At 40.5% G+C, this 57,671-nt stretch carries 22 protein-coding genes (2 of these 22 running past the window's edge); 18 read left to right on the plus strand and 4 right to left on the minus strand.

The features are described from left to right. The 12 genes from OZX63_RS03760 to OZX63_RS03815 all read left to right on the plus strand — a co-directional run. Positions 1 to 870: the 3' portion of an SLAP domain-containing protein gene (locus tag OZX63_RS03760; RefSeq protein ID WP_277144732.1), read on the plus strand. Its footprint begins 5,961 nt before the window's first position; only the last 870 of its 6,831 coding nucleotides appear in the window; its start codon lies off the left edge, out of view; the stop codon is at positions 868 to 870. A gap of 806 nt (positions 871 to 1,676) precedes the next feature. Beyond that, entirely contained in the window at positions 1,677 to 17,864 is a 16,188-nt protein-coding gene (locus tag OZX63_RS03765; RefSeq protein WP_277163680.1) for an SLAP domain-containing protein, read from the plus strand. Between the two features lie 338 nt (positions 17,865 to 18,202). Further along, positions 18,203 to 21,826 (plus strand): pectate lyase-like adhesive domain-containing protein, encoded by a 3,624-nt coding sequence (locus OZX63_RS03770; protein WP_277144738.1) that lies wholly within the window; start codon positions 18,203 to 18,205, stop codon positions 21,824 to 21,826. Between the two features lie 626 nt (positions 21,827 to 22,452). Further along, entirely contained in the window at positions 22,453 to 32,382 is a 9,930-nt protein-coding gene (locus tag OZX63_RS03775) for an SLAP domain-containing protein (RefSeq protein ID WP_277144740.1), read from the plus strand. A 174-nt stretch (positions 32,383 to 32,556) separates the two neighbouring features. After that, positions 32,557 to 33,966, plus strand: coding sequence for a DHA2 family efflux MFS transporter permease subunit (locus OZX63_RS03780; protein ID WP_277144742.1), 1,410 nt, complete (start codon positions 32,557 to 32,559; stop codon positions 33,964 to 33,966). A 3-nt stretch (positions 33,967 to 33,969) separates the two neighbouring features. Beyond that, positions 33,970 to 34,389 carry a MarR family winged helix-turn-helix transcriptional regulator gene (locus OZX63_RS03785; protein WP_277144744.1) on the plus strand — a complete coding sequence of 140 codons (420 nt, stop codon included), beginning with the start codon at positions 33,970 to 33,972 and terminating at the stop codon, positions 34,387 to 34,389. Positions 34,390 to 34,505: 116 nt separating this feature from the next. Beyond that, the gene (locus OZX63_RS03790) at positions 34,506 to 35,168 is read left to right on the plus strand and encodes a hypothetical protein (protein WP_277144747.1); all 663 of its coding nucleotides are present in this window, start codon (positions 34,506 to 34,508) and stop codon (positions 35,166 to 35,168) included. Between the two features lie 83 nt (positions 35,169 to 35,251). Continuing rightward, positions 35,252 to 36,478, plus strand: a complete 1,227-nt coding sequence (locus OZX63_RS03795; RefSeq protein ID WP_277144749.1) for an ArgE/DapE family deacylase — start codon at positions 35,252 to 35,254, stop codon at positions 36,476 to 36,478. Positions 36,479 to 36,610: 132 nt separating this feature from the next. Beyond that, positions 36,611 to 37,354 (plus strand): threonine/serine exporter family protein, encoded by a 744-nt coding sequence (locus OZX63_RS03800; RefSeq protein ID WP_277144751.1) that lies wholly within the window; start codon positions 36,611 to 36,613, stop codon positions 37,352 to 37,354. Between the two features lie 18 nt (positions 37,355 to 37,372). Further along, positions 37,373 to 37,810, plus strand: a complete 438-nt coding sequence (locus OZX63_RS03805; protein WP_277144753.1) for a threonine/serine exporter family protein — start codon at positions 37,373 to 37,375, stop codon at positions 37,808 to 37,810. A gap of 393 nt (positions 37,811 to 38,203) precedes the next feature. Further along, positions 38,204 to 47,008, plus strand: coding sequence for a Rib/alpha-like domain-containing protein (locus OZX63_RS03810; protein ID WP_277144755.1), 8,805 nt, complete (start codon positions 38,204 to 38,206; stop codon positions 47,006 to 47,008). Positions 47,009 to 47,155: 147 nt separating this feature from the next. Then, positions 47,156 to 47,716, plus strand: a complete 561-nt coding sequence (locus tag OZX63_RS03815; protein WP_277144757.1) for a VanZ family protein — start codon at positions 47,156 to 47,158, stop codon at positions 47,714 to 47,716. Positions 47,717 to 47,813: 97 nt separating this feature from the next. Here OZX63_RS03815 and OZX63_RS03820 read toward each other — a convergent pair whose 3' ends face one another. The 3 genes from OZX63_RS03820 to OZX63_RS03830 are packed head-to-tail and all read right to left on the minus strand — an operon-like array spanning position 47,814 to position 49,392. Beyond that, on the minus strand, positions 47,814 to 48,467 hold the full coding sequence (locus OZX63_RS03820) for an NAD(P)H-binding protein (protein WP_277144759.1): 654 nt from the start codon (positions 48,465 to 48,467) through the stop codon (positions 47,814 to 47,816). Then, positions 48,464 to 48,940 (minus strand): HIT family protein, encoded by a 477-nt coding sequence (locus OZX63_RS03825; RefSeq protein WP_277144760.1) that lies wholly within the window; start codon positions 48,938 to 48,940, stop codon positions 48,464 to 48,466. Before OZX63_RS03825 ends, OZX63_RS03820 begins: the two co-directional genes overlap by 4 nt. A 26-nt stretch (positions 48,941 to 48,966) precedes the next feature. After that, positions 48,967 to 49,392 carry a YjdF family protein gene (locus OZX63_RS03830; protein ID WP_277144762.1) on the minus strand — a complete coding sequence of 142 codons (426 nt, stop codon included), beginning with the start codon at positions 49,390 to 49,392 and terminating at the stop codon, positions 48,967 to 48,969. 220 nt (positions 49,393 to 49,612) lie between these two features. Between OZX63_RS03830 and OZX63_RS03835 the strand changes: the two genes are divergently transcribed. The 3 genes from OZX63_RS03835 (at position 49,613) to OZX63_RS03845 (ending at position 52,274) form a co-directional block, all read left to right on the plus strand. Continuing rightward, positions 49,613 to 49,849 carry a hypothetical protein gene (locus OZX63_RS03835; protein WP_277144764.1) on the plus strand — a complete coding sequence of 79 codons (237 nt, stop codon included), beginning with the start codon at positions 49,613 to 49,615 and terminating at the stop codon, positions 49,847 to 49,849. 138 nt (positions 49,850 to 49,987) lie between these two features. Continuing rightward, entirely contained in the window at positions 49,988 to 50,359 is a 372-nt protein-coding gene (locus OZX63_RS03840) for a cupredoxin domain-containing protein (RefSeq protein ID WP_277144766.1), read from the plus strand. A gap of 10 nt (positions 50,360 to 50,369) precedes the next feature. Next, entirely contained in the window at positions 50,370 to 52,274 is a 1,905-nt protein-coding gene (locus OZX63_RS03845) for a copper-translocating P-type ATPase (protein ID WP_277144768.1), read from the plus strand. Between the two features lie 60 nt (positions 52,275 to 52,334). Here the strand turns inward: OZX63_RS03845 and OZX63_RS03850 are convergent, their stop codons facing one another. After that, the gene (locus OZX63_RS03850; protein WP_277144770.1) at positions 52,335 to 54,284 is read right to left on the minus strand and encodes a M13 family metallopeptidase; all 1,950 of its coding nucleotides are present in this window, start codon (positions 54,282 to 54,284) and stop codon (positions 52,335 to 52,337) included. A 322-nt stretch (positions 54,285 to 54,606) separates the two neighbouring features. Between OZX63_RS03850 and OZX63_RS03855 the strand changes: the two genes are divergently transcribed. From OZX63_RS03855 to OZX63_RS03865, 3 genes are all read left to right on the plus strand, one after another. Continuing rightward, entirely contained in the window at positions 54,607 to 55,815 is a 1,209-nt protein-coding gene (locus tag OZX63_RS03855) for an MFS transporter (RefSeq protein ID WP_277144772.1), read from the plus strand. Between the two features lie 350 nt (positions 55,816 to 56,165). Further along, positions 56,166 to 57,134, plus strand: coding sequence for an ABC transporter substrate-binding protein (locus tag OZX63_RS03860; RefSeq protein WP_277144774.1), 969 nt, complete (start codon positions 56,166 to 56,168; stop codon positions 57,132 to 57,134). Between the two features lie 27 nt (positions 57,135 to 57,161). Further along, positions 57,162 to 57,671, plus strand: partial view of an ABC transporter permease gene (locus OZX63_RS03865; RefSeq protein WP_277144775.1) — the 5' portion only. Its footprint extends 408 nt past the window's final position; 510 of the gene's 918 nt are visible here — the first part of the coding sequence; the start codon lies at positions 57,162 to 57,164; its stop codon lies beyond the right edge, outside the window.

Raw genomic sequence — 57,671 nt, forward strand, 5'->3', positions numbered from 1 at the left:
ACATCGATCAGTGATAGTAATAGTTCAGCTAGTGCAAGTACCTCAACAAGTGAGAGTGAAAGCACATCAGTTGTCTTAAGTACCAGCGAAAGCGAAAGTACTTCGGTCAGCGACAGCAATAGCTCAGCTAGTGCAAGCAAGAGTGCGAGTGAGTCAACTTCAACTGTAGTCAGTGCCAGCGAGAGTACATCAATTAGCAAGAGCAAATCTTCTGCTGATGAATGGAACGGCAACTGGGACAACGGTGGCGGTAACTACGTACCATCTAACACACTATCTGCTTCGAACTCAGCATCTACTTCAACCTCAACGTCGAATGCCACAGAAAATGCGGTAAGTATGGAATTGCATCATAATGCTTACGTTTATGATGAGAATGGTAACCGGGTTGGTGATCTGGTGATGACAGCTCACACAAGCGTTGATACATATGGCGATCAGCAATTGATTAATGGTACGTACTACTACTACATTGGTGATAATCATTATGTAGTTGCTCGTAACTTCATTGGCTTTGAAGGCAAGTTGCGCCATAATGCTTATGTTTACAACTCTAAAGGTAAGCGAATTGGCAAGACGATATTGAAGCGCGGCAAGAAGATGAAGGCCTTTGAGACAATTCATGCTAAGGGTCGGAAATTCTACAGTATTTTGCATGGTAAATATATTGCAGCTGGTAACTTTAAGGGTAGCGAATTGCGTTTAAAGCACAATGCTTATGTTTACGACAAGAAGGGTCATCGACTTGATGTCAAGATGTTAGGCAAGGGTCAGAAGATTAAGACCTATGGTACTAAGACAATCAAGGGTAAGAAGTACTACCATCTACGTCATGGTCGTTATGTCTTAGCTAAGAATTTCAAAAAGTAATTAGATAAATAAAAATAATCAAAAAATCCGTTAGAACAGAAAAAGTTCTAGCGGATTTTCTTTGGCTATTAAAAATACAGTACTAATCAAGTTAAGAACGATATCGTGAGAATAAAATTGGTAAAAAAGTCATTCATTTCAAGCTTTTTTACCAATTTTAGATATTGAAGAAATAATGGACTTATAAAAAGTAAGAAAAGAGAAAATGATATTAATATTTCATTGGATAATTGTTATTTGTTATAAATATAAATTTCTGAGAATTTTGGTAACAATCATATCTACCTTATAAATAGGTTTGACTACATAAGCTATTAATATAAATATATTATATTATTGTATAGTATTAATTAAAAATATTAAGATTCCGTAAAATTTTTTGAAATATTAATATTTATTTAGCAAACAAGATAAATACGTACTTATTAGTAATAGGTAACTCTGTTATTTAATGGTTTACCGTAATTTGTAGATTATATCTAGATTGTAAGTGGCAATTTAACGATATATTTTGGTAGCTGTACATAGGTTTGTTATAAATTAATGTCTTAATTGCATGTCGATTGACGTTGAATTCACAATGATAATCATTATAATAATTGTTATAGTTATGTTGTCAACTATGTGACTTGTATATTAATGTAATTGTTATTGATAGAGATAACAGATAGTTCGGTTTTATTATTGCATATTGTAATGATGCGAGCAGCTTTCTCTAGTTTAATTGGTGTTAATTGAATTTGATATCAAGTAATGGACAACCATCATGAAAACAAAGTTAACTATTATTAAGTTAGGTGTATATAATGGTAAATTCAGATCAAAATAAAAATTTAAAGAAAGAGTTAAGTGAAAAAGAAAAATTAGATAAAATTCGTTCAATTAAGCGTAATTTATTAGCAGCTGGTACTGCTGGACTTGGCGGTATTCTAGGAGGTTTGTTAAATTCCCCACAAGTAGCGCACGCGGCGACTAATGTTCCTAAGGTTAAGACAACTAATTATGAACACTTATTGGTTAATGCTAATTCAGCAGTGATTCCCGCTTCACAGACTACGCAAAAGCAGACTGTGCAAGGTAATTCGACTAATACGTCTGAGGCACTTAGTCAAAAGCAGACTGAGACTACAGATGAAACAGTTCGTACTAACTCACAGTCCGCTGTCGATCAAAATGAAGCACAAAGTACAGTGACTAAGTCACAGTCAACGGCTAGTTCTGCGTCAACTACAGCCTCAGCTTCGACAAGTGCCACCAGCAAGGCAGATCAAGTTAAAGAACAATCACAGGCTGAAAAAGGGACGCCAGCAGCTCAAAGCTCAAATTCAAAAACTAGTTATGAAATTATTTCAGAAGCTAGTTCAGTAGCCAATGATTTTAATAATACTAGTGCCAATCACTCTTCGTTAACTTCTTATGTATATAATTCAAAGTCCAAGAGTTTAGCTAGTAATAGTGCTGATACATCAGGGTCAAAGAGTTTTGCATCGCAAACTGTAAGATCCAAGTCATTGTCAGAGTCAATTTCTGCCAGTATAGCTGACAGTCAGATGCTTGCAGGAATGAATGATGATGATAATAATCTTAACAGTATGATTGTCGATCAGGATTCAAATAGTACTTCGCTGGCGATCGACAATGATTCCAAACTAAATTCAACTGTTATTAAAGATAGTACTGATTTTCAAGAAGAGGTGGAGAGCAGTAAAGCAGCTTCAGCTAGTCTGGAGAGTGATCAAGCAGGAAGCTACAATGATAGTAAGAGTGCCAGTCTGCTGTCTTCATATAGTGTTAGTGTGCAAGGGAGTAAGAGTCAAAGCTTTTCAGATTATAAGAACAGCAGCTTTTCCGATTCAGGTTCACAAAGTACTGCAATTAGTAATGAAGAAAGTAATGAAGCTTCGATATCAAATGCAGCCAGTACAGCTGCTTCAATGAGTCAAGCTGCTAGTACGGAAAAAAGTTCAAGTTTTGAGTCAACAAGTAAATGGATAATTGAAGGAAGTAAGCAAGCAGCTTCAGCGAGTCAGAAAGACAGCACGGCACTTTCGAATGTTATTTCCGAAATGAATTCATATTCAGAATCTTTGTCGAGTGCCAAATCAGTGGATATGAGCTACTCAATTTCAGCTGCAAGTTCGGCAATTGACAGTATGAAATCTGAAGCCTTCGATCTGAGTCATTCAATCAGTCATAGTAATTCACTGAAGGACTCAGATATGGCAAGTTTGAGTGCAGCTTCGTATGGTGATTCTAAGAGTTTGTCAACGAGTATTGTTAATAGTGAAAGTGACTCAAAAGTAACAAGTGCTAACTATGCTTCAACAGTTTCACGCTATTCTGCTTTGAGTAGTAGCAACTCGTCAATGCATGCGGCAGTATCAAATGAGAATTCTAGATCTGCGGCAAGTGCAGGAGCACATAATTCATCATCAATTAAGGCAAGTTTGTCAAATTCGCAAAGCAAACTGACAGCAATTTCTACCTCTGCTTCAACAAGTTTGTCGGCAAGTAAAAATGCTTCTTCAGTAGCAGATTCAGCATTGAATTCGAAAGAAGCTGAATATAATTCAGTTTCACAATCAGCATCAGCTTACATGTCTTCAGAAAGTAGATCAGCTAGTTATCACAGTACTAGTATGAATGAAAGTGCAACTGATGAAACTAGTCGTTTGCATTCATCATTGTTGTCACAAAGACAGGAGTTATCAGCAAGTAAGCAGCGGTCATTATCAGATGCGGCAAGTCAAGCGGATAAAGCAGTACACTCAGCAATTGAAAGTCTGTTAGTTGATAACTCGCAAATGAGTCAAAGCAGCAGTCAATCGATAGCTGATAGTAAGAGTGAAAGCTTTAGTAATTCGATCAGTACTAGCGACTATAAAGCAAGTACCAGCCGTTCAACAAGTGAAAGTAATAGTAAGTCATTAGCAGACAGCAATTCCAAGAGTTTAGAAGATTCGTTTGCCTCGGCAATAGCAGATTCAGGCAATTCGAATGCATCAACTAGTTTGAGTACATCGAAGAGTCAAAAAGATAGTCAGTCAAAGGCTGACAGTGCTAGTGAGAGCTTCAGTACATCAATTAGCAACAGTAATATCTCAGCAAGTCAGAGTACATCAAAGAGTCAAAGCGACAGCAAGTCCGATGCCGATAGTACGAGTGAAAGTTATAGTAATTCAATCAGTGCAAGTAACTCGAAGGTTGAGAGTCAAAGTCAGAGCTTCAGTACCTCAATCAGTGACAGCAATGCCTCAGCAAGCGCAAGTCGTTCAACTAGTGAGAGTAATAGTAAGTCATTAGCAGACAGTAATTCAAAGAGTTTAGAAGATTCATTTGCCTCGGCAATAGCAGATTCAGGTAATTCGAATGCATCAACTAGTTTAAGCACATCGAAGAGTCAAAAGGATAGTCAGTCAAAGGCAGACAGTGCTAGTGAGAGTTTCAGTACTTCAATTAGCAATAGTAATGTCTCAGCAAGTACGAGTACCTCAGCTAGTCAACATGACAGTAAATCAAAAGCTGATAGTAATAGTCAAAGTTACAGCACCTCAATCAGTGACAGTAACTCGAAGATTGAGAGTCAAAGTCAGAGCTTTAGCTTATCAGTAAGTACAAGTGATGCCTCAGCAAGTACGAGTGCTTCAACAAGTAAGCATGATAGTGAATCAGCATCTAATAGTAACAGTGCAAGTACTTCGACTAGTCAACATGACAGTAAATCCAAGGCTGACAGTCAGAGTGAAAGCTATAGTACTTCAACAAGTGAGAGCAATTCGAAGGTTAAGAGTCAAAGCGAGAGCTTTAGCTTATCAGTAAGTACAAGTGATGCCTCAGCAAGTACGAGTGCTTCAACAAGTAAGCATGATAGTGAATCAGCATCTAATAGTAACAGTGCAAGTACTTCGACTAGTCAACATGACAGTAAATCCAAGGCTGACAGTCAGAGTGAAAGCTATAGTACTTCAACAAGTGAGAGCAATTCGAAGGTTAAGAGTCAAAGCGAGAGCTTTAGCTTATCAGTAAGTACAAGTGATGCCTCAGCAAGTACGAGCACCTCAGCTAGTCAACATGACAGTAAATCAAAAGCCGATAGTACTAGCGAGAGTTATAGCACTTCAATCAGTGATAGCAACTCGAAAGCTGAGAGTCAAAGTCAGAGCTATAGTACATCAATTAATAATAGTAATATTTCAGCAAGTACGAGCACCTCAGCTAGTCAACATGACAGTAAATCAAAAGCCGATAGTACTAGCGAGAGTTATAGCACTTCAATCAGTGACAGTAACTCGAAAGTAGTAAGTGAAAGTCAAAGCTTTAGCTTAATGGTTAGTGCTTCAGGTCATGACAATGCTTCAGCATCTAATAGTAACAGTGCAAGTAATTCAAAGGCTCAAAGTGAAAGCCAGAGCTTCAGTGACTCAGTAAGTACGAGTGATTACTTAGCCAGTCAAAGTCGTTCAACTGCAGCTAGTCAAAGCAAATCACAGGCAGATAGTGCCAGTGAAAGCTATAGCAATTCAGTTAATAACAGTTCTTACTCAGCAAGCTTAAGTACCTCAGCTAGTCAAAGAGATAGTAAGTCGACAGCTGATAGTGCTAGTGAAAGTTACAGTAGATCATTGCGTGATAGCGATGCTTTAGCTAGTCAAAGTGCTTCAACAAGTTCAAGCAACAGTAAGTCAGAAGCTGATAGTGCCAGTGAAAGTTACAGTATTTCAGTCAGTGACAGCAATTCAGAAGTTGCTAGTCAAAGCAAGAGCTTTAGTACATCGATCAGTGACAGCAATGTCTCAGCCAGTCAGAGCACATCGAAGAGCCAAAGCGACAGCAACGTTTCAGCTAGTCAAAGTACATCGACAAGTCAGAGTGACAGTAAGTCAACAGCTGACAGTACTAGCGCAAGCAAATTGATTAGTGAGAGCAACAGCAAGTCATTAGCTGATAGTGCCAGTCAAAGTTACAGCATTTCAGTCAGTGACAGCAATTCAGAAGTTGCCAGTCAAAGCAAGAGCTTTAGTACATCGGTACATGATAGCGATGCCTTAGCCAGTCAAAGCACATCGACAAGTCAAAAGGACAGTAAGTCAGCTGCTGATAGTAATAGTCAAAGCTTCAGTAAGTCATTGAGCGACAGTAACTCAGCTGTCAATGCAAGTAATGCAAATGGTTCCAGCCAAAGTGAAAGCTTCAGTACATCAGTAAGTCAGAGTGATTCGCTTGCAAGCGGTAGTCGTTCAACGAGTGAAAGTCAAAGTAAATCAAAGGCCGACAGTACTAGTGAGAGTTACAGCAACTCAGTCAACAACAGCTCATACTCAGCAAGTTTGAGTACTTCAACAAGTATCAGAGATAGTCTGTCAAGTGCCAATAGTGCTAGTGAAAGTTATAGTCAATCATTAAAGGACAGCAACTCAACAGTAGTGAGTGCGAGCCAAAGTTACAGTACATCAATCAGTGACAGTAATGTTTCCGCAAGTACAAGTACGTCGAATAGTCAGAAAGACAGTAGTGCAGCAGCCAGCGCAAGTACTTCAGATAGTGAAAGCAGCAGCAAGTCAACGTCTATCAGTGCTAGTGCAAGCACATCGACAAGTCAAAAGGATAGCAAGTCATTAGCAGATAGTGCGAGCCAAAGTTACAGCCAATCATTAAAGGACAGTAACTCAACGGTAGTCAGTGCAAGTCAAAGCTTCAGCACTTCGATTAGTGATAGTAATGTTTCCGCAAGCCAGAGTACATCAAAGAGCCAAAGCGACAGCAATGATTCGGCTAGCGCAAGTACTTCAAATAGTGAAAGCAGCAGCAAGTCAACATCTATCAGTGCAAGTGCAAGCACATCGACAAGTCAAAAGGACAGTAAGTCAGTCGCTGATAGTAATAGTCAAAGCTTTAGCAAGTCATTGAGTGACAGTAATTCAGAAGTTGCCAGTCAAAGCAAGAGCTTCAGTACTTCGATTAGTGATAGTAATGTTTCAGCAAGTCAAAGTGCTTCAACGAGTACAAGTAACAGTAAATCAGCTGCAGACAGCAATAGTCAAAGCTTCAGCAAGTCATTGAGCGACAGTAACTCAGCTGTCGATGCAAGTAACGCAAGTGGTGCGAGTCAAAGCGAAAGCTTCAGTACCTCAGTAAGTCAGAGTGATTCACTTGCAAGCGGTAGTCGTTCAACGAGTGAAAGTCAAAGTAAATCACAGGCAGATAGTGCCAGTGAGAGTTACAGCAACTCAGTCAACAACAGTTCTTACTCGGCAAGTTTGAGTACTTCAACAAGTATCAAAGATAGTCAGTCCGCTGCTGAGAGTGCTAGTGAAAGCTACAGCCAATCATTAAAGGACAGTAACTCAACGGTAGTGAGTGCTAGCCAAAGCTTCAGTACATCAATCAGTGACAGTAATGTTTCCGCAAGTACAAGTACGTCGAATAGTCAGAAAGACAGTAGTGCAGCAGCCAGCGCAAGTACTTCAGATAGTGAAAGCAGCAGCAAGTCAACGTCTATCAGTGCTAGTGCAAGCACATCGACAAGTCAAAAGGATAGCAAGTCATTAGCAGATAGTGCGAGCCAAAGTTACAGCCAATCATTAAAGGACAGTAACTCAACAGTAGTCAGTGCCAGTGAAAGCTTCAGTACTTCGATTAGTAACAGCAATGTTTCAGCAAGTACAAGTACGTCGAATAGTCAGAAAGACAGTAGTGCAGCAGACAGCGCAAGTACTTCAAATAGTGAAAGCAGCAGCAAGTCAACTGCCGATAGTGCAAGTACTTCAGCCAGTGAAAGTAATTCACAAGTTGCGAGTCAAAGCAAGAGTTTCAGTGATTCAGTAAGCACCAGTGATTACCTGGCAAGTACAAGTCGTTCAACGAGTGCCAGTGAAAGCAAATCAGAAGCTGATAGCACAAGCAACAGCTACAGCGCTTCAGTCAACAACAGTTCTTACTCTGCAAGTTTGAGTGCTTCAGAAAGTGCAAGAGATAGTAACTCGGCAGCAGTGAGCGCAAGCGAGAGCTATAGTCAAAGCACATCGACAAGTCAAAAGGACAGTAAATCAACTGCTGTAAGTGCAAGCGAAAGTTACAGTGAGAGTGGCTCAACGAGTGCAAGTAATAGTAAATCGACTGCTGACAGTACAAATGCTTCAACCAGTGCAAGCGCATCAACTAGTCAAAGCGATAGCAAATCAACAGCTGATAGCACAAGTGCTTCAAATAGCACAAGTAACTCATTGGCAGCAAGCCAAAGCAAGAGCTTCAGTACATCAGTAAGTGACAGTGACTTCGCCGCAAGCAATAGTCGTTCAACGAGTGCCAGTCAAAGCAAGTCAGAAGCTGATAGTACGAGTGAAAGTTACAGTGCATCAGTCAACAACAGTTCCTACTCAGCAAGCTTGAGTGCTTCAGCTAGTCAGAAGGATAGTAAGTCAACTGCAGTAAGTGCAAGTGAAAGCTACAGTGAAAGTGGCTCAACTAGTGCTAGTGACAGCAAGTCAATAGCTGATAGTGGTAGTCAGAGTTACAGTAACTCGATTAAGGATAGTAACTCGGCTGCAGTGAGCGCAAGCGAGAGCTATAGTCAAAGTACTTCAACTAGTCAAAAAGACAGCAAGTCAACTGCAGTTAGTGCAAGTGAAAGCTACAGTGAAAGTGGCTCAACGAGTGCAAGTAACAGTAAATCGACTGCAGATAGCGCAAATGCTTCAACCAGTGCAAGCACATCGACTAGTCAGAGTGACAGTAAGTCAACTGCTGACAGTACAAGCGCTTCAGATAGTACAAGCAATTCATTGGCAGCAAGTCAAAGTAAGAGCTTCAGTGACTCAGTAAGTACCAGTGACTACCTTGCAAGCACAAGTCGTTCAACTAGTGAAAGTAATAGTAAGTCACAGGCTGACAGCACAAGCAACAGCTACAGCGCATCAGTCAACAACAGTTCTTACTCCGCAAGCTTGAGTACATCAGCTAGTCAAAAAGATAGTAAGTCGACAGCAGTAAGTGCAAGTGAAAGCTACAGTACTTCAATCAGTGACAGTAATGTCTTGGCAAGTCAAAGTGCTTCGACGAGCGCAAGCAACAGTAAATCAACTGCTGACAGTACAAGCGTAAGTGGCAGTGCAAGCACATCGACAAGCCAAAGCGATAGTAAGTCAACTGCAGATAGTGCAAGTACTTCAACTAGTGAAAGCAATTCAACTGTTGCTAGTCAAAGCAAGAGCTTCAGCGATTCAGTAAGTACTAGTGACTTTGCAGCAAGCACAAGTCGTTCAACAAGCACAAGTCAAAGCAAGTCAGAAGCTGACAGTACAAGCAACAGCTACAGCGCATCAGTCAACAACAGTTCATACTCTGCAAGCTTGAGTACATCAACAAGTCAAAAGGACAGTAAGTCTACAGCAGTTAGCGCAAGTGAAAGCTACAGTGAAAGTGGCTCAACTAGTGCAAGCAACAGTAAATCAACTGCAGATAGCGCAAATGCTTCAACCAGTGCAAGCACATCGACTAGTCAAAGTGATAGTAAGTCAACAGCAGACAGTACAAGCGCTTCAGATAGTACAAGCAACTCATTGGCCGCAAGTCAAAGTAAGAGCTTCAGTACATCAGTAAGTGATAGTGACTTTGCAGCAAGCAACAGTCGTTCAACAAGTGCAAGTCAAAGTAAGTCAGAAGCTGACAGTACAAGCAATAGCTACAGTGCCTCAGTCAACAACAGTTCTTACTCCGCAAGCTTGAGTACATCAGCTAGTCAAAAGGACAGTAAGTCAACCGCCGTCAGTGCAAGTGAAAGTTACAGTGAGAGTGGCTCAACGAGTGCTAGTGATAGTAAGTCGATAGCTGATAGCGGCAGTCAGAGTTACAGTAATTCAATTAAGGATAGTAACTCGGCTGCAGTGAGCGCAAGCGAGAGCTATAGTCAAAGTACTTCAACTAGTCAAAAAGACAGCAAGTCGACAGCAGTTAGCGCAAGTGAAAGTTACAGTGAAAGTGGCTCAACGAGTGCAAGCAACAGTAAGTCAACAGCTGATAGCACAAGTACAAGTGCAAGTTTGAGTACTTCAACTAGTCAAAGCGATAGTAAATCAGCTGCAGACAGTACAAGCGCTTCAGATAGCACAAGTAACTCATTAGCTGCCAGTCAAAGTAAGAGCTTCAGTAACTCAGTAAGTACTAGTGATTACCTTGCAAGCACAAGTCGTTCAACAAGTGCCAGTCAAAGTAAGTCAGAAGCTGATAGTACGAGTGAAAGCTACAGTGCCTCAGTTAACAACAGTTCTTACTCCGCAAGCTTGAGTACATCAGCTAGTCAAAAGGACAGTAAATCGACAGCTGATAGTGCAAGCGAGAGTTACAGTCAAAGTGGTTCAACCAGTGCAAGTAACAGTAAATCAACAGCCGATAGCACAAATGCTTCAACCAGTGCAAGTACTTCAACCAGTCAAAGCGACAGCAAGTCAACTGCAGATAGTGCAAGTACTTCAACTAGTGAAAGCAATTCAACTGTTGCCAGTCAAAGTAAGAGCTTCAGTGATTCAGTAAGTACTAGTGATTACCTTGCAAGTACAAGTCGTTCAACTAGTGAAAGCAACAGTAAGTCATTAGCCGACAGCACAAGCAACAGCTACAGTGCCTCAGTCAACAACAGTTCTTACTCCGCAAGTTTGAGTACTTCAGCCAGTCAAAAGGACAGTAAGTCAACTGCAGTCAGTGCAAGTGAAAGTTACAGTCAAAGTGGTTCAACAAGTGCTAGTGATAGCAAGTCAACCGCTGACAGCACAAGTACAAGTGCAAGCTTGAGTACTTCAACTAGTGAAAGTGACAGTAAGTCAACAGCCGATAGTGCAAGTACTTCAACTAGTGAAAGCAATTCAACTGTTGCTAGTCAAAGCAAGAGCTTCAGTGATTCAGTAAGTACCAGTGACTACCTTGCAAGCACAAGTCGTTCAACTAGTGCAAGTGAAAGCAAGTCAGAAGCTGACAGCACAAGCAACAGCTACAGTGCGTCAGTCAACAACAGTTCATACTCTGCAAGCTTGAGTACTTCAGCAAGTCAAAAAGACAGTAAGTCAACTGCAGTTAGTGCGAGTGAAAGCTTTAGCACTTCGATCAGTGACAGTAATGTCTTAGCAAGTCAGAGCGCTTCAACAAGTGCAAGCAACAGTAAATCAACAGCTGACAGTACAAGTGTAAGTGCCAGTGCAAGCACATCGACTAGTCAAAGTGATAGTAAATCAACAGTTGATAGCACAAGCGCTTCAGATAGTACAAGCAACTCATTGGCAGCAAGTCAAAGTAAGAGCTTTAGCACATCAGTAAGTGACAGTGACTACCTGGCAAGCACAAGTCGTTCAACGAGTGCAAGTCAAAGCAAGTCAGAAGCTGATAGTACAAGCAATAGCTACAGTGCATCAGTCAACAACAGTTCCTACTCCGCAAGCTTGAGTACATCAGCTAGTCAAAAAGATAGTAAGTCGACAGCTGATAGCGCAAGTGAAAGCTACAGTCAAAGTGGCTCAACCAGTGCAAGTGATAGTAAGTCAACTGCTGACAGTACAAGCGCAAGTGCAAGTTTGAGTACTTCGACAAGTCAAAGCGATAGTAAGTCAACTGCTGATAGTAATAGTGAAAGTTACAGCAAGTCATTGAGTGATAGTAATTCAGTAGTGAGTGCAAGTTCTTCAGTTGCTGCAAGTCAAAGCAAGAGCTTCAGTGATTCAGTAAGTACTAGTGATTACTTTGCAAGCACAAGTCGTTCAACGAGTGAAAGCAATAGTAAGTCATTAGCCGACAGTACAAGTGAAAGTTACAGCGCATCCGTCAACAACAGTTCATACTCTGCAAGCTTGAGCACATCAGCTAGTCAAAAGGACAGTAAGTCAACTGCCGTAAGTGCCAGTGAAAGTTACAGTCAAAGTGGTTCAACAAGTGCTAGTGATAGCAAGTCAACCGCTGACAGCACAAGTACAAGTGCAAGCTTGAGTACTTCAACTAGTCAAAGCGACAGTAAATCAGCTGCAGATAGTACAAGCGCTTCAAATAGCACAAGCAATTCATTAGCTGCTAGTCAAAGTAAGAGCTTTAGCACATCAGTAAGTGATAGTGACTTTGCTGCAAGCACAAGTCGTTCAACGAGTGAAAGCAACAGTAAGTCATTAGCTGACAGTGCAAGCAACAGCTACAGTGCATCAGTCAACAACAGTTCTTACTCCGCAAGTTTGAGTACTTCAGCTAGTCAGAAGGACAGTAAGTCAACAGCCGTAAGTGCAAGTGAAAGTTACAGTCAAAGTGGTTCAACCAGTGCTAGTGATAGCAAGTCAACCGCTGACAGCACCAGTACAAGTGCAAGCTTGAGTACTTCAACTAGTGAAAGTGACAGTAAGTCAACAGCCGATAGTGCAAGTACTTCAGCTAGTGAAAGTAATTCATTAGTTGCCAGTCAAAGCAAGAGCTTCAGTGATTCAGTCAGTGCAAGTGATTACCTTGCAAGCACAAGTCGTTCAACTAGTGAGAGTCGCAGCAAGTCGTTAGCTGATAGCGTAAGTGAAAGCTACAGTAATTCAGTCAACAACAGTTCTTATGCAGCAAGTCTGAGTGCTTCAACTAGTCAAAAGGAAAGTAAATCCGCTGCAGACAGTGCAAGTGAGAGTTACAGTGAATCATTAAGTGAAAGCAACTACATTGCAAGTGTAAGTAGATCTACTAGTCAAAACGATAGTAAGTCTGCTGCAGATAGTGCAAGTGCAAGTTACAGTGAATCATTAAGTGATAGTAATTCGTCAGTAACAAGTGCAAGTCAAAGCTACAGTGAATCATTGAGTGAAAGTGGCTCGGTATCAGTTGATGAAAGCTTGAGTGCAAGCAAGTCAACTAGTGAAAGCAACTCAATTGTAGAAAGCGAAAGCAACAGCTTCAGTCTTTCAATCAGTAATAGTGACTTCGCCGCAAGCAACAGTCGTTCGACAGCTGCAAGCCAAAGCAAGTCAGAAGCTGATAGTACAAGTGAAAGTTACAGCGCTTCAGTCAACAACAGTTCCTACTCCGCAAGCTTGAGTACATCAGCAAGTGAGAAGGACAGTAAGTCGACCGCAGTTAGTGCAAGTGAAAGCTTCAGTCAAAGTGGTTCAACAAGCGCAAGCCAAAGCAAGTCAACTGCTGACAGTGCAAGTGAAAGTGGCAGTGTAAGTACATCAACAAGTCAGAGTGATAGTAAATCAACCGCTGACAGTACAAGTATTTCATTGAGTGACAGTAACTCATTGGTTGCAAGTCAAAGTAAGAGCTTCAGCACTTCAGTAAGCGACAGCAATTACCTTGCAAGCACAAGTCGTTCAACTAGTGAGAGTCAAAGCAAGTCATTAGCTGACAGCACAAGTGAAAGCTACAGTGCCTCAGTCAACAACAGTTCCTACTCCGCAAGCTTAAGTACATCAGCAAGTGAGAAGGACAGTAAGTCAACTGCAGTTAGTGCAAGTGAAAGCTTCAGTCAAAGTGGTTCAACCAGTGCTAGTGATAGCAAGTCAACTGCCGATAGCGCAAGTCAAAGCTACAGCACTTCATTGAGTGACAGTACTTCTGCATCGAGCGCAAGTGCTTCAGTAAGCCAAAGCGATAGTAAGTCAACTGCTGAGAGTACAAGCAAATCACTTAGCGCAAGCAATTCAATTGTTGTTAGTGAGAGCGAGAGCTTCAGTCTTTCAATCAGCGACAGCAATTACCTTGCAAGCACAAGTCGTTCAACTAGTGACAGTAATAGTAAGTCATTAGCTGACAGTACAAGTGAAAGTTACAGCGCATCAGTCAACAACAGTTCATACTCGGCAAGCTTGAGTACATCAGCAAGTCAACGTGACAGTAAGTCAACAGCAGACAGTGCAAGTGAAAGCTTCAGTCAAAGTGGCTCAACAAGTACAAGTCAAAGCAAGTCAACTGCTGAGAGTACCAGCGTAAGTGCTAGTGAAAGTACTTCAACTAGTCAAAGTGATAGTAAGTCAACCGCTGACAGTACAAGCACTTCATTAAGTGACAGCAACTCATTAGTTGCTAGCCAAAGTAAGAGCTTCAGTGATTCAGTAAGTACCAGTGATTACCTCGCAAGCACAAGTCGTTCAACGAGTGCAAGTCAGAGTAAATCAGAAGCTGACAGCACCAGCGAAAGCTACAGTGCATCAGTCAACAACAGTTCTTACTCCGCAAGCTTGAGTACTTCAGCTAGCCAACGTGACAGTAAGTCAGCAGCTGATAGCGCTAGTGAGAGTTACAGTCAGAGTGTATCGACTAGCGCAAGCGAAAGTAAATCTACAGAAACAAGCGCAAGTCAGAGTTACAGTCAATCATTGAGTGATAGTGCTTCAGTATCAGTTGACTTGAGCTTAAGTGCAAGCAAGTCGATCAGTGAGAGCAACTCAATTGTTGAGAGTGCAAGCAATAGCTTCAGTCTTTCAATCAGTAATAGCAATTACACTGCAAGTTTGAGTACTTCAGCAAGTCAACGTGATAGTCAATCAGTAGCTAATAGCTTAAGTGAAAGCTACAGTCAGAGTGTATCGACTAGCGCAAGCGAAAGTAAATCTACAGAAACGAGCGCAAGTCAGAGTTACAGTCAATCATTGAGTAGCAGTGCTTCAGTTTCAGTTGATTTGAGCTTGAGTGCAAGCAAGTCAACTAGCGAAAGCAACTCAATTGCTGAAAGTCAGAGTGATAGCTTCAGTCTTTCAATCAGCGACAGCAATTACCTTGCAAGCACAAGTCGTTCAACAAGTGCAAGTCAAAGTAAATCACAAGCCGACAGCACCAGCGAAAGCTACAGTGCATCAGTCAACAACAGTTCTCACTCCGCAAGCTTGAGTGCAAGCAAGTCAACTAGCGAGAGCAAGTCAGAAGCTGACAGCGCAAGTGCAAGCTTCAGTACTTCAACTAGTGAAAGCAACTCAATTGTTGAAAGTCAAAGCATCAGCTACAGCAAGTCAGTAAGTGATAGTGACTTCGCTGCAAGCAACAGCCGTTCAACAAGTGCAAGTCAAAGTAAATCACAAGCCGACAGCACCAGCGAGAGCTACAGCGCATCAGTTAACAACAGTTCTCACTCCGCAAGCTTAAGTGCAAGCAAGTCAACTAGCGAGAGCAAGTCGCAAGCTGATAGCGCAAGCGAAAGTTACAGTGCTTCAGTAAGTGCAAGCAATTCAATTGTAGAAAGTCAAAGCGATAGCTTCAGTCTTTCAATCAGTAATAGCAACTACACTGCAAGTTTGAGTACTTCAGCAAGCCAACGCGACAGTCAATCAGTAGCCAACAGCCTGAGTGAAAGCTACAGCCAGAGTGTATCGACGAGTGCAAGCGAAAGTAAATCTACGGAAGTAAGTGCAAGCCAGAGTTACAGTCAATCATTGAGTAACAGTGCTTCAGTATCAGTTGACTTGAGCTTGAGTGCAAGCAAGTCAACTAGCGAGAGCAACTCAATTGTTGAAAGCGAAAGCAACAGCTTCAGTCTTTCAATTAGTAATAGTGACTACACTGCAAGTTTGAGTACTTCAGCAAGCAAGCGCGACAGTCAATCAGTAGCTAACAGCCTGAGTGAAAGCTACAGCCAATCAATTAGTCAAAGTAATTCACTAGTTGAAAGCCAAAGCATTAGCTACAGCAAGTCAGTAAGTGATAGTGACTTCGCCGCAAGCAACAGTCGTTCAACTAGTGCAAGCGAGAGTAAGTCACAAGCCGACAGCGCAAGCGAAAGCTACAGCAACTCAGTAACTAACAGTTCTCACTCCGCAAGCTTGAGTCTTTCAACTAGTGCAAGTGAGAGTAAGTCAGAAGCTGACAGCTTAAGTGCAAGTCACAGTCAATCAGCAAGCATCAGCAACTCAATTGCTGAAAGTCAAAGTGATAGCTTCAGTATTTCAATTAGTAACAGTGATTACACTGCAAGTTTGAGTACTTCAGCAAGTCAACGCGACAGTAAATCGGTAGCTGACAGCCTGAGTGCAAGTTACAGTCAATCAGCAAGCGCAAGCAATTCAATCGCTGAAAGTGAAAGCGACAGCTTCAGTATTTCAATCAGTAACAGTGATTACACTGCAAGTTTGAGTACTTCAGCAAGTCAACGTGACAGTAAGTTTACTGCTGACAGCTTGAGTGAAAGTTACAGTACTTCAATTAGTAAGAGCAACTCACTCGCTGCTAGTGAAAATGCAAGCTTAAGCGAATCATTGAGCGAAAGTGATTACACTGCAAGCAACAGTCGTTCAACTAGTGATAGCAACAGCAAGTCACAAGCTGATAGTACAAGTGATAGCTATAGTGAGTCTGTCAACAACAGTTCATACTCTGCAAGCTTGAGCCTTTCAACTAGTCAACGTGATAGCCAATCAGCTGCAGCTAGTGCAAGTGAAAGCTACAGTAAGTCACTGAGTGAAAGCAATTCAATTGTTGAAAGCAACAGCAACAGCTACAGTACTTCAATGAGTGACAGTAATTCATTAGGTGCAAGTCAAAGCGATGGCTTCAGTAACTCAATTAGCTTGAGTGACTACCTTGCAAGCATGAGTAGATCAACAAGCGAGAGTCAAAGAAAGTCATTAGCAAGCAGCGCACACGAAAGTTACAGCAACTCAGTTGTCAACAGTTCATACTCCGCAAGCTTGAGTACTTCAGCAAGTGAGAGAGACAGCAAGTTCGCAGCCGACAGAGCAAGCGAGAGCTACAGTACTTCACTCAGCTTCAGCAATTCAATTGTAGAAAGTCAAAGTGATAGCTTTAGTCTTTCAATCAGCAACAGTGATTACACTGCAAGCTTGAGCACTTCAGCAAGTCAACGCGACAGTAAGTTCTTAGCTGACAGAGCAAGCGAGAGTTACAGCACTTCAATTAGCTTAAGCAACTCAATCGTTCTTAGTCAAAGCGAAAGCTTCAGCAACTCGATTAGTACAAGTGATTACCTTGCAAGCATGAGTAGATCGCATAGCGAAAGCCAAAGCAAGTCAATTGCCGATAGCATTAGCGAAAGCTTCAGCGTATCAATCAGTACAAGCGACTACATGGCAAGCATGAGCAGATCAACTAGTGACAGCAATAGCAAGTCAGATGCTGACAGTACTAGTCAAAGCTACAGCAATTCGATTAGCCGCAGCGACTCAGCTGTAAGCAGTGCCAGTGAAAGTTTGAGTACTTCAATTAGCGATAGCAATAGCTCAGCTAGTGCAAGTACATCAAAGAGTGCAAGCGAGAGTACATCAGCTGTCGTAAGTGCGAGCGAAAGCATCAGCACAAGTTCAGCCAGTGCCAGTGCATCAACATCAGCTGCTAATAGTGCTAGTGAAAGCACTTCTAAGTCAAATGCTGATAATGGTGGCGGCAGCTGGGATAACGGCGGCGGTAACTGGAATGGCGGCAACGGCGGCGGTTATGTACCAAATTCAATGGTATCTAACTCAAACTCAGCTTCTACTTCAGCTTCGAATGCTACAGATGATGCAGTGATTAGAAAGTTACATCACAATGCCTATGTTTACGATAAGAATGGTAACCGGGTAAATAATCTCGTCATGGGAATCAACACAATGGTTAAGACCTACGGCGATGAACAACTTATCAACGGTCGTTACTACTACTACATTGGTGATGATCACTATGCAGTTGCTCGTAACTTCATCGGTTTTGAAGGCGATTTGAAGCACAACGCTTATGTTTACAACTCTAAAGGTAAGCGGGTTGGCAAGACAACATTAAAGCGTGGTAAGAAGATGAAGGCCTTTGAGACTGTTTACATCAATGGTCGGAAGTTCTACAACACGTTGCATGGTAAGTACATTGCAGCCGGCAACTTCAAGGGTAGCGAATTACGCTTGAAGCACAATGCTTATGTTTATGACAAGAAGGGCCACAAGATTAGCACTAAGATGCTAGCAAAGGGTCAAAAGATTAAGACTTATGGTACTAAGACAATTAAGGGTAGAAAGTACTACCACCTACGTCATGGTCGTTACGTTTTAGTCGCAAACTTCAAAAAATAATAACAGTTAAGTTAAATTAAGAAAGCATCCTCAATCTGGGGATGCTTTTTTGGTATCGAAATAGTATACAATTTATTTTCAAAATTTAAGGAAGAATTGTTTTTTAAAAGAGTCAAAAAAAGACCAGTTTGTTATTAATTTTTTACCTAGATAATAAAGACTAGATGTGATAAAAAATTTACCTATTATAAATTTGTCGTTATTTTACATAATTGTTATTTTTAAAAAGCAGTTTAGTATCTATGAATATATTTACATTGAAGATTAAATACTTTAGAATTCGGTTATGTATAAAGTGCAAAGTATGTTGCGAAAGGCAATATACGGAAAGGAAAATCATGGTAGGTAAGAATAATTTTGCTGAAAGAATTAGGCAAGACGAGTCACAAACGAAACGTGAACGCTTTTCAATTAGAAAGTTAAGTGTTGGCGCGGCATCGGTTTTATTAGGGGTGACTTTTTTAGGGCTTAGCAATCAATCGGCGAAGGCTGATACAATTGCAGCTCCGACACAGGATAAGGAAGAAACAACTAATAATCTTGAAAAGTCGGTTAAGCCGACTAAGAAGGCCAATCTTTCTACTTATAAGGGGCTGAAGGCTTTTTTAAGTGATAAAAAGTCAGCTAAACCAGCTAAGTCCAGCAGTACAGATCAGACTAAAACTGCAGTAAAACAGCCAACAACCACACAGGACGCAACAAGCCATAAAGCAGCTGATGCAACGTCAACCGAAACGGCGCAAGCATCAACTACTGTACCTGCTGCAACTGAACAAAATTCAGCACCAGCTGTGACAACTGATCAGCCGGTTGCACCTGCAGCTTCAACTAAGCAGCCATCAGTAAGTACGAACAAGGCCAGTCAGACTGTCGATCAGCCCGTAGTAGTGCCAACTAAGACAACTGCTGAGCCACAGCTAGCAGGATTGGCCCGTCAGGTAACAACTTGGCAAGAGTTTGTTAGTGCCATCCAAGATGCAAATGTTAGTGAGATCGACCTTGAGAACAATATTGCATCTACTGTCACGGGTGGCAAAGCTGACCTTAATTTTCCTGAACGACAATTATTAATTCAGTCAGATCCAACCAAGAATCAACGCTTTGTCCTTGACTTGCATTATTCTGGTCCCCGGCCAAATGATGGCTCGACTAGTTCTGCTAATCGGGGCACTACAGACTTAACTTATCGCAATTTAGATATTTATTCACAAAGTTATTATGGCCTTGATAATTCGGTTGATGGTACACCGACGCCATGTAAGTTAACGCTCGACAATATTAATTTTGTCGGTTCACAAGTTACTTATAGCGGCCAGTACTCCGATATTTATATTAAGGGTACGGTTAATGGGGATGCCGTTCAGTCCTATGTCAGTCCAATTGATGGTAAAAGCTATAGTTGTGATGGTGGTGGTCAGCAATTATTTGAGCTGTATCAGCCAGGACAAAATTTGATTTTTACTAAGGATTGTAAATTCGTTGGTTCGACAAGTGACGGTAATGTGCTCGAACTTGACAATGGGATTGACGATAATGGTGGTCCTAACGGAAGAAGTCGAACAAACAACATTCTAATTGACAGTGGTGCAGATGTTACCTTAAATCCACGTAAAGCTGATGGTAACAATGGCGACAATGCTCAACATAGTAGTAAAGCTAGTGGAATTGCGATTATTAATGGTGTTGGTGCCGTAACAATCAATAAGCGAGCTCAATTAACGATTAATGTCGGCACAGATGATTATACTGGCGGCCTTGATAAACACAGAGCCGCTGCCATTATGATGACTAGTCAAAGTGGAAATAATGCCAAGCTGATTGATAACGGTACGATTACCATCAATACTAACGGTGATATTAGCCAAAGTACAGGTGGTTCAACCAGAGCAGGCACATTAATTTATGACCAAGGGAGTTTAACCATTGGCCCTGGTGCTGCTTTGAATGTTTATGGCAAGAACATGCAAGACTATTCGGGCACGTTGATTTATGTTACTGGTAAAGCTGATCTGAACAATGGTACGCTGGATATTGAGCTGCAGAATGACCCGAATTATCCTAATGATCCTGGTTATGGTGCTGGTAATAAAAAGATCATCTTGGTTGATGTTGCCAGCAGTGATGCTTTGACGGTTGATAACCCGCAAAAGTTGGTATTAAATGCTTCTAATAATAAAGTTCCTGGTACAAGTATTATTGGTGATAGCGAAATCGACATTAAGAATGTGCGGCAGGTATTTAACTTTGATAAGCTTAACCCGATTACACTGCCACCATTTCATGTCTTGAATGTACAGAAAAAGAATGTCGGCAACCTGCAAACAATTGGCGTTAATAAGATTTCGGTTTTAAATGGCAATCAGACTATTTCAAATGATGCAATCAAGGCGATTAAGGATTTAGCCGCTGATCCAAATAATGCAGCAATTGTGCAAATTTTGCAGAAAGCCTTTAAGACAGACGACATTGTGTCATACTTGCAAGATTCGCAAACTAAAAAAGTCATGCTTGATACAATTTTTAGTGAAGTAATTAGTAATGCGTTTTCTGACCAAGAAAATCCGGGTTACAACAATATCATGATGGTATCTCCTAACCAAGGAGGATTCTTGGATATTGAAGATGACAATGGCGTATTAGGACAGGCATCATATCACCAAAATGCGGATGGCTCAATTACAGTTACGGGCAAAGTGGATAATTTTAACGATGAAACGGATGGTCCAATACAGCCAAACAATGGCTTCAGTAAGTTGATGACTTGTGGGATGTATCCTTATATAAAGGCGCAAATTAGGGGCTTGCCGAATATCTATACTAACAGTCAAGTCACAGATCCATATCATTTAACCAATGATGTTGATGGCGATTTGGGCCACGTATACAGTGCTATTGCTAATCCAGATGGTAAGTTTAGCATTACTTTTCCAGTTGACACGCCGGGAATTCACAGTGGTGCTGCAATTGACTTAACGCCACAGGCCAACTTTATTGGCTTTAACCCTGAAATTCCGGGTAAATCAGCAACGGTCTATCTTGGCAACATTATGGGCTTGGACCAGATGAAGCTGACCACGGAGAAAGAGCTGGATAGTGGCTTGGAAGCTGCGAATGCTCGTATTCAGGCTTCAGGATTAAGTGTCGATGACCAACAGCCATTCTTGACTAAGATAAAGACAGCGCATGATGATGCAGTTTACTATATCGATAAGGCAACCGACTTCGATACCGTTAATTACTACCGCGGGAACGCGCTTGATAGTTTTAACCATGAAGCAGCCAAGTCTGAGCTGAAAGCTTATGGTCAAAATTGTGTCAATACGCTGAATATTACTGATGCAGCTACAAAAGCGCAGATTGATGCTCAAGTAGTTAACGGAAATGGCTATATTGACAGCAAGTTTGGCTCTAATCGGGTTGAAAATCGGGATGATTATACACCAACTAATCAGGCCCGGGATTTTTACGCTGAACAAGTATTGAACGTTTGCAAGTCCTGGCTGAATAGCTTACTAAAGGATCAAGCAAGTAGTGCCAAGGCTGGACTTGATCAACATTCTGAACTGACTAATGTTCAACAGTTGAAAGACCAGATTGATAGTATGGCCGATATGGTTAGTCACGGCGTGGTTCTAGCTGCAGACCTTGATCAACTGAACGCGGCATATCAAGATGCTAAAAGTAAGATCAATACCCTTGTAACGCAGCAACTAAGTGGAGTTCTGCAACAAGAAGCATTGGAAAATGTTAAAAACAAATGGCTTAGTTCCAGAGCTGCTTTAATAAAGCTGACTAAGTTAACAATTATACGACAAGCAGCCTATCGTGCTGAATTAAATAGTGAACTGTCTAAGGCAGCTGCAGCAATCAGTGCGGCAACTGACCTAGCTAATAGCTATCAAGCTTTTGCAACTAAAGCAGATGAAATTGTGGCTGCTGCAACTGCAGAGAATAATCAATAATTATCAGAATAAAGTATCCTAAGTTATTTTAAAAAGTTACTTAGGATACTTTTTATTTTATGCAATATATAAACATTATAATTTATGAGTATTTATATATAATTTACAAATATATTTAATCGTATATTATATTGATAATTAACTGGAAGGTGAAAATATTAAGATATCGTTAAGTTTAATAAAATTAATTATATTTTTGCAACTTTTTTAAATTAATGGCAATTATTTGCACTGATTATAAGTAAAATAGTTATTTAATTAGAATCGTGTGTTTATTGCTTCGCCCTTAAATTCGATCAAATAAATAACCAGCATATACAAATTGCTAAATGCAATTTGGTTATTGTTATCAACAATTATTGTGTAAAAAGTACCATTGAATTTATAGAAATAATTATTATAATAGTTACAACTAAGTCGTTAGCTTTGCGACTTGTATAGTATAAAAAGTGTGTGTTAGAAAAGAGCTGCTATCAGTCATTAGTAGCAAATGTAATTTTATTGTTATTCAAGATAGCGATGTAAATTGCTTTCTCAGGTCTAGTTGGAGTTAATCAAGTTTAGCGCCAAGTAACGGGTAACCGTCATGAAATCTGAGTTATCTATTATTAAGTTAGGTGTATAAGATGGTAAATTCAGATCAAAACAAAAAGTTAGAGAAAGAGTTAACAGAGAAGAAGAAAATAGAAAGGATGCGGGCGCTTAAGCGGAATTTGTTAGCTGCGAGTACGGCCGGAATCGGTGGCATTTTAGGCGGCTTATTAAATTCGCCGCAAGTAGCTCATGCGGCAACTAATGTACCGAAGGTTAAGACAACAAACTATGAACATTTGCTCGTTAATGCCAATTCGGCAGTAATTCCTGCTTCTCAAAGTGCTCAGCAGTTAAGTGCAGCTGATTATGAGCAGACTACGCAGGGCAATTCGACTAGTACGGCAGAAGCACTTAGTCAAACACAATCTAAGACGATGCCTAAACAATCGGCTAGTGCGGAAATCAAGTCATCTGTTGCCAGTCAAAAAGAACCGCAGAGTTCAACAGTAGTTAAATCACAGTCTACTGCCAGTTCAGCATCAACCACTGAATCAGCTTCAACAAGTGCGACCAGTCAAGCAAGCCATGCTAAACAAGAATTGCAACAATCGCGGGCAACTAAAGAGACGACTTCAGCGCAAAATTCCCTAGTTAACTCGCAAGATGATTTTGATGCTAATTCAGAAGCTAATTCGATTGCCAATGATTTTAACAATACCAGTGCCAATCACTCATCGCTGACTGATTATGTGTCACAGTCAGAATCTAAGAGTTTGGCCAGTAACGATCGTGATTCTTCTGGCTCGGCAAGTTTACATGAAAAAGGCTCAAAAGCTGCATCACTTGCTAATTCGTATGCCAGCAGTTTAGCATCCACGCAAGATTCAAAAGTCAACGGCGACGATGATGATACTTTTAATAGTTTAATCATCGGCGGCGGGTCTGATAATGCTTCCAACAATTCAACTATTGCTTCCAATAATATTTCAGTTGCTAATAGTGATAGCGCAATGCTGCAGTCCTATATTGCTAACAGTCAATCTCGTTCAGCTAGTGTAGCCAGTGATCATGCTCAGAGTTTTGCCAATAGCATGTATGCTTCAAGCAATCTTAGCTTGCTTAGCAGCCAAAGTCTTAGTTTATCGGCTTACAGAAATAGAAGTTTTGATGATTCAAATTCTCAGAGTAAGGTAATTAGTCAGGCTGAAAGTAATTCGACATCAATGGTAAGTAAAAGCAGCAGTGCTAATTCAGTAAGTACCGCTGATAGTAAATCTACGAGCACATGGTTTGCTTCTACGAGTAAACAAGTAACAGATGAGAGTAATGCTGCATCGCTAGCAAGTGCTAAAGACAGCAATGATACGTCGCTAGTTACTTCACAACTTAATTCGTATTCGTTGAGCTTATGGCAAAGACAATCTGCTGACATGAGTTTATCGAACTCAGCAGCAACTTCAGCGATTATCAGTATGAAGGCTGATATTATCAGAATGAGCAAGTCAATCAGTGTCAGCAACTCACTGAAAGATTCGCAGCTGACCAGTTTGAGCCATGTGTCTCTTAATGCTTCTGAAAGTTTGTCAGATAGTATTATTGCCAGTTCAAGTGCATCAGAAGTTACCAGTAGGAACTATTCTTCAACGGTTTCACGCTACTTAAATTTAAGTAAGAGCAATTCTTCAATGCATGCAGCAGTTTCGAATGAAAATTCAAATTACGAAGCAAGTACGTCAGCGCAAAATTCTTCATCAGTTAGTAGAAGTTTGTCAGCTTCTCAAAGTAAGTTAGATGCAATTTCTAAAGTTAATTCACAAAGTTTAGCAGCAAGCTCGCAGGCTTCAAGTGCAGCGGCTTCTGAATTAAACCAGAGTGTAGCCAATTACAATTCGGCATCACTATCGGCTTCACGCTATATTGCCTCGGCAAGTGAGTCAGCAAGTAACAATAGCGACAGTATGAACGCTAGCATGACTTCGGAAACTAGTCGGCTCAATTCTTCGTTGACATCGCAAGGACAGCAGCTTTCAGCTAGTGTCCAGAATTCATTGTCTGAAGCTGGCAGCTTATCTGATGCTGCAACGCACTCAGAGATTGAAAGTCTGCTGGTTGATAATTCGCAAATGAGTCAATCAAGTTCAGCTAGTTCACTTTCATTAAGTCAAAGCAAGAGTCAGTCAACGGTTGATAGTGCAAGTATCAGCAGGTCTCATAGTGATAGCGATAGCAAAGTAATCGCTGATAGTAAGAGCGAGAGTTTCAGTACTTCGATTAGTGACAGTAACAATTCTGCCAGTTTGAGTACGTCTATTAGCCAAAGCACCAGCAAATCAATTGCCGAAAGTGAGAGCAAGAGCTTTAGTGGTTCAATTAGTCAGAGCAATTCAATCGTTGCCAGTGCAAGTGAAAGTTTCAGTGCATCAATCAGTGATAGTAATAATTCTGTCAGCTTGAGCACATCAGCTAGCCAAAGTACCAGCAAATCAATTGCTGAAAGTGAAAGCAAGAGCTTCAGCGGTTCAATTAGTCAGAGTAACTCAGTGATTGCTAGTGCAAGCGAGAGCTTCAGTGCTTCAATTAGTGATAGTAATGTTTCAGCTAGTTTGAGCACATCAGCAAGTCAAAGTACAAGTAAATCAATTGCTGACAGCTTAAGTGCCAGCAACAGTTCCTCAATTAGTCAGAGTAACTCAGTGATTGCTAGTGCGAGTGAGAGTTTTAGTGCTTCAATCAGCACAAGTAATTCGACAGCAATCAGCCAAAGCGATAGTACTTCTGAGAGTTTACAAAATTCAATTGAATCGGCAATTAATGCTTCGGGTAATTCGAATGCCAAGGATAGCTTGAGTTACAGTGCCTCATTAAGCAAGAGCAATTCAATCGTTGCCAGTGCAAGCGAGAGCTTCAGTACTTCAATTAGTGATAGTAACAGTTCAGCCAGTTTGAGCACATCAGCTAGTCAAAGTACGAGTAAATCAGAAGCTGACAGCTTAAGTGCCAGCAACAGTGGCTCGATAAGTCAGAGTAACAGTTCTGCCAGCTTGAGCACATCGGCTAGTCAAAGTACCAGCAAATCAGAAGCTGATAGCTTAAGTGCCAGCAACAGTGGTTCAATTAGTCAGAGTAACAGTTCTGCTAGTTTGAGCACATCAGCAAGTCAAAGCACGAGTAAATCAATTGCTGACAGCTTAAGTGCTAGCAACAGTGGCTCAATTAGTCAGAGTAACAGTTCTGCTAGCTTGAGCACTTCAACTAGTCAAAGCACAAGTAAATCAGAAGCTGACAGCTTAAGTGCTAGCAACAGTGGCTCGATAAGTCAGAGTAACAGTTCAGCAAGCCTGAGTACTTCAGCAAGCCAAAGCACGAGTAAATCAATTGCTGACAGCTTAAGTGCTAGCAACAGTGGCTCAATTAGTCAGAGTAACTCAGTCGTTGCCAGTGCAAGTGAAAGCTTTAGTACCTCAATTAGTGATAGTGATAGTTTAGCTAGTTCAAGTAATTCCACCAGCAAATCAACCGCTGATAGCTTGAGCGAAAGTATTTCAACGAGTGTACAAAACTCAATTGAATCGGCGATTAATGCTTCGGGTAATTCGAATGCTAAGGATAGTTTGAGCTATAGTGCCTCATTGAGTAAAAGTAACTCAATTGTTGCTAGTGCGAGTGAGAGCTTTAGTGCTTCGATTAGTGGTAGTGACAGTTCAGCCAGTTTGAGCACTTCGACCAGCCAAAGCAAGAGCAAATCTATTGCCGACAGCCAGAGTGAGAGCTATAGCACATCATTAAGCACGAGCAACAGTTCAGCCAGTTTGAGCACTTCAACCAGCCAAAGCGAGAGCAAATCTATTGCAGATAGTCAGAGTGAGAGCTATAGCACATCATTAAGCACGAGCAACAGTTCAGCTAGTTCGAGCACTTCGACCAGCCAAAGTAATAGTAAGTCAATTGCGGACAGTCAGAGTGAAAGTTTCAGTGTATCATTAAGTACAAGCAATAGCTCAGCCAGTTTGAGCACTTCAACCAGCCAAAGCGAGAGCAAATCTATTGCAGATAGTCAGAGTGAGAGCTATAGCACATCATTAAGCACGAGCAACAGTTCAGCCAGTTTGAGCACTTCGACCAGCCAAAGCGAGAGCAAATCTATTGCAGATAGCCAGAGTGAAAGTTTCAGTGCATCATTAAGTACAAGCAATAGCTCAGCTAGTTCGAGTACTTCAACCAGCCAAAGCGAGAGCAAATCTATTGCGGACAGTCAGAGTGAAAGCTTCAGCGCTTCAATTAGTACAAGCAATAATTCCGCTAGTGCAAGTACATCTACAAGCCAAAGCGAGAGCAAATCTATTGCAGATAGCCAGAGTGAGAGTTTTAGCACATCGATTAGTAAGAGTAACTCAATTGTTGCCAGTGCAAGTGAAAGCTTCAGCGCTTCAATTAGTACAAGCAATAATTCCGCTAGTGCAAGTACTTCGACGAGTGAAAGTAATAGTAAATCAGCTGCAGATAGTGAAAGTACGAGTCGCAGTGCATCATTAAGTACGAGTAACAGTTCAGCTAGTTCGAGCACTTCGACCAGCCAAAGCGAGAGCAAATCTATTGCAGATAGCCAGAGCGAAAGTTTTAGCACATCGATCAGTAAGAGTAACTCAATCGTTGCCAGTGCAAGTGAAAGCTTCAGCGCTTCAATTAGTACAAGCAATAATTCCGCTAGTGCAAGTACATCTACAAGCCAGAGTGATAGTAAGTCAGCAGCGGATAGCGAAAGTTCCAGTCGCAGTGCTTCATTAAGTACAAGCAACGGTTCAGCTAGTTTGAGCATTTCAACCAGCCAAAGCGAGAGCAAATCTATTGCAGATAGCCAGAGTGAGAGCTTTAGCACATCGATTAGCAAGAGTAACTCAATCGTTGCCAGTGCGAGCGAGAGTTTTAGTACCTCGATTAGTGGTAGCAACAGTTCAGCCAGCTTAAGTACTTCCACAAGCCAAAGTAATAGTAAATCAGCTGCAGATAGTGAAAGTGAGAGCTTTTCTACGAGTTTACAAAGTTCATATTCATCAGCAATTAGTGCCTCAGGCAATTCAAATTCATCAGCAAGTTTGAGTAATAGTTTAAGCAACTCAGGGGTAATTAGTCAGAGTGAAAGTTATAGTAATTCAATTAGTGCCAGCAATTCAGCTGCTGAAAGTGCTAGTCAAAGTTATAGCACGTCATTAAGTAATAGTAATTCTGTTGTAGTTAGCGCGAGCGAAAGTTACAGTAGATCTATTAGTGCTAGTGATTATGTCGCAAGCACTAGCCAGTCAACAAGTCTGAGTCAAAGTCGCTCAAAGGCTGAGAGTGCTAGTCAGAGCTACAGCAATTCTGTTAACAATAGCTCTTATTCAGCTAGTCTAAGTGCTTCTGCAAGTGAAAGGGATAGTCAGTCTGCCGCTATTAGCGCGAGTGAAAGTTATAGTAATTCGTTAAACAACAGCAATATTTCTGCTAGCCAAAGTATTTCAGCAAGTCAACGCGATAGTAAGTCAATTGCTGATAGCACAAGCCAGAGTTTCAGTACATCATTAAGTGAAAGCAACTCTGCAGCAGTTAGTGCCAGTGAAAGCTTCAGCACTTCAATCAGCAACAGTAATAGTTCCGCAAGTCAAAGCACTTCAAAGAGCCAAAGCGATAGCAAATCAATTGCTGATAGTACAAGCCAAAGTTTCAGTACATCACTAAGCAACAGTAACTCGGCAGCAATAAGTCAGAGTGACAGCATTTCCAAGAGTTTGCAAAATTCATTTATATCGGCAATCAGTGCGTCAGGGAACTCTACTGCATCAGAAAGCTTGAGTAATAGCTTGAGCAACTCAGCGGTAGCCAGTCAGAGTGAGAGCTTCAGTAAATCAATTAGTGCCAGTGATTACATTGCAAGTACGAGTCGTTCAACTAGCGAGAGTCGTAGCAAGTCGCAAGCTGATAGTATTAGTGAGAGCAATAGCAATTCATTCAACAATAGTTCTTACTCAGCCAGCTTAAGTACATCGGCTAGCCAGCGCGACAGTCAGTCAACAGTAATTAGCACGAGTGAAAGTTACAGTAAATCATTGAATGATAGTAATACTTCAGCCAGTTTAAGTACTTCAACTAGTCAAAAAGACAGTAAGTCAGCTGCCGATAGCACAAGCCAAAGCTATAGTGCATCATTGAGTGAGAGCAATTCTGCAGTAGCTAGTGCTAGCCAAAGCTATAGTGCATCATTAAGTAATAGCAATAGTTCCGCAAGTCAAAGCACCTCAAAGAGTCAAAGCGATAGTAAATCAATCGCTGATAGTGCTAGCCAAAGCTTTAGCGCCTCAATAAGCAACAGCAATAGTTCTGCGAGTCAAAGTACTTCAAAGAGTCAACGTGATAGTAAATCAATCGCTGATAGCACAAGCCAGAGTTACAGCACTTCACTAAGCAACAGTAATTCTGCAGCAGTAAGTCAAAGTGACAGTATTTCCAAGAGTCTGCAGGATTCATTTGCATCAGCAATCAGTGCATCGGGCAACTCTAATGCATCAGAAAGCTTTAGTAATAGCTTGAGTAACTCAAAGGCAGCTAGTTTGAGTGAAAGCTTCAGTAATTCAATTAGTGCAAGTGATTATGTGGCAAGTACGAGTCGCTCAACTAGCGAAAGTCGCAGCAAGTCACAAGCTGATAGCATTAGTGAGAGCAATAGTAATTCACTCAACAATAGTTCTTACTCGGCCAGTTTAAGTGCCTCAGCTAGTCAGCGCGACAGCCAGTCAGCATTCAATAGTACTAGCGAAAGCTACAGTAATTCATTGAATAACAGCAATAGTTCCGCAAGCCAAAGCACTTCAAAGAGCCAAAGCGATAGCAAATCAATTGCTGATAGTACAAGCCAGAGTTACAGCACATCATTGAGTGCAAGCAATTTTGCAGTAGTTAGTGCTAGCCAAAGCTTCAGCACTTCAATCAGTAACAGTAATAATTCTGCAAGCCAAAGCACCTCAAGGAGCCAAAGCGATAGTCAATCTGCCGCTGATAGTACAAGCCAGAGTTACAGTACATCATTGAGTAACAGCAACTCAGCAGCAGTAAGTCAAAGTGACAGTATTTCTAAGAGCTTGCAAGACTCATTTGCATCAGCAATCAGTGCATCGGGCAACTCTAATGCATCAGAAAGCTTTAGTAATAGCTTGAGTAACTCAAAGGCAGCTAGTCTGAGTGAAAGCTTCAGCAATTCAATTAGTGCAAGTGACTATGTAGCAAGTACCAGTCGTTCAACTAGCGAGAGTCGCAGCAAGTCGCAAGCTGACAGCATTAGTGAAAGTAATAGTAATTCACTCAATAACAGTTCTTACTCGGCAAGCTTAAGTGCCTCAGCTAGTCAGCGCGACAGTCAGTCGTCAGCAAGTAGCGAGAGTCGGAGCTATAGCACATCAATTAATAACAGTAATGAATCCGCCAGTTTAAGCACTTCAACTAGTCAAAAAGACAGTAAGTCAATCGCTGATAGTAGCAGTCAAAGCTATAGTAATTCGTTGAGTGCAAGCACATCTGTAGCTGCTTTAAGTAGCTTGAGTATGAGTAAGTCATTAAGTGAGAGCAACTCAATCGTTATCAGCCAAAGTGAAAGCTTCAGCACGTCGATTAGTAACAGCGATTATGCAGCAAGCACCAGTCGCTCAACTAGTGAAAGTCGCAGTAAATCGCAAGCTGATAGTAATAGTGAAAGCAATAGTAATTCCCTCAACAATAGTTCATATTCAGCTAGCTTAAGTGCATCGACTAGTCAGCGCGACAGTCAATCGAAGGCAGTTAGTGCAAGTGAAAGCTATAGTGCATCGCTAAGTACCAGTGATTTTTCGGCAAGTCGGAGTGCATCAACTAGTCAAAAGAATAGTCAATCAATCGCTGATAGTGGCAGTCGAAGTTACAGCACTTCACTAAGCGATAGCAATTCTTTAGCCAGCTCAAGTACGTCGACAAGTCAGAGCACTAGTCAATCTGCCGCTGACAGCACAAGCAAATCATTTAGCGCAAGTAACGCAGTAGTTATTAGCCAAAGTGACAGTTTTAGTAATTCAATTAGTGCTAGTGATTATCTTGCAAGTACCAGCCGTTCAACTAGTGAGAGTCGTAGTAAATCGCAAGCAGATAGTGCCAGTGAAAGCTACAGTAAATCATTGAGTGATAGCGAATATATTGCTAGTTTAAGTAGATCGACTAGTCAACATGACAGTCAACTAGCTGCTAACAGCGTTAGCGAAAGCTACAGTAAGTCATTAAGTGAAAGTGATTCAGGAGCAAGTGCAGCAAGTTTGAGTTATAGCAAGTCACTTAGCTTAAGTAATTCAATTGCTGTTAGCCAAAGTGATAGCTTTAGTACTTCAATTAGTAACAGTGACTACCATGCAAGTACGAGTCGCTCAACTAGTGAGAGCCATAGTCAATCACAAGCTGACAGCACCAGCGAGAGCTACAGTAATTCTGTTAACAATAGTTCTTACTCAGCTAGTCAAAGCATTTCTGCAAGTGAGCGCGACAGTCAGTCATTAGCTAACAGCGCCAGCGAAAGTTACAGTAGATCGCTGAGTGCCAGTGGTTCAGTAGCAAATGATGCCAGTCTAAGTATGAACAAGTCACTGAGCTTGAGTAACTCAATTGTTGTTAGTGCGAGCGAAAGCTTCAGTACTTCCATCAGTAACAGCGATTGGTCTGCATCTCTGAGTCGGTCAAATAGCCAGAGTGAAGGTAATTCAATGGCTGATAGCACCAGCCGTAGCTTTAGTACTTCAACTAGTGAGAGCAAATCACAAGCCGACAGTACTAGTGAAAGTTATAGTGCTTCTGTCAATAACAGTTCGTATTCCGCAAGTTTGAGTACTTCAGGAAGTGAGCGCGACAGTAAGTTTGCGGCCGACAGAGCTAGTGAAAGTTACAGCACATCGCTTAGTCTCAGCAACTCAATCGTTGTTAGTGCCAGCGAAAGCTTCAGTATTTCAATTAGTGACAGTAACAATTCCGCAAGTCGCAGCATGAGCCGCAGTAATTCACTTGTAGATAGTGCCAGTGAAAGCTTCAGCACTTCAATTAGTGACAGCAATAGTTCGGCAAGTCGCAGCATGAGTTTCAGCAATTCACTTGTAAGTAGTGCCAGTGAAAGTCTTAGCACTTCAATTAGTGATAGCAATAGTTCGGCAAGTAAGAGCACTTCAACTAGTCAAAGTGAGAGTACTTCAGTAGTTGAAAGCACCAGCATCAGTAATAGTGCTTCACTCAGTAATAGTTCTAGTGCGGCTAATGTAAGCATGAGTAACAGCCAGTCAACTTCAATTATTGCCAGTCAGAGTGAAAGCACCTCAATTAGCAAGAGCAAGTCAATTGCTAATGACTGGGATAACAATGGTGGCGGTGGTAACTATGTACCATCTAATACACCATCTGCTTCAAACTCTGCTTCTACATCAACTTCAGGTGCTGAGGATACTAATGCAATAATTAAGAAGTTACATCATAATGCTTATGTATACGATAAGAATGGCAACCGCGTAAGCAATCTTGTTATCGCAATCGACACGCAGGTTAAGACCTATGGCGATAAGCAATTGATCAACGGCCGTTACTACTATTACATTGGTGATGACCATTATGTAGTTGCACGCAACTTTGTTGGCTTTGAAGGTAAGCTGCGGCACAACGCTTATGTTTATAATTCAAAGGGTAAGCGAGTTGGCAAGACTGTCTTGAAGCGTGGCAAGAAGATGAAGGCCTACGAGACAATTTATATCAATGGTCGCAAGTTCTATAACACGCAGCACGGCAGATACATTGCAGCCGGCAACTTCAAGGGTAGTGAATTACGCTTAAAGCACAATGCCTATGTTTATGACAAGAATGGCCATCGCCTTAGTGATAAAAAGCTGGGCAAGGGCCAAAAGATTAAGATTTACAGTACCAAAATAATTAAGGGCAAGAAGTATTACCATGCACGTCATGGTCGCTACATCTTGGCCGCAAATTTCAAAAAATAGTAACAAGATAAGTTAAATTAAGAAAGCATCCTCAATGATTGGGGATGCTTTTTGGTTTGTTTAAAGTTAGAAACGGTATCTTTGTGAAAATCCTTTGCATTTGATGAAAAAATGTTATAACATAGCTATTTGTGATAGTTAGCAAGCTAACTATTTTTAATTAGGGGGAATTTGATGCAAAGAAAATTAGACGCAAAATTAATCTTATCAATTCTTGCGGCAGGTCTGATGTCATTTTCAGGTGTGTTAATTGAAACAGCGGGGAACATTACCTTTCCCGTTTTAATGCAGGAATTTAATGTAAATATGGCAACAGTGCAGTGGATGACGACCGGCTATCTTTTGATTGCCGCAATTATCATGCCGCTGTCGGCTTATTTAAAGAAGAATTTTAGTTCTAAAAAATTGTTCGTGACAGCTGCGATTTTATTTATTATCGGGTTACTGATTGACTCATTGACCACGAAGTCGATGGGCTTCATCTTTTTAGTTATTGGACGTATTGTTCAGGGTGCCGGCGCTGGGATTGCACTGCCACTCATGTTTAACATTATTTTGGAAAGAACGCCGCTTGATAAAGTTGGTCTTTTGATGGGGATTGGGACAATGATTACGGCGGTAGCTCCAGCTTTAGGGCCAACGTTTGGTGGCTTAGTTGTTAACACGCTTAGCTGGCGGTACATTTTCATCCTGATTATTCCGGTAATGATTATTTCCTTTATTATGGGTGTTCTGTGCATCACCAAGGATCCATATCCTTTAAGTCATACCAAGCTTGATTGGGCAGGTTTTATTGAAATTGCCCTGACTTTTGTTGGCTTGATCTTAGCTTTTAGTAATTTATCAGGAATTTTAGTGCGGCCACTAGAATTTGTTGTGCCGTTAGTTATCGGTTTGATTGCCTTAGCCATCTTTATTAAGCACTCACTTAAGGTAAAAGAACCACTACTAAATATTCGCTTACTGAAGAATAGCAAATTTACTGCTGGCATTATTGCCTACTTTATTTTCCAAGTTAATACAGTTGGCTTATCGTTTATTTTGCCAAACTACTTGCAAATCGTGAATACCACTTCTGCGATGGTTGCGGGACTATTGCTATTACCAGGTGGTGCCATTGGTGCCGTTGCTTCTCCAGTTAGTGGGCGAATGCTAGATAATTATGGCCCGAGAAAGCCAATCATGACTGGTGCATGCTTTGAACTTGTCGGCAGTATCATGTTTTGCCTGTTTGCCCAACATTTTACCGGTAGCAATGTGCTTGTTTCTTACCTTGTGATTATGATGGGTACTGGTTTAATCATGGGTGACACAATGACCTCATCTTTGAACCTGCTTACTAAGGAAGAAAACGCTGATGGTAATGGCCTGTTCAACATGGTGCAGCAATTTTCCGGAGCCGTGGGGACGTCGATTGTTTCTGCTATCATGCAATTTGTTCAGCAAATGAGTTCAAAGCCAACACCGGCTGGCAAGCTGATTGATGGTGCTCAAGTTGGGTTAATTTTCTTATTAATTTTGGTTGTGATTGGCGTATACTTATTACATAAAGCAACAAAAAAGGACAGTTTAAGTGAGAGTTAACTAATGAAGAAAAATTTTGGTTTAGCTTTGCAGCGAGCACAAAATACCTTTAATCGCAATGTTGATCGTTATGCGCGGACAATTGGTCTAACAGGTACACAAATGGTGATTATTCAATTTTTAAGTGCGGTACCTAAAGAAAAGAAAATCTATCAAAAGGATATTGAGCATGAGTTCAATATTCGCAAGTCAACGGCAACGAACATTTTGAAGTTGTTGGAACATAAGGACTTAATTGCTAAAAAGGTTGATGAGCATGACAGCCGGCTGAAAGAAATAACGTTAACGCCAAAGGCAGAAGTTATTGAGCGGGATGCGGCTGCTTATATTGAGCGCTCGGAAGCAAGTGTTGAACAAATATTGGGCAAAAAACTGCGTGATGAAGTGACGCAGGCTCTGCTCAAGCTGGACCAAGAATTATAACGAATTAAAGCCATGTAGTGAAATCTGCATGGCTTTTATAATTTTTACAAGTACTTTGTGTTATTCTTAATAAGTAAATAAAGTGGTAAGTTTTAGTTAAAAAGTCGGTGGCATAAATGAAAAAATTACGTTCGTTAATCTTTGTTTTTTTAATTAGTTTAGGAATAGTTGCTTTTAATAATCAAAAAGTAGCAGCGACAGTTCGCCATGACGACCAATATTATTTGAAAAAAGCTAAACTAAACAAGGATGAGCTAGTTGGCAAGTATTTAATTGATAATAATGGTAGGCGGCACAAGTTGACACTTAGTAAGAAAGGCAATCACACCAAGGCAGCAAGAAAAGTTGCCAAGGTAATTGCTAAAGTGTGTCAGGAGCAAGGTGGGACAACTGATTTGCAGAAAGTTGATATGGCAGCTTATTACGTTTCTCTATTTTGCGCGCGTGATCACTACACAATGCAAGGGCCATACTTTACCACGGCTTACGGCGTTTTCATTGCCAAGCAATATTCTTGCGCGGGTAGTGCGGCGGCCTTAGGCATGGTGCTGAAGCAAATGGGTTATAAATACCATCACGTCAATAAGAACAAGTATACTCACCAGTGGTGCACGCTAAAAATGGATGGTAAAAAAGGCTACGCTGACGGTCAAGCTGGTATTGCCAATTATGGTAAGTATTTTACAAAAAAGCGGCAAGTGATTAAAATGCCTGCTAACACCTTAAAAAGTCAGCTGCTTCAGGAAGCCCTCCAGAAGTATAGTGAGACTCTTAATTAAGAATTTTTTAAAAGTTGTGAAAAATTAGTTTAATCCAAAATTGGTATTATAATTAAACAATGAACTGTTAGGAGGTAATTAAGATGGAACAAGAACAAAAAATGCAGATTTTACAAGATTTAATAGCCTTGCACTCAGTCAATGGTGACGAGTTGCCAGTAGCCAATTATCTGAAAAATTTGCTTGATAAAGCAGGTATTAAGAACAAGATTTTACCGCTCAAAGATGAGGCCAATCGGGCTAATTTGGTGGCTGAACTCGGATCAGGTAAGCCAGTTTTAGTTATTTCTGGGCATATGGACACAGTTGACGTTAACCAAGACAACTGGAAGACCGATCCGTTTAAACTCACTAAAAAAGGTGATAAATTATATGGCCGCGGCACTACTGATATGAAGGCAGGCCTAGCAGCAATGGTAATTGCCATGATTGAACTAAAGGAAAGTGGTGCAGAAATTGCCGGCACAATTCGTTTATTGGCAACTGCCGGTGAGGAAGTTGGTCAACCAGGTGCCGAAGAATTGGAAAAGCAAGGTTATGTTGCTGATGCCGATGCTTTGTTAATTGGTGAACCATCGGGCTTGCTCAGAACTATTTATGCTAATAAAGGTGAGCTTGACCTGACAATTTCTTCAGAAGGTAAGGCAGCTCACAGCTCCATGCCATTTTTGGGCAATAATGCGGTTGAGCACCTGCTCAATGTTTTGACTAACATTAAAAAGTGCATTAAGGAATTGACAACTGGCGTCAAAAACGATGTCTTGGGTGAAACTGTCTTTAACATCGATACCATCAAGGGTGGTAATCAAGTCAACGCAATTCCAAGTTATGCTCAAGCTGAGCTGAATTTGCGGACAATTCCAGAGCTTGATAACCCTAAGATTTTGCAGGCCTTCCAGCAAGTGATTGACGATTACAACAATTCGACTACTGGTCATATTAAAATGACGGTTGACATGGACATTGTTCCCATTATTGGTGATCGTCATTCTAAACTAGTTAAGGTTGTTCAAGATGCCGCTCAACCGTATGTCGCTAAGCAAAAGCTGTCAGCTGACCAAGTAGCCTTGATGAAAAAAGAGGCCCAAATGGCAAATACTGAATATCACGAGGGTGGCTTCTTAACTGAAGGCGTTTCTGGTGGGACCGATGGATCGAAATTCCTTGTTAGTCGGCCAATGGGCTTTGCTTATCTGATGTACGGTCCTGGCAGCAATACGCCACACCAAGATAATGAGTATGTTTCCGAGCAAATGTACCTCGACTTTATTGATATTTTTAAGGACATTTTGGTTAATTTTGGCAAATAATAATTAAATTAGGGCAGCACAATTAGCGATCGTGCTGCCTTTTTAGTGAGCAAAAGAAAAATTTTGTCTATTTAATTAATCTTGGGCTGTAAATGGATACAAGGTCTGTTAAACTTTGTTAAGGTGATGAAAATGGAAAACAAAGCAATTGATGTTGGCGTATTAGCTGCCAAAATTTTAATCGAGTCTGGTTCAGAAATGTGGCGTGTTGAGGACACAACCAAGCGGATTATTGATCATGCCGCTAGCAGTAAGGCTGAGGCCTTTACTAGCCTGACGGGCGTTTTAGTTAGTTTGAAAAATGCATCTTATACCCGATTTATTCAAATTGAAAAGCGGGGGATTAATATGGCCCGAATTAACGGCGTTAACCGGTTGTCGCGGCAGTATACTGCTAATCAGATTACGCTGGATGAGCTAGAAGCTGGCCTAAATCAGGTTCAAGCGGCTAAACCACAGTTTCCAATTTGGGTACAGACACTTGCCGCTGGCTTTGAAAGTTCTTTTTTCATGTTTATCTTTACGCAGACTTATGATTGGCGTGATTTTCCATTGGCTTTTGTTGCAGGAGCCTTGGGCTATTATGTGACCTTGTTCTTATCGTCGCGTGTACGCATTCGCTTTATTAGCGAGTTTTTCGGTGCCTTAGTAATTGGCTTATGCACGGTTATTGGGGTTCATTTTCATCTCGGGTTTAACAGTCAGAATATCATTATCGGTGCGATTATGCCGCCAGTGCCGGGGATACCAATGATTATTGCCGTGCGTGACATCTTCGAAGGAAACTTGTTATCGGGACTGGAACGGATGATGGAATGTTTGATTACGCTGAGTGCCTTGGCCTTTGGCATCGGCGTTGTGCTGCACTACTTGTAGCAGAAAGGCGGGGATGAGATGACTTTTTATCATTTTATAATTCAGGTTCTTTTCAGCTACTTGGGGACAGTCATGTTTGACCTCTTTATCAATTTACCCAAGAATGCCCTTAACGCGTCCGGCGGCATTGCTTGTGTTGGCTGGCTCGTATACTGGTTCATGTTTGAATTTGGCCTTGGCTCGATTTTGGCTAATTTTGTGGCGGCGTTTGTTGTTGGCAGCTTAGGGATCATCTTCGCTGTGAAAAAGAAAATGCCAAGTACGATGTTTGTCAGTGGCTTAGTGCCATTAGTGCCGGGAGCCAGTGGCTACGAAGCTTTGGCTGCGATGATTAATCACTCGCCGATGATTGCCGTCCAAAAGACAATCCACGTGGCAATGGTTGCCGGTGCAATTGCTCTTGGCTATGTCTTTTCACAAGTGGTAGTTGAATTAATGCACCGGAAGCGTCGCTAAATTATATTGTTTACAAAACTACTAATTGTATATTATTGAAAAACTTGCAATTAATTAGCTAATAATGCAAATTGTTAAAATTAATAATTAATTATTAAACTAGAAGCACTATTTCATTTTGAAATAGTGCTTCTTTTGGTCTATACCTTGATATTTAAGCGATTTATAAAAATGTTATTTTATAACTTATGCAAAGATACGCCAGCACTAGCTTGAAGCAAATCGAACTATAATATATTTTGTTATCTATAAGCATACTGCTTGTATGAATTAAATATAGGGTCTACCATGAGTTGTGTAAGCATTATCAATGAAAAGTTGATTTTCTAATAAATAAGAGGTAGAAATATGCTGGGAAAAAATAATTTTAAGGAAAGATTAAGGAAAACAGAGATGCAATCCAAGAAGGATCGCTTCTCAATCCGGAAGTTGACCGTGGGGGCAGCTTCCGTTTTGTTGGGCTTTAGTTTTATGGCAATGAACGGTCAAACTGCTAAGGCTGACACCATTTCTTCATCTGATACTGAAGTTCAAACAAGCAAAAATGATACTACTACTTTAGAAAATAAGCATCAGTCTGCAAATGACAAAACTAGTGCTAAACCAAATCTAGCTACTTATTCGGGCTTGAAATCATTTTTGAAGAGCGGTAAGAGTGACACTGAAGAAACTGATAAAACTGATACCAATAAGGAGCAGGAAAAGCCAGAAACGCCTACTTCAAGTGATACAAATTCTACTGCCAAGCCAGCTGAAGACACAAATACAACTGACACTACTAAACCAGCTGATACTAATCAGCCAGCAGACACAGATATTACCAAGCCTGGTGATTCAAATTCAACCACGCCAGATACGGATACTGCTGTCAAACCAAACGACGGAAAAATTACTAATCAGGATGACCCTGCTCCAACTTCGGCCGATGTCACAACTTGGGATGAAATGACGAAGGCTTTAGAAAGTGACACCATTGTTACAATTAATCTGAAAAATGACATTATCGCCGATCCAAATGAAACCAAAGAGTACACGATTTTGAGTGACAAGGTTGTTAATGGTAACAGCTATACTTTAGATATTGGCTCCAACCTTATTCAAGATACCCACTTTTCATACGGGATTACCTTTAATGACTTAAAGTTGATGGGACAAAAGCCAAATAATGATCCTGAATCATTCAACTTCTATGGCTATGATAATGATAAAGCCATTACCTTGAATAATGTCGAGAGTGATAATGTCAGCTATGATAACATCATCAAATTTCAAAATAAAGTTGAGATTAATTACAACATTGACGGCAATATCTTTAGTGACTATTCAGAACCGTTAGCAATGACTGGGTCTGATGTGACGATTGACTTTGCGCCAACTGTCGGAACTTCATCTAGCTTTATCTGCGACATCTTTATCCTTGAGGATAGTTCCAAGGTAAATATTCATGTTGCCAATACTAAGAGTGCATTGCGTGGTACTGGGACAACCGATACTGCCAGAGTCGAGGTCGGTGAAAACGCAACCTTTGATATGACAATTGATCCATCAGTTAACTTCTTATACCGGGTTGATGATGGTATTCCGCCGATGTGGTTGAAGCTGAAAAAGGGTTCGGTAACTCATATTTATAATAATTCTTCGGATGCTGGTGTTAACCCAGGTAAAGACAACCAGATTAAGTTAAAGGTTGATACACCGAAGATTTTCAGTATCACTAGCGATACTGCAGATGTTAATAACTTTAACTTCCCAATAACCGATATTTCTGGTGCTAAGATGGGGATGATTACTGACCACTATAAGTGGATCATTCAAGATTCTGATAATGCCAATATCATGGACCCTACCCTAACCGATGATAAGATGCAGATTTTGGCTAACCCAACTTTACCAGAAAACATTCTGCAAGATGGTAAGGCCAACAAGACATTCCAAGACTTAAGCACAATAGACGATTTTCAAACGGTAATTAATACTGCCGGTGGTTTTAACGGTTCTGCTGGTTTTGAACTGGGGACTGATCTTTATGATTCCTGGAAGAAGACTGATGCTGGGCGCTACAATATTTCTTCAACTAGTCTTGAAGTCCACGGCGGTCAGACAAGCGGAATTGGTCTTGCTAATGACAGATTGAATGCAGTTGATAGCCATGATAATACTCCAAAAGATATTGCTGACTTATTAACTCTTGTTGATAGTATTAATCCAAGTAATGAGACCATTACTGGTATTGCATGGCTGCCAAACAAGGCAATGGATGCCAATGGTAATTTGATTGACGGTGGTTTGGTTAAAGATACGACCGGTAATTTAATTGAAAATATTGGTTCGCAAGTTGGCCCAGAAGGCGATACTAACTTAGGTAATGCGGTCATTCAGGTAACTTATGGTGATGGCACGACTGATGATATTCCGGTAATGCTGAAGGTTATTTTGGCTAGTTCGTCCGGTGATACGCAAAAAGTTGACCATGGTAAGTTCCCAACAGCTGAGCAAGCAAAAGATGCCGTTGTTTTTAATGGTGATGCAAGTGGCTTAAATCCAACTTATGAATGGTACAAGGCTGATGGCTCAGGTCCGTTAACTCAGGCAGATTTGCAAACTGGTAATAATGCCGTTCAAGTTTTGGTAACTTATCACCGTGCTGATGGTCAACCAGATGGGACACAATTAGTTCCCGCAAATGTCTTTATGGGTGAAGATCAAGCAACTGCATCTGGAATTACAGCTGGTAGTGGTCCAGTTGCTGTTCATGCAGTTACCATTCCAAGTGAAAATGATCCAATAGTGCCAGACTTTACTGATTCTAATAAGTGGCATGAATTTTTAGGTGGTAAGTTAGACCATGTAACAGGTGTTACTTGGGATGATGACACTAATGTTAGTGACATTATCAATGATGCAACTGGTGAAAAGACGGCTAAATTGCGAGTAACCTTTGAAGATGGATCAACTGCAGAAGTTGACGGTGTTCAGGTCAATGTTCTTGGCGGCGAAAAGGCAGATAATCAGTCAACGACAACACCTAATGGGGTAGTGCCAACGACTGATCAGGCTAAGCAAGCACTTAAAGATACGACAACACTAACTACTGATTTAAGTAACGCTGGTTACGACGTTGATTATTCATGGGCTAAGGATGACAAAGGCACGCCAATGGACCAAGGCTACGTTTCTTACGCGGATCAAGTTCCAAATAAGACAGTGCCAGGCTATGTTGTTTTAACCTACTATAAGAAAGGTCTGCCACATACACCAGAAAACGTTGATGGTAAGCAACTTGTACCAGTTGATGTAACAATTAATAAACAACAAAATAATTTGTATCATGATCAATTAGCTGGTTCTGGTCAAAATTCCGAAGGTGTGTCCGTTGCTAAAAACACAACGATGGATGATGCCACTGCTAAGGATGCAATTTACAAGCCAGCAAACTTCCCACCTGATGCAACATTCAAGTGGGAAAGTCCAGTTGATACTACGACAACCGGTGATAAGTCAGCTTGGGTTGATGTCACTTATGTCGATGGGACGACCGATCGCATTCCTGTCTTAGTTAACGTTTATGACACTGCCTCAAAGGAAATGCCAGAAGGCAAGACACAGACTGCTGACTTGAACGGCGCGGTACCTGATGCTAAGGATTCAATTGCTAATAATGCTGAGTTACCGGCTGATGCCCAATATGAGTGGCAAAATGAACCTGATTTGACACACGAAGGTTCAGCTGTTGGCACGGTTAAAGTAACGTATGCAGACGGCTCAATTGACTATGTCACTGTTCCGGTAATTGTTGGTAATGCTAACCCAACGCAAGACAATGACCCGTTAGGTCAAAGAACCGATATTAACTATGGCGCAACAGCAACGGCAACTGATGACCAAGCTAAAGCCGCAATTTCTAACGCTGACAGCCTGCCAGAAGGAACGACTTTCTCATGGCAAACAGCCCCAGTTGTTAATGATTTGAACAGATTGGGTATTCAAGCAGCTGTTGTTAAGGTAACTTATCCAGATGGCACATCGAACAATGTCCCAGTAGTTGTTGATGTCCTCAGTGATGCCCATTCGGCTGCACGTCCACGGGCAAAGAATGTCTGCATTAATGTTGGGGAGACAATTCCAGATGCAAAGGATGCGGTAATCAACAGCGCAGATTTGACTAATGCAACCAAGTTTGAATATGTAATTAATCCGTCAAAAGATACAGTTGGTGTAACGCAAAACAAGATTAAGATTACTTATGCAGATGGTTCAACAGATGAAGTGCCAACACAAATTATTGTTAATGAAATACCGTCTGATACCGCAACTGAAGCCGAAAAGAACAACCCGCACGTCAAGACAGTTCGGGTTAACTTGAATAGTTCAGTTAACGCAGAAAGCGTGATTGACAACTTTACAGAACTTAAGGGTAATCCAAAAGCTGAATGGGTTGATCCTAATGTTAAAACCGAAATAACGGATACAGCTGGCTTGAAGCAATCACAAATTAAGTTAACCTTCAACGATGGTTCGGTTAAGATTGTCACAGGTTATGTCAGAGTAGTTTCTGATGGCGAAAAGCATACCGATTCGGTTACTGGTAAGACAGTTACTAAGAAGATTGGCGCTGCAATCACCGCTGCTGAAATGGTAAATGATTTGCCAAGTGATGCCGAAGCTACATTTGCATCAACGGTTAATATTACAGATGGTAAGGTTGTTAATCCAGGAACTTATATTGAAACAATTCACATTAAGTTCCACGATGGTACTGAAAAAGAAGTTTCATCAGTCTTAACAGTGCCAAGACAGAGTTCACAAATCAACTTTGTGCAGAACCACCGGGTTGTCTTACACGTTGCTAACGTAGGTAGCGATGTCTCACAGGCACCAAAAGAATTTGATGATCCAAGTTCATTCTTAGGTAATACTGAAGACGCTAATATCGCTAAGATTGAGTGGGCAACAGATGGTTTTCCTAACGTAAGCGAAGCAAATGAACAAGCCAAAGCTAAGATTAAGATTACCTTTAAGGATGGTACGTCAGTTACTGAGAGTATCAATGTTAAGGTAATTGGTGCAAGAAAGGCTGACACTCCAACCACCATTACAGCTGGCGATAATAGCAAGTTGGATGAGGGTCGGGCTAAGTCAGCTTTGAATTCTACTGATGTGATGGCAATTGATTACAAGTTCCCTGGTGCTACATATTCATGGGCCGCAAATGCAGATGGTACAGGCGACGTTGATATTAGTAATGCCGGAGAACAACACCCATATGTCATTATTAGTTATGAAGATGGCACTAAGGAAGCTGTCCAAGTTGACTTAACAGTTAATGAAAAGCCGACATCAGGTGCAACTTATAAGCCAGAAGCAACTAGTGGCTCTGTCACAACTCACATGACAACTAATGGCGTTACAATGCCACCAGAATTTAATGATCCGTCAAAGATGGATGACTTTATGCAAATCCCTGGTGTTGATGACCTTAGCAGCGTTGTTGCCAAGTTAACTTGGGCTAATGATGCTCCAACAACTGCTGGTGATAATCAACAGTTCCAAGTAATTGCGCACTACAAAGATAATTCAGTTAGTGATCCGTTCACAATTAACGTTAATGTGTTAAGTGCCAAGAAGACAGACACACCAACGACGATTGCGGCAGGTGATAAATTAACGGGTGTTATTGCGGAAGCAGCTTTGGACCCAGCAGAAAACGCTAAGATTAAAGCTAAATATCCAAATGTTAAGTACAGATGGGCAACTAGTGCCGATGGTTCAGGAACCGTTGATACAAGTAAAGTTGGCAGTTCACAACCTTACGTTGTTGTTGACTACGGCGACGGTACCATTCAGACTGTCCAAGTTGACTTAACTATTAAATCTCAAGCTGATTCTAATACTGGCAACATTGATGCAACTCAAGCAGCAACTATTACAACTCACTTAGCTAATGGTCTGCACAGTGAAGTTAAGGTTCCTGAATTTACTGATCCAGCTTGGATTAAGGACAACATTAAGCTCAATGATGGCAGCGATGATTCGAGTGCCAAGATTGATCATTTGAGCTGGGACGGCGCCCAACCAGATACGATTGGTGATGGCCAGTCACTTAACGTTGTTGCTCATTACAAGGATGGTTCAACTAGTGCACCATTTAAACTGCCAGTTAATGTAATTGGTGCCGAGAAGAAGACCGATAAGCCAACAACTGTTAAAGTTAATAGCGAGCCTGGTGAAGCAGAAGCCAAGAATGCTTTGATTCTGGAACAAGTTCAGAAGATAGATGGGCAATATCCAAATGTTAAGTATTCATTTGCTAAAAATAGTGACGGCACCGGTAAAGTCGATACAAGTACGCCAGGTACTAGTTCAGCCTATGTTGTAGTTGATTATGGTGATGGCACCAAGCAAACCGTAAAGATTGACCTGACGGTTGGTAGTGAACGTGATGCTGATATTCTTCATCCAGTTGTAGCACCTGTTAACGCAACTGAGCCGATTAAGGCGCACCTAATTCACGATTATGGTACTGGTAACCCGATTACTAAGTATCCAGATGGCTTTTCTACTGATCATCTGGATGAGATGAAGAAGATTATTTCAGGTATTAGTGATCCTGATTGGGATAAAGTAGATTACTTAACTTGGGCAGCTGCATCACCAGATAAACCGGGTGAAAACCAAGATGTTCAGGTAATGGTTCACTACAAAGACGGTTCAGTTAGTGCCCCAATAACTGTTAAGGCCAATATTTATGGTGTTCAACACTTAGATGTTGCTGGGGTAACGAACCATGCGGAAGTTACAGAAGGCGAGCAGCCGACTGCGGACCAAGCAAAAGAAGTTTTAGGTCAGAAAGATTTAGTTGATCAGATTTTGCAACAATATCCGAATACTAAATTTGGCTGGGCTAACAAGCCAGATGGTACTGGAACTCTTGATACAAGTAAACCTGGACAAAAAGATGCCTACGTCATAATTGATTATGATGATGGCAGTAAGCAAGTATTGAAGGTACCATTAACTGTTAATCCAAAGACGCCAGGGGACACTCATACGCCAGAAAAGACGGATGGTTCTGTCACAACGCACTTAACAACAACCGGTGTTGCAACGCCTGATGAATTTAAAGATCCTACAAAATTCAAGGACTTCATGCAGATTTCTGGCAGTGGTGATCCAGCTGACTTAGTTGATCATGTAGATTGGGCCGACGGTACAGGACCAACAGCAGTTGGCGATAATCAACAAGTTGAAGTTGTCGCTCATTATAAGGATGGTACAAAGAGCGATACATTTAAGATTAATGTCAACGTCCTTGATGCACGCAAGAGTGATAAGCCAACAACAGTCTGCAAGGATAGCACTCCAGATCCAAACGTGGCAAAGAATGCTTTAAACGAAGATGACGTTCAGAAGATAGATGCTCACTATCCAAATGCTAAGTATTCATTGGCAGGAAACAGTGACGGTACAGGTACAGTTGATACAAGTACTCCAGGTAAGAAGAATGCCTTTGTTGTAATTGATTACGGCGATGGCACGACGCAAATTGTACCAATTGAGCTGAATGTTGCTGATAGCACGATGGCTGATGATAATCATCCAGTTCCAGCACCTGACAACGCAACTACTCCGATTTTGACGCACTTAGTTCATGATTCTGGCACTGGCAATCCAGTCGCCAAGGAACCAGCTAGCTTTAAAGATCTGGATAAAATGAAGCAAATTATCTCAATTGACAATTGGGAAGTGGTAGATCACTTAACTTGGTCTGATAAAGTTCCAAATAAACCGGGTGATGATCAAGATGTTGAAGTTGTCGTTCACTATAAAGACGGTTCAGTTAGTGAGCCAATAACAGTTAAAGCTAATATTGTTGGTTCCGAGCACTCTGACGTCACAGGTAGCACTCCTGCTCCTGCAGAAGTAGCACCTGGTAAACAACCAACTGAAGACCAAGCTAAGAATGCTTTAGGTCATGGCATAGCCGATGATATTTTGCAACAATATCCAGATGCTAAGTTTAGTTGGGCAAGCAGGTCAGATGGTACAGGTACACTTGATACAAGTAACCCTGGACAAAAGGAAGCTTACGTTGTAATTAAGTATAGTGACGGCACTAAGCAAGTAGTTAAGGTACCACTGAATGTTACGAATAATGGTGGTTCTGGCAATGATACTGGTTCATCATCAAGTAACGATTCACAACCAATTGGCGGCAGTGTCACAATTCCACAAGGTAAAGACTTGAGTAATGATACTGAATATGCCGAACAAGCAATCAGTAACTCAGCAAGCTTGCCAGCAGGTACCACCTACAAGTGGCAAGAAGTTCCAGACACATCAGTTGCTGGTAAGACGCTTTCTGCTTCAGTATTGGTAACTTTGCCTGGTGGCACAAAGGTAGTTGTCCCAGTTTCAGTCACTATTGGCACTAAGAAGGGCGAAACCGTAACTTTGCACCATAATGCATACCTCTACAACGAGGCAGGTCAACGGATTAACGAATTAGTCTATAAGACTGGTTCAGTTGTTCCAGTATATGGTATCAAGACGATTGACGGCAGAGACTTCTACATCTTGGATGATAACCACTACTTAGCTACTGGTAATGTCTTGAGTACTAAGCAAAAGTTGACTCACAATGCCTATGTTTATAACCAATATGGCACGCGGGTTACTAAGAAGGTATTCAAGCGCGGCAAGACGGTTAAGACTTACGGTGAACCAATTAATATTCGGGGTAAGAAGTACTACAAGCTTGATAATGGTTACTTCTTGAGAGCCACGAACTTTAAGAAGCCAAAGCGTGATCTGACACCAGTCCAAGCAATTGCTGCTGATCCAACTAAGGACCGGATAATGCACAACTCTTACTTGTACGATGAAAACGGCAAGCGAGCTAATGGCATTATCCTGAATGCTGGCACGCGGGTCAAGATTGACCAGACGGTGCACAGTATTGCTGGTAGAAACTTCTATAAGACTGATAAGGGTTACTACATTGCAGTTGAAAATATTACGGGCACTAAGGTAAGCTTGAAGCATAATGCGTATGTCTATAACAGATATGGCAGTCGCGTTAGCAAGAAGACCTTGAAGCGTGGCAAGAAGATTACTGTTTATGGTAATCCAGTCAAGTTGCACGGTGCTTCATACTACATTGTTGGTAACAAGACTTATGTTAAAACCGCTAATTTTTAGATAAATTAGTGTAAATGAAAAAACTGTTTGATGAAAATCAAGCAGTTTTTTGTTTGTATTTTAATTAATATTAATTTTGCATAGACAAGAATGGGCTTTTATAATATATTAAATAAAAAGGTATAAAGAAATGTTAAAGGTGACGAGATGGTTAATATTTCTGGGAAATGGTATGTTGCGCCAATAGAAATAAATGGCACGATGTTATTGCCAATATTTTTGTTTGTATTTATTTTCATTGCTATTAGACAATTTAAAAACAAGCAATTTAAGTTAGTAAAAATATTATTGATTGGCTCATTGCTGATTTATTTATGGATGTTAATTGACGTTACAATTTTTCCAATCCCTTTATTTTTAAATGGCTCATTGCCTATTGAAAAGTATGGCAAGCAGCTTTTCATTAACCTCAGGTTCGATGTGTTGGGAACATATCTGCCTTTACAATTAATAGGGAACATTATATTACTAGCACCATTATCTTTCTTTGTGGCTATGCTTAATGATAAATATGCCAAACTTTGGAACAATCTTGGATTAATGTTTTTAAGCTCGTTATTAATTGAGAGTACACAATTAACTCTAAGTTTTTTCTATCTTGGAAATAGAATTTTTGATGTTAATGACCTGTTATTGAACACGTTGGGCTCTATGCTTGGCTTTGTCTTCTTTAAATTTTGCAACAAAATATTCAAACCTATATTTTGAAAAATAACTATAAACATTAAAAAAAGTGCCCCCTAATTGTTGACTTGACGTCTAACAATTATGGAGCACTTTTAAATTTGGTTAAAATAAATTTAGCCTAGCCATTAGCAACAGTGAAGCGTTCCTGATGGTGCTTCGGGGTTAAAATTTCTTGAACCAAAGCCGTAGCCATTGTTCCGGCAGTGGTAACTGATTCACCTTGCTCGTTATACAGCAGCTCGTCCTTGCCAGTAAGAATTTTAGCGGCTTTTTCTCCAGGGACGAATAGATTAGCTGGCGAGATACCGAACCAATTAACATTATCGACATTTTGCAGGAATTGGTACTCAAAGTATTGGTTCTTTGGAGTGTTGCGCCAAGGTTTAGTTGACTCATCCTGTTCAATATCTTGTAAAACGCGATGATGGTCAGCACCGGTTATTAAGCTGCCGGCACCAAGAATAAAGGCCAATCGCGGACTGGTGGTTTCTCTGAATAAACGAATTAAATGAGCAGCTAAGTCAGTGTGGCGATATGCTTGTGCTGGAGCCGTTGAAAAGGCATCAACGATCACATCACAGTCACCGAAATCATCTTTGGTTAGCGTGAAGGCATCTTGAGCGACAGTTTGAATACTGGGCACCTCAGCCTTTAACTTGGCCAGCTTGTCGGTTGAACGACCATTGGCAATAATTTCGAGATTGTTTTTAGCTGCTTCTTTGACAAAAGCGGAGCCTGCCATACCAGTTGCTCCAATTACAAATACTTTCATAATTTTCCTCCATACTTACTTAAAACTTCATCTAATGAAGTTTGTAATGCCATCTTTAACACCTGTAATTGCTCGGAATTTGGTTGTGCTTCTAAGCTATACATCACCTCAGGATTAACCCACCAGACAGGTCCAGGCCTGGGCGTGTCCCCAGTGTGTCTTGGAAACAGGTGCCAGTGAACATGCGAATCGCCGTTGCCCAGCAATTCACAGTTCATCTTATCTGCCTTAAAGGCATTTGCGACAGCTTCACTGACCAAGCTCATTTCATGCAAAAATAAATCCTGATATTCTCGCGGTAAAAAATGCAGTTCCGTGACGTGCTTTTTACATAAAAACAAAGTATAACCCTTAAAGTACTGCGAGTCACCTAAGACCACATATCCCGTTGACAGTTCCTTGACGAAATAGGGGTTCTGGTGCTGGTTGATGAGCTCAATTCGCCGACAAATTTCACACTGATTATTTGTCATTAAAATCCGCTCCCTACTGTTAAAAATTAATGACCTTTATGTTTTTCTAGTTTCTTCTTTTGCCGTAATTTAAACTTCTCTTGAGCAACTCGGGCTTTTTGCTGCTGATTGGCTGTTTTTTTAGATAGTTTAAATTGCTCCAGCTGTCTTTGTAAAGCAATTTGCGCTTTAGTGCCGAGACCGTCATTCTTAATTGCCTTTTTGGCTAAGCGTTGCCGTCTTTTAGGATTAATTCTTTTGGTATTAATCTCTAATTCAGGACTATCTTGCCGAAAAAACTTGATTTCATGCCAGTGATTAATAATCAGCGAATAAATTAGGGTAGTCTTGGGCTCAGAAGTCCCCATATTGACTTTGGCAACTTCATAACTTGTGCCGACACGCCGCTCAAAGATAGCTTGATAAAATGGCGCTTCAAAGATGATGGTTAAAGAACTATAAACAATTGACATAATGTCATCCTCCTTAAAATTTAAGAAAGATGGACAACCAAGGAGGCAGGTTACTGATGATCGCGTGCGATCACGTCCGGACTACCAGCCGAACTGTGTTTTTACTTTCTGATATTAATATAGCATAAACTGCTCTAGAGAAGCGCAAAAACCTTGCACTAACACCATTTTTTGCTTAGAATAATTTCTTGCAGTATAAACTTGGAGGGAAAGGATTAGGATGGAAGAAATTAAAATGAATGAACAATTAACTTCGATAAATTTGGACAGCAGTGCACTGACTAATGCACAATTAAGAATTGATAAATTAGGCTTGTCACTGGCTGAATATTTGAATTTGGTTTTGACTAATGTGCCTACTAGTCGCACGCAGCTCAAGCATATTCTGGCTGAAGTCGGCACTCAACCAGCCGATCGTTCACTGGCAATGTGGCTTAATCGCGTTGATGCAGACTAAAGAATTAACTCGCTAATTAAATTTAGCGAGTATTTTTTTACCCAAAAAGCGTTAATGTTTACAAATGTAAATTTAGGATATATACTAACTATAGTTTACAAATGTAGACATTGAAATGAATTCAACGAGGTAAAGAACATGACTAAGATTATTATTTTTCTAATTGGTATTGTTTTAATAGGTTTTATTGCATGGTGGTTCTTTGGCCAGCATCAAGTGCAGGCGGAACAGGCTGTAGTTAATGATGATCAACAAAATGTGGACATCGAAGTCAAGGGAGGTTACTCGCCTGAACGTGTTGTCCTTAAAAAAGGTGTGCCTGCAACTTTAAAGTTTAAGCGCACGGATGCATCAACTTGTCTTGACCATGTTATTTTTTCTGACTTGGGCATTGACCAAAAGTTGCCTCAAGGTCAGGTTAAGGAAGTAAAGATTGATACAACTAAGCCTGGCGTTTATGATTGGGCATGCAGTATGAATATGTTCCACGGTCAAGTGATTGTTAAGTAGGAGCTACTAAATGAAAATTACAATGCGCTTTTGGACAGCACTAGTTTTATCGCTGCCAATGCTAGCAGAAATGGTGCTCCATCCATTTACTGGCTGGATGCTCCCTGGCGGAGAATGGACCATATTAATTTTGACAACTCTTGTGATGTTAATTTCAGCAGGACCATTCATTAGCAGTGCATGGGCATCATTTAAAAAGCACCACGCCAACATGGACACGCTCGTTGCATTAGGGACACTAACTGCTTATATTTACAGCATTTATGCCATGTTCAAGCACTTGCCGGTTTTCTTTGAAAGTGCAGCGTTTGTAATTACTTTTGTACTGCTCGGGCAGGTTTTAGAAGCAAAAATGCGCAGCAATGCGTCAGATGCCATTGGCAAGTTGGCTAATCTGCAGGCAAAGGATGCACTGGTTAAACGTGCTGGCAAGTTTGTCAGTGTGCCAATCGCAGAAGTGGTGGCAGGCGATTTGATCCAAGTTAAGCCAGGGCAAAAGGTGCCGGTTGATGGTGTGGTTGTTTCTGGTATTTCAAGTGTTGATGAGTCAATGGTCACCGGCGAAAGTATGCCAGCAGGTAAGAAGCCCGGCGATCAAGTTGTTGGCGCGACGATTAACCAGAATGGTACTTTTGAATTTAAAGCACAAAAGGTTGGCCGTGACACGATGTTGGCGCAAATTGTGGCCATTGTAAAAAAGGCCCAAAATAGTCACGCACCAATCCAAAATTTAACTGATCGTGTTGCCGATATTTTTGTTCCCACGGTTTTAATCATTGCAATTGCTACCTTTTTAGTCTGGTTTCTTTTACTTGGTAAAAGTGCAGGAACGGCCTTGGTTTTTGCGGTGTCAGTATTAGTCATTGCTTGTCCGTGTGCGCTTGGCTTAGCCACGCCGACGGCCTTAATGGTTGGCACAGGTTTAGGTGCCAAAAAGGGTATTTTAATTAAAAATGGTGAAGTGCTGGAAGCCGCAAATAACTTGAATACAATTGTCTTTGATAAGACGGGAACAATTACCGCAGGTCATCCTCAAGTAACTGATGTTGTTGGTGATAAGCATGTTTTAGCAGTTGCGGCTAGCTTGGAAAAGTTATCGGAACACCCGCTAGCTTCAGCGGTTTTGCAGGCTGCTAAAAAATCACAGGTTCATTTGCGGGCCGTCAGCAACTTTCGGGCAATTGAAGGTCAGGGTGTAACTGGCACGATTGATGGCAAAGAAGCATTTGCTGGTAGCCCGGCAAGTAGGGCTGCTGGCACAATCTCGGATGAATTAACAAAGCAGATTGCGACGTTTGAGCAAGAAGCAAAAACAGTTGTAGTCGTTGGTTTAGCTGGCAAAATTATTGGGCTAGTTGCTATTCAAGATGTACCTAAGAAAAATAGCAGCAAGGCAATTGCACAACTGAAAGCAGCAGGATTAAAGACCGTCATGTTGACGGGGGATAATGCGCAAGTGGCTCATGCAATCGCCCAGCAGGTAGGAATTGATGAAGTAATTGCCGGTGTTTTACCAACAGGTAAAGCCGCCGCAATTCAAAAATTGCAACAAACTGACAAGGTTGCCTTTGTTGGTGACGGGATTAATGATGCCCCCGCGTTAACCCAGGCTGACGTTGGGATTGCAATGGGCTCCGGCACAGACGTCGCAATTGATGCTGGTGGCATTGTTTTAGTGAAAAACGACCTGATGGATGTTGTTCGCGCATTAAGATTAAGCCGCAAGACTTTTAACCGCATTAAACTCAATTTGTTTTGGGCATTTATTTATAATGTACTGGGAATTCCAATTGCGGCGGGATTGTTTGCTGGCATTGGCTTAGTACTTAGCCCTGAGTTAGCGGGATTGGCGATGGCCTTTAGCTCATTGTCCGTAGTCATTAGTTCGGTCTTATTAGGAAAAGCAAAAATTTAGTTATGTGAAAAAGGAACGTTAATGTTGAAAATTAACGTTCCTTTTTAGATATATTTTTAATTACCAGATATGAACTCGCTTATCAGGGTCTAGCCACATACCATCGGTTGGCTTGACGTCAAATGCCTTGTAGAAGTCATCTTGACATTGAGCCTGGAGATTAGCACGCAAAGGTTCTGGGCCATGAACATCAAATGATAGAATTGCCTTAATTGTTTCCGGTGTTGCTTTAATCATCCAAATACGAGCATGATTTTCAAATAATTCTTGCAAATCATCGCCTTCGTTTTTGGCAGCTTCAACTGCAGCAGTCAATCCACCTTGATCGGCAATATTTTCTGAGACCATTTGCTTACCATTAAGCTTAACTGGGCCGTATTGAATCCCATCAAATAAGTCAATTTCTGCTTGTGTACGCTTTTGAAATTCTGCATAATCTTCCTTGGTCCACCAGTTATTCATATTACCATGCTCATCAAATTGGGCACCATTATTATCAAATGCATGAGAAATTTCATGAGCAATAACAGAACCAATACCGCCAAAGTTAGCAGCACGACTCTGGTTAATATCGTAGAATGGTTTTTGCAAAATTGCAGCTGGGAAAGTCAAATCATTAATTTGACCATTATAGCAAGCATTAACCATATCGCCTGGCATTTCCCAGACAGTTGGATCAACAGCTTGTTGTAACTTAGCAAAATTATATTTAGCTTTAGCAATTCTAAACGAACGCCGATTAGCATATAAACTGCCGCCTTGATCTGCTGGGACAACCTGTAGTTGATCGTAAATCGCTTCAATCTTATCTGGATAGCCAATTTTCAGCTTTAATGCCCGCAGCTTCGCTATTGCTTTTTCCTTAGTTGATGCAGATAGCCAATCGTTGTTTTGCAAACGATGTTCATACACCGCTAACATTCGGTGAATCATGTCCTCAACATCTTTTTTGGCATCAACGCCAAAATAATTTTGACCGTAATAAACACCGACTACTTCAGAGAAGTCTCTATCAGCAATGTGAAAGGCCTGTTTCTCTCCAGTAGCCAATTCTGGTATACCTGTCTTTGCCTGAGTAAATGGGAAACTTGCTTCACGAAATTCTTGTGACAAGTTTTCAGCGTTATCATTAATAAAGTTGACAATCATCCAAGCTTTAATTTCAGCAAACGTGTCTTCATTGATTAACTCGTTAACATGGTCTAAAAATCTTGGCTCTTTGTTAATGATCCGTTCAGGCTTTTTATCTAAAATTGCATCAAGATAAGTGTTCATCTTGAAGTTCTTAAACTTAGCTTCAAAGTCTTCTGTATTTAACGGATTATACCATTTCACTTCGTCAGCCCACTCTTCACCAGACTTAACGATACCTGCTAGCTTCTTATCAAAGTTGACGGCTTTGCGTGCATAATCAGCTGCCTTGCTTGAGTCAACACCAGCTAATTCCAGCAATTTTACTGATTGCTTTTCCCAAACTGCAAGTAATTTTGCAGCATCCGGACTCTTATAAGTTGACGCATCTGGCAGCACAACCTGTGGGCCTGAGAAATACAGCACGTAAACTTCTGTATTTTTCATATCAACTTCAACTTCTAAAGAAAATGGCATTGTTGCAAATTTGCTCAAGCTTGCTGCTTTAGCATTCAAGTCATCCAAGTCTTTAACTTCTTCAAGTACTTGCAAGTCAGCCATAATCGGAGCTGCGCCGTCTTGATTACGCTTAGTAAAATCATTAGCTAGTTTATATAATTCTACTGCCTTAGACATATTAGGTACATCAGGTAATGGCTTTTTCCCACTAGCAAAATCTGCAAAGTCATGCATTAAGTTCTTTTCTAATGCTTCCGCAATCATAATAAAAGACCCATAACGTGAACGATCTGCCGGAATTTTTGCTGTTTGCAGCCATTCTGAATTCACTGCTAAATATAAATTGTCTTGTGGTCTTGTACCAACTTTAGGTTCTAGTACGCTACCGCTACCGCCGCGTACTTTAGAAATGTTTTTCATATTGAAGCCTCACTTCATTATTTATAAATTAAATTTCCAATAATGCAATCATATCATTTTAATTTATATCTTAAAAGCATAATTTTACTGCATTTAAAGAAACAAATAAACTAGTCCTAAGCTAAAGTTTCATATTAATTCTTGGTCTATTTTTTTAAACATTTTTGCTTAAATTTCTTCTATAAACTATATGCTATAATTATTAAATATAAATAAAAATATTTAAGATATTAAAATTAATAATTAATTTTAAGAGCAATAAAAACAATACTTTGTATTTACTCAATCTATATATCCTAGTTAAAAATTTTAAAGATCAAAAATGAAAAAATATAAGAACATCTATTATTTAATAAACATTTTATACAATAGTGGGGTTACGATTTGGAGTGGCACCATCTATTTGTTCATGCATCAGGTTGGCTATTCATATGGCCAAATTAATTTATATTTGGCACTCTTTTGGATAATAACTTTTGTTTCAGAAATCCCATCAGGTTATACGGCAGATCATTTTGGCTATTTGCATACAATTCAATTTAGTGCAATTATCAGAGCAATTGGTTTAATTATACTGACTGTGCCGTTTTCAAATATTACAGTCCTTGTTGCCAGTGGGATTTTAACAGCCTTAGGTGATTCTCTACAATCTGGGACGATGACATCGTGGATTGCGAATAAGGCTAAAAAGGAAAATAAAGCAGCTGAACTAGGCGATATCTATTCAAATTATCGAATATTAGCAACGCCAATAAGTATGATAGTTGGCTTTATAGGTGCCAATTGGTTAGGCAACGTTAATTTAGCATATCCATTAGTTGCTGGTTCTTTGCTTTTGATAATGACAGCCTTGATACTAACTTTCCTACTTAAATATGATAATAAAAATATTGCTGGAACTAGTGCAGACCTGAAAAGACTCAATTTGATAAAAGATGTTAAAAGTGTAGTAAAGAATGAAACGGACACATTTAAACTGATTTTGCTATTTTTGCCAATAGATTTTATTACTTATAGTCCCTATACTCAGTGGCAGCTATATTTTCAACGTGGGCACAAAATCAATACTGGCTTTATACTGGTGGCAATTAATCTAGTTGGCATTTTGGCTTCTGTTGTTTATAAAAAACTAAATAAAAGAAAGGTCAGTCAATTTACAATAATTATCTTTGTGGCTTTTTTGGCAGCGATAATGATTATCCTGTCAATTTCATTAACTAACTTTTATTATGTTTCAATTCTGTTTTTCCTGTTGCATATTGCATTTTATGATATTAGGTTAATTGCTCAAGATACTATTTTGCAATTAAAAATTAGCACAGAGACAAGCAGGGCAACTATTATTTCGGTTAATAATGCACTAGAAGCTGCGGTTTATGTGGTTATTTTAGCCATCAATGGTTATATTTCTGATCATTTTAATATCGGAGTTGCATGGGGCGTGCTGGCTATCATTGGGACAGGTCTATTTTTAATAGCATTAATTATCTATCATAAGAGTTGCAGACAAAACTATAACAATTTAAAGTAATAGAATATTTCCATTTGTTGTTGACTTAATTTAAAAAATATCTTATAATTCTCTCATTGAGAGTTGGAGGTAATTCTGATGATTAGTAGAAATTGTCTAAAATTACATTTGAATACTCGTAGCTACTTTAGCTTCTTTAGATAGCGTTTGGATTCATCTAGTTGGATTCAAGCGAAACGCAAGTTTGAATCTATCTATGATGGCTAAAGCAGTTTGTTTGCAATTAGTCACATGATTTCTAAGTGGCTAATTGCAACATTAAATTTAAAATGATTTTTTTAAATACCCACTTAGGAATTAAGTGGGTATTTTTTTATTGAAATATATCGAAACATTACGGAGGAAAAATAATGCATATTAAAAAAATAATTACGGGACTCAGTTTGGCAAGTTTATTACTTTTAGGTGGCTGCACTAGTAATAAAACTGGTAAAAGCGAAGCGGTTAAACACGTTGGCGTTTTACAAGTTGTTCAACACCCATCACTTGATGAAGCATACAAGGGTTTTAAAGAAGGCCTAAAAGACGGCGGTTACGTTGAAGGCAAAAATCTAAAAATTGATTACCAAAATGCACAAAATAGTCAAGATAATTTAAAGAGTATGAGTGACAAATTGGTTAATGAAAAATCTGATCTCGTATTAGGAATTGCCACGCCAGCTGCCCAAAGCTTAGCTAATACAACGCAAGATATTCCGATTGTTGTTACGGCTGTAACCGATCTAAAAGCTGCTAAGCTGGTCAATTCAAATAATAAACCGGGCAAAAATGTCACGGGAACCACTGATATGGTTTCAATTGATAGGCAAATCAAATTATTACTGTCAATTGTTCCTAAAGCAAAGACCATCGGTATTATGTACAATGCCGGTGAAGCCAATTCAAAAATCCAAGCCGATTTAGCAATAGCCGCATTAAAGAAGGCTGGGGTTAAGGTCGTAGTTAAAACAGCAAATACAACTAACGATGTGCAACAAGTAACAGAAACTTTAGCTGACAAAGTTCAGGGGATATATGTTCCAACTGATAATACTTTTGCTTCTGCCGCTTCACTGATTGGTAAGGTCGTGAAGGAAAAGAAAATTCCGTTAGTAGCTGGTGCAACTGAGCAGGTTAAAAATGGTGGACTTGCTTCAATCGGAATCGATTATGAATCTCTAGGAAGACAAACAGGTAAAATGGCAGCTAAGATTTTATCGGGCAAGGCAAAACCTCAAGATATGCCTGTTGAAAAAGCTACTAATTTAAAATTAGTGGTTAATAAGAAGATGGCTAAGGCTTTAGGAATTGATCCAAAATCGATTAAGGCACCTAAATAATTTAGAAAGGCAAGTGAATAAGCAAATATGATGAATACTTTTTGGGATTTATTTCTTTCGGCAACCTCGCAAGGACTGCTTTGGTCCTTGATGGCAATTGGAGTTTACCTGACCTTCAGGATTCTCGACTTAGCAGATATGACTGCTGAGGGCAGTTTTCCTTTAGGTGGTGCAATTACCACAATGTGTTTAATTAACGGCGTTAATCCAATTTTGGCAACTCTTGCTGCTTTTGGTGGTGGCATGATTGCTGGTCTAGTCACGGGTATTTTAAATACCAAGTTAAAGATTCCGGCACTATTAGCAGGGATTGTCACGATGACTGGCCTATACTCGATAACTTCGCGAGTAATGCTAAACGCTGCTAATGTTTCGCTTCTAGGCAAGGCAACTATCTTCACTATGGCACAAAACCTGGGTCTGTCTCACAACAACGCCGTCATTGTTACGGGGCTAATTATTTCGTTATTGGTAATTGGACTGCTAGTTATATTTTTCAGAACTGAAATCGGCTTAGCAATGCGGGCAACTGGCGAC

It is taken from the genome of Lactobacillus sp. ESL0700 (assembly GCF_029392095.1).
GTDB lineage: Bacteria > Bacillota > Bacilli > Lactobacillales > Lactobacillaceae > Lactobacillus.

Excerpts from the sequence above, each read along its gene's own strand:
- OZX63_RS03855 (WP_277144772.1), top strand. The coding sequence starts at position 54,607 with ATGAAAAAATATAAGAACATCTATTATTTAATAAACATTTTATACAAT.
- OZX63_RS03795 (WP_277144749.1), top strand. The coding sequence starts at position 35,252 with ATGGAACAAGAACAAAAAATGCAGATTTTACAAGATTTAATAGCCTTG.
- OZX63_RS03815 (WP_277144757.1), top strand. The coding sequence starts at position 47,156 with ATGGTTAATATTTCTGGGAAATGGTATGTTGCGCCAATAGAAATAAAT.
- OZX63_RS03775 (WP_277144740.1), top strand. The coding sequence starts at position 22,453 with ATGGTAAATTCAGATCAAAACAAAAAGTTAGAGAAAGAGTTAACAGAG.
- OZX63_RS03850 (WP_277144770.1), bottom strand. The coding sequence starts at position 54,284 with ATGAAAAACATTTCTAAAGTACGCGGCGGTAGCGGTAGCGTACTAGAA.
- OZX63_RS03835 (WP_277144764.1), top strand. The coding sequence starts at position 49,613 with ATGGAAGAAATTAAAATGAATGAACAATTAACTTCGATAAATTTGGAC.
- OZX63_RS03830 (WP_277144762.1), bottom strand. The coding sequence starts at position 49,392 with ATGTCAATTGTTTATAGTTCTTTAACCATCATCTTTGAAGCGCCATTT.
- OZX63_RS03790 (WP_277144747.1), top strand. The coding sequence starts at position 34,506 with ATGAAAAAATTACGTTCGTTAATCTTTGTTTTTTTAATTAGTTTAGGA.
- OZX63_RS03825 (WP_277144760.1), bottom strand. The coding sequence starts at position 48,940 with ATGACAAATAATCAGTGTGAAATTTGTCGGCGAATTGAGCTCATCAAC.
- OZX63_RS03840 (WP_277144766.1), top strand. The coding sequence starts at position 49,988 with ATGACTAAGATTATTATTTTTCTAATTGGTATTGTTTTAATAGGTTTT.
- OZX63_RS03805 (WP_277144753.1), top strand. The coding sequence starts at position 37,373 with ATGACTTTTTATCATTTTATAATTCAGGTTCTTTTCAGCTACTTGGGG.
- OZX63_RS03780 (WP_277144742.1), top strand. The coding sequence starts at position 32,557 with ATGCAAAGAAAATTAGACGCAAAATTAATCTTATCAATTCTTGCGGCA.
- OZX63_RS03810 (WP_277144755.1), top strand. The coding sequence starts at position 38,204 with ATGCAATCCAAGAAGGATCGCTTCTCAATCCGGAAGTTGACCGTGGGG.
- OZX63_RS03785 (WP_277144744.1), top strand. The coding sequence starts at position 33,970 with ATGAAGAAAAATTTTGGTTTAGCTTTGCAGCGAGCACAAAATACCTTT.
- OZX63_RS03800 (WP_277144751.1), top strand. The coding sequence starts at position 36,611 with ATGGAAAACAAAGCAATTGATGTTGGCGTATTAGCTGCCAAAATTTTA.
- OZX63_RS03770 (WP_277144738.1), top strand. The coding sequence starts at position 18,203 with ATGGTAGGTAAGAATAATTTTGCTGAAAGAATTAGGCAAGACGAGTCA.
- OZX63_RS03860 (WP_277144774.1), top strand. The coding sequence starts at position 56,166 with ATGCATATTAAAAAAATAATTACGGGACTCAGTTTGGCAAGTTTATTA.
- OZX63_RS03765 (WP_277163680.1), top strand. The coding sequence starts at position 1,677 with ATGGTAAATTCAGATCAAAATAAAAATTTAAAGAAAGAGTTAAGTGAA.
- OZX63_RS03845 (WP_277144768.1), top strand. The coding sequence starts at position 50,370 with ATGAAAATTACAATGCGCTTTTGGACAGCACTAGTTTTATCGCTGCCA.
- OZX63_RS03820 (WP_277144759.1), bottom strand. The coding sequence starts at position 48,467 with ATGAAAGTATTTGTAATTGGAGCAACTGGTATGGCAGGCTCCGCTTTT.